The 55,185-nt window shown below is 62.0% G+C and carries 56 protein-coding genes (1 of these 56 cut by a window edge); 34 read left to right on the top strand and 22 right to left on the bottom strand.

Annotated elements, in window-relative coordinates:
* Positions 1-409 carry the 5' portion of a TasA family protein gene (locus ACZ881_RS05170; RefSeq protein WP_476113008.1) on the bottom strand. The gene continues 200 nt to the left of window position 1, outside the view, so only the first 409 of its 609 coding nucleotides appear in the window; it begins with the start codon at positions 407-409; its stop codon lies beyond the left edge, outside the window.
* Between the two features lie 322 nt (positions 410-731).
* On the opposite strand from ACZ881_RS05170, the gene ACZ881_RS05165 reads away from it, so the two are divergent.
* The 7 genes from ACZ881_RS05165 to ACZ881_RS05135 are packed head-to-tail and all read left to right on the top strand — an operon-like array spanning position 732 to position 9,008.
* Positions 732-2,165 (top strand): MFS transporter, encoded by a 1,434-nt coding sequence (locus ACZ881_RS05165; protein ID WP_476113005.1) that lies wholly within the window; start codon positions 732-734, stop codon positions 2,163-2,165.
* A 12-nt stretch (positions 2,166-2,177) separates the two neighbouring features.
* A complete protein-coding gene (locus ACZ881_RS05160) occupies positions 2,178-3,683 on the top strand; it encodes an FGGY family carbohydrate kinase (protein WP_476113003.1) in 1,506 nt (501 codons plus the stop codon).
* A 57-nt stretch (positions 3,684-3,740) separates the two neighbouring features.
* Positions 3,741-5,417 carry a glycerol-3-phosphate dehydrogenase/oxidase gene (locus ACZ881_RS05155; protein ID WP_476113001.1) on the top strand — a complete coding sequence of 559 codons (1,677 nt, stop codon included), beginning with the start codon at positions 3,741-3,743 and terminating at the stop codon, positions 5,415-5,417.
* Positions 5,414-6,940 (top strand): FAD-binding oxidoreductase, encoded by a 1,527-nt coding sequence (locus ACZ881_RS05150; RefSeq protein ID WP_476112999.1) that lies wholly within the window; start codon positions 5,414-5,416, stop codon positions 6,938-6,940. The genes ACZ881_RS05155 and ACZ881_RS05150 overlap by 4 nt, the downstream gene beginning before the upstream one ends.
* Before the next feature lie 39 nt (positions 6,941-6,979).
* A complete protein-coding gene (locus ACZ881_RS05145; protein ID WP_091465122.1) occupies positions 6,980-7,561 on the top strand; it encodes a glycerol-3-phosphate responsive antiterminator in 582 nt (193 codons plus the stop codon).
* A 33-nt stretch (positions 7,562-7,594) separates the two neighbouring features.
* Complete coding sequence (locus ACZ881_RS05140; RefSeq protein ID WP_091465124.1) at positions 7,595-7,900, top strand: putative quinol monooxygenase; 306 nt, start codon at positions 7,595-7,597, stop codon at positions 7,898-7,900.
* Positions 7,893-9,008: an alcohol dehydrogenase catalytic domain-containing protein gene (locus ACZ881_RS05135; protein WP_476112996.1), complete on the top strand. Its 1,116-nt coding sequence runs from the start codon at positions 7,893-7,895 to the stop codon at positions 9,006-9,008. Before ACZ881_RS05140 ends, ACZ881_RS05135 begins: the two co-directional genes overlap by 8 nt.
* Before the next feature lie 77 nt (positions 9,009-9,085).
* Here the strand turns inward: ACZ881_RS05135 and ACZ881_RS05130 are convergent, their stop codons facing one another.
* Positions 9,086-10,729, bottom strand: coding sequence for a chitobiase/beta-hexosaminidase C-terminal domain-containing protein (locus ACZ881_RS05130; protein WP_476112994.1), 1,644 nt, complete (start codon positions 10,727-10,729; stop codon positions 9,086-9,088).
* Between the two features lie 326 nt (positions 10,730-11,055).
* Between ACZ881_RS05130 and ACZ881_RS05125 the strand changes: the two genes are divergently transcribed.
* Positions 11,056-11,511, top strand: coding sequence for an iron chaperone (locus ACZ881_RS05125; RefSeq protein WP_420180029.1), 456 nt, complete (start codon positions 11,056-11,058; stop codon positions 11,509-11,511).
* Positions 11,512-11,521: 10 nt separating this feature from the next.
* Here the strand turns inward: ACZ881_RS05125 and ACZ881_RS05120 are convergent, their stop codons facing one another.
* Positions 11,522-12,658, bottom strand: coding sequence for an AI-2E family transporter (locus ACZ881_RS05120; RefSeq protein ID WP_476112992.1), 1,137 nt, complete (start codon positions 12,656-12,658; stop codon positions 11,522-11,524).
* Between the two features lie 444 nt (positions 12,659-13,102).
* On the opposite strand from ACZ881_RS05120, the gene ACZ881_RS05115 reads away from it, so the two are divergent.
* The 15 genes from ACZ881_RS05115 (at position 13,103) to ACZ881_RS05045 (ending at position 26,958) form a co-directional block, all read left to right on the top strand.
* Positions 13,103-13,975, top strand: coding sequence for an NAD(P)H-binding protein (locus ACZ881_RS05115; RefSeq protein WP_476112990.1), 873 nt, complete (start codon positions 13,103-13,105; stop codon positions 13,973-13,975).
* 51 nt (positions 13,976-14,026) lie between these two features.
* Positions 14,027-15,016, top strand: a complete 990-nt coding sequence (locus ACZ881_RS05110; RefSeq protein WP_476112988.1) for a saccharopine dehydrogenase family protein — start codon at positions 14,027-14,029, stop codon at positions 15,014-15,016.
* A gap of 74 nt (positions 15,017-15,090) precedes the next feature.
* Positions 15,091-15,705, top strand: a complete 615-nt coding sequence (locus ACZ881_RS05105; RefSeq protein WP_476112987.1) for a TetR family transcriptional regulator — start codon at positions 15,091-15,093, stop codon at positions 15,703-15,705.
* Positions 15,702-16,958, top strand: coding sequence for an alpha-L-fucosidase (locus tag ACZ881_RS05100; RefSeq protein WP_476112985.1), 1,257 nt, complete (start codon positions 15,702-15,704; stop codon positions 16,956-16,958). Before ACZ881_RS05105 ends, ACZ881_RS05100 begins: the two co-directional genes overlap by 4 nt.
* Positions 16,959-17,055: 97 nt before the next feature.
* Positions 17,056-18,522 (top strand): HNH endonuclease, encoded by a 1,467-nt coding sequence (locus ACZ881_RS05095; RefSeq protein WP_476112983.1) that lies wholly within the window; start codon positions 17,056-17,058, stop codon positions 18,520-18,522.
* Positions 18,523-18,886: 364 nt separating this feature from the next.
* Positions 18,887-19,441, top strand: coding sequence for an RNA polymerase sigma factor (locus tag ACZ881_RS05090; RefSeq protein WP_429331208.1), 555 nt, complete (start codon positions 18,887-18,889; stop codon positions 19,439-19,441).
* Positions 19,438-20,376, top strand: a complete 939-nt coding sequence (locus ACZ881_RS05085) for a hypothetical protein (RefSeq protein WP_476112980.1) — start codon at positions 19,438-19,440, stop codon at positions 20,374-20,376. Before ACZ881_RS05090 ends, ACZ881_RS05085 begins: the two co-directional genes overlap by 4 nt.
* A gap of 89 nt (positions 20,377-20,465) precedes the next feature.
* Positions 20,466-20,891, top strand: coding sequence for a CoA-binding protein (locus ACZ881_RS05080; RefSeq protein WP_091465140.1), 426 nt, complete (start codon positions 20,466-20,468; stop codon positions 20,889-20,891).
* A gap of 138 nt (positions 20,892-21,029) precedes the next feature.
* Positions 21,030-21,836: a polysaccharide deacetylase family protein gene (locus tag ACZ881_RS05075; RefSeq protein ID WP_476112978.1), complete on the top strand. Its 807-nt coding sequence runs from the start codon at positions 21,030-21,032 to the stop codon at positions 21,834-21,836.
* Positions 21,837-21,885: 49 nt separating this feature from the next.
* On the top strand, positions 21,886-22,296 hold the full coding sequence (locus ACZ881_RS05070) for an MmcQ/YjbR family DNA-binding protein (protein WP_054808884.1): 411 nt from the start codon (positions 21,886-21,888) through the stop codon (positions 22,294-22,296).
* Between the two features lie 95 nt (positions 22,297-22,391).
* Positions 22,392-23,018: a hypothetical protein gene (locus ACZ881_RS05065; RefSeq protein WP_476112976.1), complete on the top strand. Its 627-nt coding sequence runs from the start codon at positions 22,392-22,394 to the stop codon at positions 23,016-23,018.
* A gap of 176 nt (positions 23,019-23,194) precedes the next feature.
* Positions 23,195-24,604 (top strand): N-acetylglucosamine/diacetylchitobiose ABC transporter substrate-binding protein, encoded by a 1,410-nt coding sequence (gene ngcE, locus ACZ881_RS05060; RefSeq protein WP_091465145.1) that lies wholly within the window; start codon positions 23,195-23,197, stop codon positions 24,602-24,604.
* 5 nt (positions 24,605-24,609) lie between these two features.
* Complete coding sequence (locus ACZ881_RS05055) at positions 24,610-25,626, top strand: carbohydrate ABC transporter permease (protein ID WP_091467490.1); 1,017 nt, start codon at positions 24,610-24,612, stop codon at positions 25,624-25,626.
* Complete coding sequence (locus tag ACZ881_RS05050; protein WP_091465147.1) at positions 25,626-26,519, top strand: carbohydrate ABC transporter permease; 894 nt, start codon at positions 25,626-25,628, stop codon at positions 26,517-26,519. Before ACZ881_RS05055 ends, ACZ881_RS05050 begins: the two co-directional genes overlap by 1 nt.
* A gap of 118 nt (positions 26,520-26,637) precedes the next feature.
* On the top strand, positions 26,638-26,958 hold the full coding sequence (locus ACZ881_RS05045) for a putative quinol monooxygenase (protein WP_364307710.1): 321 nt from the start codon (positions 26,638-26,640) through the stop codon (positions 26,956-26,958).
* 123 nt (positions 26,959-27,081) lie between these two features.
* Here the strand turns inward: ACZ881_RS05045 and ACZ881_RS05040 are convergent, their stop codons facing one another.
* From ACZ881_RS05040 to ACZ881_RS05015, 6 genes are read right to left on the bottom strand one after another with little or no spacing between them, the layout of a single operon-like run.
* Positions 27,082-27,606 (bottom strand): flavin reductase family protein, encoded by a 525-nt coding sequence (locus ACZ881_RS05040; RefSeq protein WP_091465151.1) that lies wholly within the window; start codon positions 27,604-27,606, stop codon positions 27,082-27,084.
* 1 nt (position 27,607) lies between these two features.
* Positions 27,608-27,964 (bottom strand): cupin domain-containing protein, encoded by a 357-nt coding sequence (locus tag ACZ881_RS05035; RefSeq protein WP_364307712.1) that lies wholly within the window; start codon positions 27,962-27,964, stop codon positions 27,608-27,610.
* A 2-nt stretch (positions 27,965-27,966) separates the two neighbouring features.
* Positions 27,967-29,454, bottom strand: a complete 1,488-nt coding sequence (locus tag ACZ881_RS05030; RefSeq protein WP_476112972.1) for a 4-hydroxyphenylacetate 3-hydroxylase family protein — start codon at positions 29,452-29,454, stop codon at positions 27,967-27,969.
* Positions 29,451-30,146, bottom strand: a complete 696-nt coding sequence (locus ACZ881_RS05025) for a DUF2848 family protein (RefSeq protein ID WP_476112970.1) — start codon at positions 30,144-30,146, stop codon at positions 29,451-29,453. The genes ACZ881_RS05030 and ACZ881_RS05025 overlap by 4 nt, the downstream gene beginning before the upstream one ends.
* Positions 30,147-30,156: 10 nt before the next feature.
* Entirely contained in the window at positions 30,157-30,951 is a 795-nt protein-coding gene (locus tag ACZ881_RS05020) for a carbon-nitrogen family hydrolase (RefSeq protein WP_476112969.1), read from the bottom strand.
* Positions 30,948-32,312 carry an MFS transporter gene (locus ACZ881_RS05015; RefSeq protein WP_476112968.1) on the bottom strand — a complete coding sequence of 455 codons (1,365 nt, stop codon included), beginning with the start codon at positions 32,310-32,312 and terminating at the stop codon, positions 30,948-30,950. Before ACZ881_RS05015 ends, ACZ881_RS05020 begins: the two co-directional genes overlap by 4 nt.
* Positions 32,313-32,475: 163 nt before the next feature.
* Here ACZ881_RS05015 and ACZ881_RS05010 point away from each other — a divergent pair, with 163 nt between their 5' ends.
* On the top strand, positions 32,476-33,117 hold the full coding sequence (locus ACZ881_RS05010; protein ID WP_420180045.1) for a GntR family transcriptional regulator: 642 nt from the start codon (positions 32,476-32,478) through the stop codon (positions 33,115-33,117).
* A gap of 6 nt (positions 33,118-33,123) precedes the next feature.
* Here the strand turns inward: ACZ881_RS05010 and ACZ881_RS05005 are convergent, their stop codons facing one another.
* Positions 33,124-33,417: a DUF503 domain-containing protein gene (locus ACZ881_RS05005; RefSeq protein ID WP_091465163.1), complete on the bottom strand. Its 294-nt coding sequence runs from the start codon at positions 33,415-33,417 to the stop codon at positions 33,124-33,126.
* A gap of 153 nt (positions 33,418-33,570) precedes the next feature.
* On the opposite strand from ACZ881_RS05005, the gene ACZ881_RS05000 reads away from it, so the two are divergent.
* Genes ACZ881_RS05000 through ACZ881_RS04990 form a run of 3 tightly spaced genes read left to right on the top strand, consistent with a single transcriptional unit; the run spans position 33,571 to position 36,664 of the window.
* The gene (locus ACZ881_RS05000; protein WP_091465165.1) at positions 33,571-34,749 is read left to right on the top strand and encodes a GGDEF domain-containing protein; all 1,179 of its coding nucleotides are present in this window, start codon (positions 33,571-33,573) and stop codon (positions 34,747-34,749) included.
* Entirely contained in the window at positions 34,746-35,249 is a 504-nt protein-coding gene (locus tag ACZ881_RS04995; protein ID WP_178993257.1) for a hypothetical protein, read from the top strand. Before ACZ881_RS05000 ends, ACZ881_RS04995 begins: the two co-directional genes overlap by 4 nt.
* Positions 35,246-36,664 (top strand): putative bifunctional diguanylate cyclase/phosphodiesterase, encoded by a 1,419-nt coding sequence (locus ACZ881_RS04990; protein ID WP_476112964.1) that lies wholly within the window; start codon positions 35,246-35,248, stop codon positions 36,662-36,664. Before ACZ881_RS04995 ends, ACZ881_RS04990 begins: the two co-directional genes overlap by 4 nt.
* A 48-nt stretch (positions 36,665-36,712) precedes the next feature.
* On the opposite strand, the gene purL is transcribed toward ACZ881_RS04990, so the two are convergent.
* The 3 genes from purL to purS are packed head-to-tail and all read right to left on the bottom strand — an operon-like array spanning position 36,713 to position 40,042.
* The gene (purL, locus tag ACZ881_RS04985; RefSeq protein ID WP_178993259.1) at positions 36,713-39,022 is read right to left on the bottom strand and encodes a phosphoribosylformylglycinamidine synthase subunit PurL; all 2,310 of its coding nucleotides are present in this window, start codon (positions 39,020-39,022) and stop codon (positions 36,713-36,715) included.
* Entirely contained in the window at positions 39,019-39,789 is a 771-nt protein-coding gene (purQ, locus tag ACZ881_RS04980) for a phosphoribosylformylglycinamidine synthase subunit PurQ (protein WP_178993260.1), read from the bottom strand. Before purQ ends, purL begins: the two co-directional genes overlap by 4 nt.
* A gap of 1 nt (position 39,790) precedes the next feature.
* Positions 39,791-40,042: a phosphoribosylformylglycinamidine synthase subunit PurS gene (gene purS / locus ACZ881_RS04975; RefSeq protein ID WP_011773385.1), complete on the bottom strand. Its 252-nt coding sequence runs from the start codon at positions 40,040-40,042 to the stop codon at positions 39,791-39,793.
* A gap of 278 nt (positions 40,043-40,320) precedes the next feature.
* On the opposite strand from purS, the gene ACZ881_RS04970 reads away from it, so the two are divergent.
* Both ACZ881_RS04970 and ACZ881_RS04965 read left to right on the top strand, forming a co-directional pair.
* Entirely contained in the window at positions 40,321-40,506 is a 186-nt protein-coding gene (locus ACZ881_RS04970) for a hypothetical protein (RefSeq protein WP_017198376.1), read from the top strand.
* 176 nt (positions 40,507-40,682) lie between these two features.
* Positions 40,683-40,973 (top strand): DUF1540 domain-containing protein, encoded by a 291-nt coding sequence (locus ACZ881_RS04965; protein WP_054808888.1) that lies wholly within the window; start codon positions 40,683-40,685, stop codon positions 40,971-40,973.
* A gap of 60 nt (positions 40,974-41,033) precedes the next feature.
* Here the strand turns inward: ACZ881_RS04965 and ACZ881_RS04960 are convergent, their stop codons facing one another.
* Both ACZ881_RS04960 and ACZ881_RS04955 read right to left on the bottom strand, forming a co-directional pair.
* On the bottom strand, positions 41,034-42,005 hold the full coding sequence (locus tag ACZ881_RS04960; RefSeq protein ID WP_091465173.1) for a manganese catalase family protein: 972 nt from the start codon (positions 42,003-42,005) through the stop codon (positions 41,034-41,036).
* A gap of 128 nt (positions 42,006-42,133) precedes the next feature.
* Entirely contained in the window at positions 42,134-43,072 is a 939-nt protein-coding gene (locus tag ACZ881_RS04955; RefSeq protein WP_476112959.1) for a phosphoglycerate dehydrogenase, read from the bottom strand.
* Between the two features lie 261 nt (positions 43,073-43,333).
* Between ACZ881_RS04955 and ACZ881_RS04950 the strand changes: the two genes are divergently transcribed.
* Both ACZ881_RS04950 and ACZ881_RS04945 read left to right on the top strand, forming a co-directional pair.
* Positions 43,334-46,510 (top strand): S8 family serine peptidase, encoded by a 3,177-nt coding sequence (locus ACZ881_RS04950; RefSeq protein WP_476112957.1) that lies wholly within the window; start codon positions 43,334-43,336, stop codon positions 46,508-46,510.
* A gap of 129 nt (positions 46,511-46,639) precedes the next feature.
* Positions 46,640-47,062, top strand: a complete 423-nt coding sequence (locus tag ACZ881_RS04945) for a hypothetical protein (RefSeq protein ID WP_476112955.1) — start codon at positions 46,640-46,642, stop codon at positions 47,060-47,062.
* 14 nt (positions 47,063-47,076) lie between these two features.
* Here the strand turns inward: ACZ881_RS04945 and ACZ881_RS04940 are convergent, their stop codons facing one another.
* The 4 genes from ACZ881_RS04940 to ACZ881_RS04925 all read right to left on the bottom strand — a co-directional run bounded on the left by ACZ881_RS04940 (position 47,077) and on the right by ACZ881_RS04925 (position 49,549).
* Positions 47,077-47,511 carry a serine protease inhibitor gene (locus tag ACZ881_RS04940; protein WP_476112953.1) on the bottom strand — a complete coding sequence of 145 codons (435 nt, stop codon included), beginning with the start codon at positions 47,509-47,511 and terminating at the stop codon, positions 47,077-47,079.
* Between the two features lie 29 nt (positions 47,512-47,540).
* Positions 47,541-48,479, bottom strand: a complete 939-nt coding sequence (locus ACZ881_RS04935) for a 3-methyladenine DNA glycosylase (RefSeq protein ID WP_208295732.1) — start codon at positions 48,477-48,479, stop codon at positions 47,541-47,543.
* Positions 48,466-48,993 carry an SSI family serine proteinase inhibitor gene (locus ACZ881_RS04930; RefSeq protein ID WP_476112951.1) on the bottom strand — a complete coding sequence of 176 codons (528 nt, stop codon included), beginning with the start codon at positions 48,991-48,993 and terminating at the stop codon, positions 48,466-48,468. The genes ACZ881_RS04935 and ACZ881_RS04930 overlap by 14 nt, the downstream gene beginning before the upstream one ends.
* Positions 48,994-49,072: 79 nt before the next feature.
* Positions 49,073-49,549 carry a MarR family winged helix-turn-helix transcriptional regulator gene (locus ACZ881_RS04925; RefSeq protein WP_476112949.1) on the bottom strand — a complete coding sequence of 159 codons (477 nt, stop codon included), beginning with the start codon at positions 49,547-49,549 and terminating at the stop codon, positions 49,073-49,075.
* A gap of 115 nt (positions 49,550-49,664) precedes the next feature.
* Between ACZ881_RS04925 and ACZ881_RS04920 the strand changes: the two genes are divergently transcribed.
* From ACZ881_RS04920 to ACZ881_RS04910, 3 genes are all read left to right on the top strand, one after another.
* Positions 49,665-49,889, top strand: a complete 225-nt coding sequence (locus ACZ881_RS04920) for a hypothetical protein (RefSeq protein WP_054808891.1) — start codon at positions 49,665-49,667, stop codon at positions 49,887-49,889.
* Between the two features lie 166 nt (positions 49,890-50,055).
* On the top strand, positions 50,056-50,286 hold the full coding sequence (locus ACZ881_RS04915; protein WP_044568518.1) for a hypothetical protein: 231 nt from the start codon (positions 50,056-50,058) through the stop codon (positions 50,284-50,286).
* 187 nt (positions 50,287-50,473) lie between these two features.
* Positions 50,474-50,869 carry a LapA family protein gene (locus tag ACZ881_RS04910; protein WP_476112947.1) on the top strand — a complete coding sequence of 132 codons (396 nt, stop codon included), beginning with the start codon at positions 50,474-50,476 and terminating at the stop codon, positions 50,867-50,869.
* A 109-nt stretch (positions 50,870-50,978) separates the two neighbouring features.
* Here ACZ881_RS04910 and ACZ881_RS04905 read toward each other — a convergent pair whose 3' ends face one another.
* The 3 genes from ACZ881_RS04905 to ACZ881_RS04895 form a co-directional block, all read right to left on the bottom strand.
* Positions 50,979-51,278, bottom strand: coding sequence for a DUF4193 domain-containing protein (locus tag ACZ881_RS04905; protein ID WP_011773410.1), 300 nt, complete (start codon positions 51,276-51,278; stop codon positions 50,979-50,981).
* Positions 51,279-51,452: 174 nt separating this feature from the next.
* Entirely contained in the window at positions 51,453-53,948 is a 2,496-nt protein-coding gene (locus ACZ881_RS04900) for a beta-glucosidase (protein ID WP_476112944.1), read from the bottom strand.
* A complete protein-coding gene (locus ACZ881_RS04895; RefSeq protein ID WP_476113862.1) occupies positions 53,949-55,127 on the bottom strand; it encodes an MFS transporter in 1,179 nt (392 codons plus the stop codon).
* Between the last annotated feature and the right edge of the window lie 58 nt (positions 55,128-55,185).

Below are 55,185 nucleotides of genomic sequence, written 5' to 3'. Positions count from 1 at the left end.
TGGTGCCGGTGCAGTTGTAGGGGGCTGCGGCGCCGGTCCAGGCTACGGAGCAGTTTTCGATGGTCAGCTGCAGGCCGTTGGTGACATCGGTGGTGAGCAGGGACGCGGTGGTCCCGGCGGAGGTGGTGAGGGTGACGTTGTTCAGGTCCGAGTTGCCGGTGTTGGCCAGGGTGACGAGCTTTTCGACTTTGTCGCCGGGGAGCAGGCCTGCGACGGGGACGTTGAGGGTGTTGGCCGGGCCGGGTGTTCCGAGGGCGATGGTGACGGTGCCGGCGGTGACTGCCTGGGAGGCGGAGGTCGAAGAGGTGAAGGCGCCGTAGGTGCCCATGCCTGCCACTGCGGCTGCGGTGCCGAGCAGTGCGACGGACGCGAGGATCTTACCGGAGGTGGTCTTAAGGCTGATGGCCATCTGAGTATGGTCCTTTCGGGAGGCCACCGTGGTCCGGCCGGCCATTCGTTTTCCAGCCTCTCTGGCTGACAAGAACTACTGTGCAGGGCCCGGATCAAGAACAAATCCTGTGTTCGGTCAACAATTCCTCAAGAAAACCTCAAGACTTTTTCGCCGCCCCCACACCACTGTCCCCTTGCAATGCTGAGCGGAATATGACTAAGATCTCATTCATCAGGGTTAGAAAAGAGACCTCCTGTCGGAGGTTTTTTTCTGCCCTTTTTTGCTACCCAAAAAGGTGACCTCTGACAGGGGCAGTTTCCCGACAGAGAGGTCGGACGAAATGTCCAGTTTTGTTATCCGCGGTGTGCACGATGTTGTGTCCTACATCGACGCCCGCCCTGGGATTTCGGGGCGCGCAGGGCTCATTTGGTGGCTTGCCTTGGGCGGCCTGTTCCTCGATGCCTTCTCCAACTCGGCGCTCAGCGCCGGCCTTGGCCCCATGACCAGGGATCTTCAATTGAGCGCCACTCAGGTGGCTGTCCTCACCTCCCTGGCGTCCTGGGTCGCCATCGTTTTCAACCCCATCGGCGGGTGGATGGCCGACAAGTGGGGCCGCATTCCTCCGCTGGTCTTTGCCAAGTTCCTGGCCCTCGCTGGTGCCGCTTTTGCCGCATTTGCACCCTCCTTCGAGCTCGTCCTTGTGGGTCGCTTCTTTGTAGGGGCCGCGTACGGCATCGATTTCGCCATCGCCATGGCGCTGCTCGCCGAGTTCACTCCCGCGCGGTTCAAGAGCAGGCTGAACACTTGGCAGGGAATTTGGTACTGCGCGGTCAGCGCCAACCTTTTGTTGGCGATCATGTTCTACAACATGGGCGTGGGAGAGTCGATCTGGCGTTACGCCGTCGGTTCTGCCGGTGTGGTGGCGCTAACGCTGTTTATTGCGCAACTGCTTTACATGGTTGAGAGTCCCACATGGGCTGCCCGAAAGGGCCTCGTGGACCGGGCCGCAGCCTCCATGAGCAAGATCTACGGGGAGAAATTCTCGGCCGCCCCGGTTGAAGACCGCTCCCCGATCGTGAACCAGGCAACAAAAGGATTTGTCAACATTGCCTTGATTTTCCGGGGCATTTATCTTCCCCGCACAATTCTGGCAGCGACCATTCAGATAGGTCAGTCCATCCAGTACTTCGCCGTGGGCTGGTACCTGCCCATCATTAGCCTGACTCTCTTCGGACAGGATTTTGTGGTCGCCACGCTTGGGGCCTTGGTGTTCAACCTGTTCGGCATACTCGGCGGATTCCTGTCACCGGCCATCGGCAAGAAGTTCGGCTTGCGAAAGGCATCCGCCATTGGGTTCGGAGCCGTCTTCGTCATGTTGCTGCTCCTGGGACTCTTTTACCAGAGCCTTCCGATCGTCCTCGCGTTCCTCATCCCGTCGCTCTTCATTCTGTTCCATTCGGGCGGTCCGGGGGCCAACGGAAAGAGCATTTCCACGCTTTCCTTCCGGAGCGAGCTCAGGGCTGGCGCCAACGGGGTGATTGGGGCTCTTGGCAGCACAGGCGCCGCGCTTGGGCTGCTGGTGTTCCCGCTTCTCAAACAGAATTTGGGCCTCGGACCTACGTTCCTCATTCTGGCCATCGTTCCGCTGGCCGCCTGCGTGGTCTGCAGCGTCATCAAATGGGACCCCACGCGGGCACCGGTCAGTCCGGATGAGGAGTTGAATGCCCCGCAATTCAAGAGCGACGTACAGCAGGCAGAGTTGAACCGCGTCTAGAAGGTGACACCCATGAAGCAACAAGCAATACTCTCGATCGATGAAGGAACCACGGGGACCCGCGCAGCCTGGGTCACCGGTGACGGAGTGGTTCATGGACTGGAATACCGGCACCTCGCCGTGGCCAGTCCCCGGCCGGGCGTCGTTGAGCAGGACGCCGGGGAAATATTGGCGAAGACCATTGATGCTTGCCGGATAGTTGTGCGCCGGGCGGCTGATGCCGGCGTCGAACTCGTTGCGGTTGCGCTGGCAACGCAGAGGTCGACGGCGGTGCTCTGGGACACTGCCACGGGCACGGCTTTGGTGCCGGCAATGGTCTGGCAGGACAGTCGCCACGCTGCCGAACTCGCGGAACTGGGCAAGGAATGGGACAACCGTCTGGTGCCTTCCGTTGGACGCCCCGCCGGCGTCCGATCGCCCTACCTGTGGGCGGCCCATCATTTGCGTGAAACTCCCGCCGTCCGCGAAGCCCGGGCAGCCAACAGGCTGGGCTTCGGCACGGTGGAGACGTGGCTGCTGTGGAGCCTCACACGGGAAAAGAGCTACGTGGCCACCTCTACGAACGCAACGTCGGCCGGTGCATACGTGCTGGCAGGGCACAGCTATGAAACGGCGTGGATCGATGCCCTCGGATTCCCGCGGGAGCTCTTGCCAGAGCTGCGCCAGGATGCCGACCGGCTTGGGCACACGGACCCCGGAACGCTGGGTATCGAGCTGCCGATCCTGGCAGCCATGGGCGATCAGCACGCGGGTACGGTGGGCCTGGGCTGCCTCCGCGCCGGTCAGGCAATGTGCGTCCATGGCACCGGAAGTTTCGTTGACCTCGTTACCGGCTCCAGCCCGCCGGTAAAATCCGGGCTCTACGAGGGGACGTTGACGCTGACGGGCTGGAGACGGCACTTCCAAACCGTCTACGCCGTGGAAACATTCACGGCCACCACAGGTTCGGCCCTGGACTGGATCTGCAACACCCTTGGCTGGTTCGACTCATCACGTCAGATCAGCGAACTCGCATCGCAAGCCTCCAGTGCAAACGGCGTCATGTTCGTGCCTGCTTTGACTGGCATCAGGATTCCGGTGGTGGAACCCACAGCCCGTGCTTCACTTACCGGCCTGTCCATGGCCAGCACCCGCGCGGAGCTTGCCTACGCTGTCCTGGAGGGCATCGCGCACTCGGTGGCAAGCAGCGTTGAAGCCAATCAGGAAGTAGCCGGATTGGCCGTGACGGAGATAGCCGTCGGCGGAGGCATGTCAGCCAGCGACTCCTTGATCCAAATGCAGGCCGATCTGACAGGCCTGCCCATGCAGCGGCTGCCCCGTTCAGAGACCGCCAGCCTTCGCGGTGCAGCATTCATGGCCGGCTCGGACGGGCTTCTTTGGGAAACGCTCGATGCAGCTGCAGCGACCCTCGGCGGCGGCGAAATCTTTGAACCCCGGCTGTCACCGGACCATCGATTGGATCGCAGGAACACCTGGAACACGCGAATAGCCAGGGAACTTGACCTTGTTGCGTCCTGACAGTGGGGGCCTGCTGGCATCCATCACCAAGAAACTTTGCATCAGAAAGACAAACACATGATCTCCATGCCCGCACGCAAGCCCAAGCTGGATCGAGCCAGAATGGTCTCGGACACGCCACTGAAACTGGACCGAAAGGAGCAGCTGGACGCCCTTGACGGCGGCGAGTTCGACATGATCGTCGTCGGCGGCGGCGTCACGGGAGCCTACACTGCGATGGACGCCGTCCTTCGCGGCTACCGGGTTGCGTTGCTGGAGAAGGACGACTTCGCTTCGGGCACTTCGTCAAAATCCTCCAAGATGATTCATGGCGGCCTTCGCTATATCGAACAAGGAAATCTGCCCCTTGTCCGGCACTCACTCCTGGAACGCCAGCGGCTGCGCAAGAACGCCGCCCACTTGGTGCAACGGTTGCCCTTCCTGTTCCCCGTTCTCTCGCAGGACGGCGTCTTCGACCGCCGGCTGGCGGCGGGTTTCGAGAGCCTGCTGTGGACCTACGACCTCGCCGGTGGCTGGCGGGAAGGCGTCCTGCACCAGAAGCTCAGTAAAAACGAGGTGCTGGCCCACTGTCCTACCTTCAAGGCCGAAAACCTTGAAAGTGGCTTCATGTACTACGACGCGCGCGCAGATGACGCCCGGCTGACACTTGCGCTGGCCAGAACAGCGGCCTTCCACGGTGCCACGGTCTTGAACGGTGCCAAAGTCAGCGAAGTGACAAGGCGCAGCGGCAAGGTGGACGGTGTGGTCATCGAAGCAGACGGCCGGGAACTTGCCGCACGCGCCAGAGCAGTCGTCATCGCCACCGGCGTCTGGCTCCGGGACTGGACCGGCGCCGCCAAGGACGCCGATGCTCCGAGCATTCGCCCGGCAAAAGGTGTTCACATCGCAGTGCCCTGGAGCAAAATCCGCAATGACTGTACTGTGACCATCCCTGTCCCCGGCAGGAACCGCCGAGCCACCATTACCCGTTGGGGAAACACCTCGTACCTCGGGACTACCGATGAGGACTACACCGGCGATCTGGATGACGTGAATTGCACCCGGGACGAGATGGACTTTCTGTTGGACGGTGCCCGAACCGCGCTGAACATGGACATCGAGGCAAGCGACGTACTCGGCAGCATAGGTGGTTGTCGTCCATTGGTGGCACCGCCCGGCGGCAAGACCATTGAGGTCAAGCGCAACCATGAAATCCGCACGGACCACGACGGATTGGTGACAGTAGTTGGAGGGAAACTGACGACCTCCCGGCACATGGCGCAGCAAACAGTGGACGCAGCGCAGAAGGTGTTGGGCCAGAACCGTCGCTGCCGGACCTCCAACGCCTACCTCCTGGGTGCTGCGGGCTACGACACCGAAGCCGTCGTGGCGTCGGGGGGCCTCGCCTCCCACCTTGGTGAGAGATACGGCACGGAGGCCAGGTTCGTGACGGACATCCTTGCGGAGGATCCGTCGTTGAACACCCCCATCGTTGAAGGCCTGCCCTATGTGGAGGGGGAAGTTATCTACGCGGCGCGCCACGAGATGGCTCGGAGCGTGGATGACATCCTCTCCCGCCGAACCCGGGCGCGGATGATGGCCCGGGACGCCTCCGCGGCGGCGGCAGCGAGGGTGGGCGAGCTACTCATGAAGGAACTGGACTTACCGGCCAGCCTCGTGGAAGCCCAAGTGAATGACTACAAGAACCAGACATCGTATGAACGCGCAATCCTGATGGGAGACAACCGGAAATGATCAGCAAGGAAGCCGTCAAAAGGGGCTACAACAGAGGTAATTACACCGTAGGGGCACCCACCCAGCCGCACTATGCCGCCAGCCTTGGTGCACTTCCGGGCGAGCCGTACTACACCTCGGCAAGCCCCTGTGTGGTTGACGGAGCGACGTTGGAACTGCTTGCTGCCGCAGCAGAGAAGGTGGTGACCGACGTCGGGCTGGTCCGGGACGGTACCCGGGACTGGTGGGCCGGAACCATGATCGCCGAAACGAGTGGACACCCGGCAACCCCCGACGCCGTAATCGTGCACGTCTCCAGCACTGAGCAGGTGCAGGCCGTCATGCGCATAGCCCACGCGAAGAACGTTCCCGTGACGGTATCGGCAGGCCGGAGCAACGTCACGGGGGCGGCGTTGCCTGTCTCCGGAGGAATTGTCCTGGACGTCTGTGGCTTGGATAAATTCGTCTCCTTCGATGAGACCAGCCAGATCGTCGAGGTGGAAGCGGGTGTCTTCGGCGACGTTTTCGAAGAGACCATCCAGGCCCGCTACGGCATGACAATGGGGCACTGGCCCTCGTCATATGCCATCAGCACTGTGGGCGGTTGGGTTGCCTGCCGCGGGGCCGGACAACTCTCCACCAGTTACGGCAAAGTTGAGGATATGGTCTATGGCATGGACGTTGTCCTGGCCAATGGTGATCTTGTGACCCTGGGCGACAGCGCCCGCTCCGCCGTCGGCCCGGACCTCCTGCAACTGTTCATCGGCTCCGAAGGCACCCTGGGAATTATCACCCGCGTACGTTTCAAATTGCACCGTCTGCCGAGTTACGGCCAAGCAATCGCCTACGGTTTCGATACTTTCGCGGGCGGACTGGAAGCCTGCAGGCAGATCATGCAGCAAGGCGGAACGCCGGCTGCGCTCCGGCTGTACGACGCTTTGGAGAGCGGCGTGCAGTTTGGCTTGCCCGACACCAATGTGCTGCTCGTGGCGGACGAAGGGACGGGCGAACTGGTTGACGCCGGGCTGGCCGTTGCCGAGCGGATCTGCGCTTCCACAGGCACCCGCTTGGACGGCGATGCCATTTTTGAGCGCTGGCTGGACACCCGGTACTTGACGGGAAAGAGCGCCGAGGGCTTCAAACGGAGCCCTGGATTCGTGGCCGACACCTTGGAGATGATTGGCCCGTGGAGTGCCCTTCCGGCGATCTACGCGGAGGTTGTTGAGGCCATCAACAGCGTCCCTGGCACCCTTGCCGGGTCGGCACATCAATCCCATGCCTATGTTGACGGCGCCTGCCTGTATTTCTCCTTGCGGGGCGACGTCGATGTTCAGGACCGGGCTGACTGGTATCGGGCAGCCTGGGACGCCGCCAATGAGGTGATCATTCGACACCGGGCAACACTCAGCCACCATCACGGAGTCGGTTTGCTTCGTGCTCCCTACATGGAGTCTTCGCTCGGTAGCGGTTTCGGTGTCCTGCGCACCGTCAAGGCGGCTTTGGATCCGGGAAACCTGCTCAACCCGGGCAAGCTGGGTCTGTGAGTCAGGCCCGGGCAGGCGTCCATGGAGCAGAATTAGCTGATGATTGATTTCCCGCCGGAGCTGGAAGTGCAGCTCACAAGGAACCCTGTGATTGCTTCGGTGTTCGGGGCGAACTCGATACCGGGGTTTGTCACGTCCGACTGCAGAATCTGCATTCTGGCGCACTTGGAACTGCACGAGCTTGACGGTGCCCTCAAGGTGTTGGATCGGGCGGGCAAATTCACTTTCGTCAACATGGATGCCTGCGCGGGCCTCGGGCAGGACAAGGGTGCTCTTGAATACCTGAGGAAGATCGGTACCCGCGGCGTGGTGAGCACCCGGACTGCAATGATCCAGCGGGCGAACTCCATGGGCATGGTGACCATGCAGAAAGTATTCGTCACGGACCGATCCAACCTGCCCCGGAGCACGGTGGCCATAGAACAGAGCAAACCGCATTTGGTGCAGCTCATGCCATGGCCGGTTGTGTCCCATCTGTCCGCGGGTGAGCTGAAGGGCTTATCTCCGTTTGTTGCCGCCGGTTTTGTGGCGACGGCGGCCGATGTTGCCCAGGCGCTCAAGGAAGGTGCCAAGGGCATATCCACGAGTGCCGCTGAGTTGTGGGACCTCGCCGTCCGATAAGCGGAATCTACTAAGAAAAAGAGGAATGTGAGCATGTCCGGAACCTATTTTCAGGTGATCGCGCATTACCACGTCAGGGACGGTGAAGAGGGTGCAGTGGCTGGCTTCCTCAGTGAGCTTGCCTTGGCCAGCAGGACTGAGCCAGCCAACCTGTCCTACGACTATTTCCAAGGTGTGGAGAATCCGGGTCACTTCGTGATCCTTGAGCGTTATAAAGACGAGGCAGGGTTTGCCGCGCACCGGGAATCAGTCCATTTCCAGGACATTGGCTTCCAGCAGATCATCCCGAGGTTGGAACGCCGGCGCGTGGAAAGCTATGAAGGGGCGGACGTTGCTTAGCGCGGTCCTTCATCGTGCTGGGGCCACCCGCCCTTACGCCAACAGCAACCCCTTGGTTCTTGAGGACTTGCCGGTGCCGGATCCTCGTCCCGGCGAAGTTCTGATCAAGATCGAGCGCGCCAGCTTGTGCCACTCTGACTTGTCGGTGGTTGACGGATCCCGGGAAAGGCCGCTGCCCATGGCGCTCGGGCACGAGGCCGCGGGCATCGTGGTTGATACTGGCGCCGGCGTGGATGACCTCGTGCCGGGTGACCGGGTGGTTGTGGTGTTCGTGCCAAGCTGCGGAAGGTGCCGTTCCTGCGCAGCCGGCCGTCCGGCGTTATGCCACCGGGCCGCAGAAGCCAACGGGCGCGGGGACTTGCTGCACGGTGAGGCCGCTCTGAAAACCGTTGACGGCAGGCGGATCAACCATCATCTGGGGGTTTCTGCCTTTTCCGAGTACGCCGTCGTTGCCCGTGAATCCTTGGTAGCCATAGACAATGATGTTCCGTGGGATGTTGCCGCGATGTTTGGCTGCGCAGCGCTGACGGGGATCGGTGCGGTGCTGAACACCGGGGACCTCCACTCGGGGCAGTCGATAATCGTGTTCGGTTTGGGGGCCGTGGGCCTGATGGCAGTCATGGCAGCCGCTCAGGTGCCCGGTACCACTGTTATCGCCATCGACCCACTTGAGGAAAAGCAACAGCTGGCATTGCAATGCGGTGCGGGGTTTGCCGGTCCGCCGGAGTCAGCTGCAGCGCTTGTCGCGGAGCATGCCGGGCAGGGCGTTGATATGGCCGTCGAGGCCGTTGGCAGCGCAAAGGTTATGGAGTCCTGCCTTAACCTCCTGGACCGTGGTGGCGCCCTTGTATCCGTGGGGCTGCCACATCCGGACCAGCAACTAAACGTCCAAGCGCTGCAGTTCGCCGGCAGGGGTATCCGGCTTTTGGGTTCCTACATGGGGGACTCCGTGCCTGCCCGGGACATTCCCGCCTACCTGCAACTCTGGAGGGACGGAAAGCTACCGCTGGAACTACTGCACACCGACACCAAGCAGCTGGCGGAGATCAACGAAGGCCTCGATGCGCTTGCCGACGGGCGTGTGGTGCGAAGGCTTTTCGTAGCGTGATGACCTTGAGGGCCTGAGCCCGGTGCAATGCCGTGTTCAGGCCCTCTCGGCTGAGGATCCTATGTGGCCAGGCTGGTCTACGCGATGGCCCTGACGGTCGCCGGAGAAGTATTGCCGTGGGCGTCGACCGCGATGACTTCCGCTCGGAAACTCGAACCATCCCGCTTCACGGGCAGCGGTACGTCCAGGACGGATGGTGCCGGGACCACATCAAAGCGATTAGCGAGCTTGGTGTCCAAGACCGGGTCGTTGCTTCCGTCGCGAGTCACACGGATCCTGTAGTGGTGCACCATCTCGTCGTCAGCCGCCTGGTGGATGCGCAACGTTAGATTCCCATCCTTTCCGGCCACGGCCTCCAGGGGTTGACCCTGGGGCCACGTTGGGCCGGATGTGTTGCGGTTCGCGTCCGTGTAGGTGAACGTCTCAACGATCTTTTTACTGTCCCCGCGGGTGCTTACTTCCCACGCCTCACCAGCGAGCGTGCCATCGGACAAGTACGGCGGCTGCCAGTTGGCGGACCATTTGCCGTCGGTGTAAATGTCATGGAGATCGGCGTTGAAATTGATGCGGTTGATGACTGTGCGGCCGGGGTAGACCTCGACGGCAACGGCCTGGGCTGTGGGGGTTTCAAAGCGGTTGGCCAGTTGACCCTCAGCCGTGAGCATTTGATAGCCGTGGTCGATCTCAATGTAGGACGAGCTGGAGTCATTCACTGCAGTGAATGACTTTTGGTGAATGGATCGAGGGTCGTTCAAGTTGAGGTGCGAGTGGCCGGAGAAGTAGATCGTTTGAGGGAAAGCTGAAAGGTCCTGGGTCAGTCGTGGATTGCTGGTCTGCTGACCATCCATGACGGTTCCCGGGGTGGGCCGGTGACCTTGGATGATGACCGGCAGGTCCCGGTATCCCGGGTCGGCAGTGATGCCAGTCAGTTGCTCCCGCAGCCATGCGCCCTGTTGGGTGGAATAGTTCTCCGTGTTGACGGTGATCATGGGAACTCCGTTGACTTCGGTGCGGTAGTAACCGCCACCGGAGTCCGGGAACCACTCCTTCGGGTACCCGGCGCGGAGTTCGGCCAGCGTTGCGTCATGGTTTCCGTACGACATAAAGACCTGGGTGTCGCCCATGCCCTTCCGCTCGAGATTCTCGGCGAAGATCCTCTGCACGATTTTGTGGTCCTGGCCGCGGCCGTTCCAATTGTCGTTGATCATGTCGCCGTTCGAAAGGATGGCGTCGGGGGTGCCAAGCACATTCTTGATGGTGTCGAAATAGGATGCCCAACGCTTTCGGTCGCCTTCGTAGTCGCCAACGTGTACATCGGACATGATCATGAATCGGGCTATGGGTTGTTCGCCGTTCCTGATGAGGTAGCCCTCGCTGGAGACAGCTCCGGGCTGGCTGCCCTTGAAGGCTCGGGCCGTGAGATTCATGTCTTCCGTGATCTGGATCGGCTTGCCGGCAAAAGTGGGGCTGGCCTTCGTAGGGATGGTTCCGTCCGTCGTGTAACGGATAGTCTCTCCGGGGGCTGCGTTCAATCGGACCGGGACCGATTCTTCGTAACGTCCACCGTCGACGCTGAAGGTCGGGGCCTCAGGCGGTTCGTGCGGCGATGCCACTGCAGGCTGGGCCATTGGCAGCAAAGCAACGGCCATGAGGGCAGACATTGCTGCGAAGCGAGTCACGGTAGAGGGGTTTTTAGGTTTGGCAGTGTCTACATCAGGCATTGATGCTCCGTAATCCGGTGCCGTGCGGGTGCGCGGCTATTGGTGGTTGTGGTCCCCTCAAGGATTTAGTGGATGGGTATATGCAGGCCCAACCGGTCATGAACAGCAATCATGCGTATGGGGAAAGTTGTATGTACAGGTTTTGTGCCTGTGAAGCGCGACTTAGGGCTACTTCTCTGTGGGATCGGCCCCCTCCGCTGCGGGGTTGTCGATACTAGTCCCCATGCTCGTCAGTCAGATCGAGCAGTTTCGGAGAAGCTGCCCTGGCCGCCGAGACCTATCGTTGGGTTATCCGCAAGAAATCCAGCAGAGAAGAGGGGCCTGCCATGGCTGAGACTGGAACCACTGACAAGACCAAGTCCTACGACGGCTTCACGGAAGAAGAGCGCGCCGCGATGAAGGAGCGCGCACAGGAACTCAAGAAGGCACCACGCAAGAAAGCATCCAAAGCCGACGGCGAGGCTGACGTTATGGCTAAGATCGCTGAGATGCCCGAGCCGGACAAGCTCATGGCCGAGCGCCTCCACGCAATCGTCAAGGAGCACGCCCCGGAGCTCACACCCAAGACCTGGTACGGCATGCCGGCCTATGCCAGGGAGGGGAAGAACATTGTCTTCTTCCAGAGCTCACATAAGTTCAAGGCACGGTACGCCACGCTGGGCTTTGAAGAGAACGCGAAGCTGGACGACGGAGCCATGTGGCCCACGTCCTTCGCCCTCACGGAAATAACGCCTGAGGTGGAGGCCAGGATCGTGGAACTCATCAAGAGGGCGCTGGGTTAGGGCAGCGCTCTTACGTCGGCTGGCTGTTGGCGGGCGGGAGATCCGGATTCATGGGTTCGAGGTCCGGGTCTTCCGCCGTCCAGACTTGAATGATGGCCCACGTGACGGCCGCAATGGGTACCGCCAGAACGGCACCGATGATTCCGGCGAGGATGGTGCCTGCCGTCAAGGCCATCAGGATGACCAGTGCGTGCAGTTCCAGGGACTTGCCCATGACGACCGGTTGAAGGAGGTCACCTTCGAGCTGGTTGACGGCGATCACTACGATGATCACGATCAGTGCCACTATGGGCCCGTTGGCCACGAGTGCCACTAGGGCCGCCAAAATTCCGGCCACTGTGGCACCGACCAAGGGGATGAACGCGCCGATGAACACGATGATGGCCAAAGGGATGGCAAGCGGAACCTGCAGGATGAGCAGTGCAGCGCCGATGGCCACCGTGTCCACCAACGCCACGATCGCCGTACCCCGGACGTAGCCACCCAGGACCTCCATGGTGCGCTTGCCGACGCGGCGAAGCTTGGCTTCGCGCATTCCTTTGAAAGGCCGCAGGAAGAATTCCCAGATTTTGGCGCCGTCCTTGAGGAAGAAGAACAGGATGACAACCACAAGGCTGGCGCCTGCCAGGAACTCGGTGACCATCGACAGTCCTGTGACTGCGCCGGACCGTACCTGGCTGCTCTGCGCAAACTCCACCACCGCTTCGCGGGCCTGGTTCATCTGCTCCCGGTCTATGGGGAAGGGGCCGGTCAGCAGGAAGTTCTCGAGTTCGTCCAGCCCTCGCGCTGCCTGACTGATCAGCTCGTTCCATTGGCTGCGCACTGACAGCACGATGACAGTGATAACTCCGCCGAGCACTATCAACAGGCCCAGGAATGCGACGCCGGTGGCCAAGCCGCCGCGCCACCCGCGACGTCGCAGCATATTCACGAAGGGGCCGATGGCGGCGGCCAGGATCAACGCGATGAGAACCGGGATGACCAGCAGTCGAATTTGCAACAGCCCGAAGATTGCCACCACTGTCAGGGTAAGAACGAGCAGTATCTGGCTTGCCCGGATGGCCGTCCGGCCCAATGAGTCTTTCCAGAGATCAGGTTTGTCTTGCCTGCGCACGGATACGGGCGCTGTTTGTTTGGACGACGTCATGATGGCTCCTGTTCGTTCGCATCGGTCAAACCGACGAGATCAAACATAAGCCTACTGATTATTTCCTTGGCGTGGGAACGCGCCGCGTTGAAACGGCACGGCTAGTGAGTTGGATCCGGATGCGGCGGAACGGGGCCGGGATCAGGAACCGGAGACGGGCCCGGTGTGGGATTCGGGTCCGGAATAGGGCTCGGCGGGAACGGCGTAGTGGGATCCGGCGGTGGCGGGACGGGTCCGGGATCCGGGGGAAATGGCTCGGGCTCGTGAGTTGGAGGCAGTGTCATGATCTCTCCTTTGCGTACTCAGGGTATTGCTCCGGCAGATACCAGAAGCCTACTCCCGGTTTCTTGTCAGTCACAGGGCATGCTTCCTCACCTGCGGACAAAAACAGACCGCAATACTGGCTACCGTGAGGAACAGGGAGACTACCTGGAGGTGCGGAACATGCGAATTGCAGTGACGGTACCAACCGGCCATGTTGGCCGTCATCTTGTGCCAATGTTGATCCGGGCCGGAGTGAGGCCGCTGGTGCTACTCCGGAATCCGGACGGACTGGCTCCGGATATTCGATCCGAAGTTGATGTGGCAAGAGTTGACTTGCTCGACGGCGACGCCGTGGCCCGGGCTGTATCCGGCGTCGACTCCCTTTACTGGGTGGACCCTCCTCCGGCGGGCGATAATCCTCTGGCCGAGTACAACCTGGCCGCCGCCAGTGCGGCGCGAGCGGTCACCGAGGGTGGCGTGGACAGAGTGGTTTTTCAGAGCAGCGTTGGAGCCGAGAAGCGGCACGGTGCGGGCGAAATCGACGGACTCGCCGCCACGGAAGTCGCGTTGAACGCGACGGGCGCCGACGTCCTCCATCTGCGCTGTGGCTACTTCTTCACCAATCTTGAGTATCAGCTGGACGAGATTCGAGCAGGGACGCTCCAGGTCCTCCTTCCTGTCACCCAACCCATGGCCTGGGTGTCGCCCCGGGATATCGCCGGGGTGGCAGCCGGGCGCTTGTTGTCAGGGGAGTGGCGAGGGCGGGGGGTCCAGGCCGTTCACGGACCGGCTGATCTTTCATGGCAGCAAGTTGCCCGAATTGTTGCCCAGGCTTTGGGGAGGCCCCTCGATGTGGAACAGATTCCCGAGGAAACAATGCGCGGCACCTTGGAGAGCTTCGGGATGAGTGCAGCGCAGATTGATTCCCTGGTAGGCATGTCAACAGGTTTCCTTGGCGATTTCACGCCTGAGCAGCGGAGGTCAGCCCACAGCACAACGCCCACCACTTTGGCCGAATGGGCTTATGCCGAGCTGAAGCCACTGGTGGGTTGAGGAGCCGACCAGCGTGAAATCATTTTAGGTCAAATGACCTAGAATGATTTCATGAACGACTTCCTCGAACTCGATACAACTGGCCCCGTGCTGATCGCCGGCGGCTACGGCACCGTCGGAACAGCGCTAACCCGACTCGCAGCAGCCGAATGGCCCCTGCTGCTGACGGGGAGGAACCCTGATCGCGGCAGCCATTTGATCAGCAGCAACGTTCCCGGTGAGCAACAAAAAGTGACAGTGCAGAAGTGGGACCTCAAACAGGCCGAGCCGTTTGCCGCCAAGGTCCGGGCAGTCATCAGCGCCGTCAATGACCCCGATGACAGGGTGCTCCGCGCTGCCGTCGGCGCCGGGATTCCGTATGTTGACGTCACCCGTTGGACCAGCCGCGTTACCCGGGCACTCACCCAGGCCACCCTCCTGCGGCCAACCGCTCCTGTACTGCTGAGCTCGGGTTGGATGGGCGGCGTCACCAACATCGTCGCAGCAGCCTTGGCCCAGGATGCAGGCGGCGGGGACCAGATCGACGTCGCAATCCGTTACGACATCAACGATCAGGCAGGAGCCGATTCAGTGGACTTCATGGACCGGCTGGGACTGGACTATGAAGTACGCAAAGGCGGTCAGGCCGCCGTCGTACGCCCCCTGACTGACGCGCGCTGGGTGGACATTGCCGGGCACCGAACCAAGGTGGCGCGGCTCGACACACCTGAACAGTTCACGTTGCCACTGACTATCGGTGCGGGATCGGTGGCAACCCGGATTGGGTTCAGTTCCAATACATCCACGACGGCGTTGCTCGCCGCGCGTGCGGTGGGACTGTTCCGCTGGGGTATCGGGGAACGGTGGGCGCCGCTGCGTCGCTCGTTGCTGTATTCGCCCGGCTCAGGCGGAACGGCACATATACGCATAGATGTGAAAGGTCCGGCCGGAACACGAACTGCGGTTATTTCCGATCCGCAAGGCCAGGCGCATTTGACCGCGCTGGGTGGGTTGCTGGGTCTGCACACAGTGCTTGCAGAGGGCGCGAGGGCCGGCGTTTAGTTCCCCGAATCCGCACCGGATCCTGTGTCCCGGCTCGCGGAACTTGAATCACACGGTGTGACAATATTGAGGTCATGACCGAAAGCAAGGGCGCCCTGCGAAAGGCGGCGCTCCTTGACGCTGCGGAAGAAGTTCTGGTCACCAAGGGCAACGCCAACGCCGCAATGCGGGACTTCGCCGCAGCTGCCGGAGTGCGGATCGGGCACTTGCAGCATTACTTCCCTACGCGGGCAGACCTGATCCGGGCGGTCCTTGAGCGAAGCCTGGAGAACTCATTGCAGCGGCTCGCGGAGGAGGCCGGGCTCGACCTTGGTGCAAGCTCGGTGGAAGGCCTGACCCGGGATGATTCGCGTCGGCTTCTGACGGCACTGCTGCACGAACACTCCGCCCTTGAGGACGTGAAGATGCACCTGGAGATCTGGGCCTTGGCCTCCGCGGATCAGCAGGCGGCGAATGCGTTGAGGAGTTTCTATGCGCAGTATGCGGCTCATGTGGGCGGCGTTGTGCGGCGGGGGAGGCCGGACTTGGCGGAGCCGGAACTTCACGGTGTCGCTTCCGCGATCGTGAGCCTCTTCGAGGGGGCGGCTGTGACACGCTCGGACATCGCGGGCTTGCGAACTGAGCCCGGTGACGAAGCCATCATCCGCACGGCACAATGGTTGATCCACGGACAGGAACCCGCCCAGTGACTCATCTTGTGCCCACTCCGGCCCAACTCCGCTGGCAGCAGCTGGAGTTCGGCGTCTTCATCCACTTTGGCATCAACACCTTTGCCGGCAAGGAGTGGAGCGACGGCACCGTTCCGGCGTCGGATTTTAACCCGACGGAACTCGACGCCGGCACCTGGGTTCGCACGGCGAAAGAGGCAGGTGCGAGGTACCTGATCCTGACCGCCAAGCACCACGACGGATTCTGTCTTTGGCCGACGGCAACCACTGACTATTCAGTTACGTCCTCGCCGTGGCGCGCCGGGGAAGGGGACGTCGTCCGCGAAGTGGCGGACGCCTGTGCGGAGCAGGGGATCGGTCTGGGTCTCTACCTGTCCCCATGGGATCGGAACGCTGATTGTTATGGCGACCCCGCCGCCTACGACGATTTCTACGTCCAGCAACTCACGGAACTCTGCACGGGCTACGGTCCGCTCATGGAGTTGTGGTTCGACGGCGCAGGCTCGGTGGGTCGTGAGTATGACTGGGACCGGATCATCGCTGTAGTTAAGGAACACCAGCCCCACGCCATGATCTTCAACATGGGCCAGCCCACCATTCGCTGGGTAGGTAACGAGAACGGACTGGCGTCTGATCCCGTGGACTACGTTGTGGACCGCACATCCGACACCCAGTACACGGACTCCAGCTCCGGGCTGCATGCCGAACACTACTTGCCGCCGGAATGCGATGTCTCCATCCGTCGCGGCTGGTTCTGGCATCCGGACGACGAACCGAAATCCGTGGAGCACCTGCTTGCCATCTATTACCAATCGGTGGGAATGGGTGCGAACCTCCTCCTGAACCTGCCTCCCGATACCCGTGGACTCATTCCGGACGAGGATTCCGCGAGGCTCAAGGAGTGGAAGGCTGAACGGGATCGTCGTCTCTCCGGTGCTGTGGAAGCGTCGGTTGAAAATCACGACGGCGGAGCGACCCTGAGGTTTCCGGCTCCCGTCACGTTCAACCACCTGGAGCTGGTGGAGGACCTCCGTTCCGGACAGCGAATTACGCGTCATGTGGTATCCAATGATGGAGCTGACCTTCTTGACGGGAGGACTGTGGGCAACCGGCGGATCCACCAGCTACCGGCTATTACTGCATCGGAGTTGCAGGTGAAGGTATCGGGTGACGGCGGACGCCTGGTCTCCGCACGGGTTTATGGAGGCGCTTTGGAGGCTGGAGTCCCAGCCATCCCCGAAGGCTACGAAGCCCCAACGGACGCGCCGGAATAGTTCTCCGTTCCCTTCTGTACGCCGACCTGTACCCCCGAAATGCTGTGGCCGGTTGCCGGGAGCTAAAAATGTCGGTGGCTGCTGCCAGAGTTAGGGCATGGAGCGGATTGGGGATAAGCAGGCGGGCGCGGTGGTGGCGGATGCGCTTGTTGCTGCCTCGTCTCTCGGCCTGACGTCTCGGGTCCCGACGCGGGCTAACGAGGCGCTCGCTGTCGGGCTGGCCAGTCCAGGCCTTGGCGACTCTAAGCCCGGTACGGCCCCGGCGGGTCCTGTTCAGCCCGGGGCGGTTTCGGCCGGCGCGGTTCCGGCCGGCACCGTGAGTGGGGACCTGATCGAGCAGTTGCGGGTTTTGGAGGAGATGAAGTCGGCTATCACGGCTTTGCAGGCGCGGGTTGCTGTGGCTTTTGATCTTGCCCGGCGTGCCGAGCAGGCCGAGGCGGGTGTTCCTGTTTCGGAGCGTGGCAGTGGGGTGGGTGCCCAGATGGCGTTGGCCCGGCGGGAGTCGCCGAATCGTGGGTCCCGGTTGCTGGGTTTGGCGAAGGCCCTTGTGCTGGAGATGCCGCGGACGTTGGCGGCCCTGAAGGCGGGGCAGTTGAATGAGTGGCGGGCCACGCTGCTGGTGAAGGAGACGGCGTGTTTGTCTGTTGAGGACCGGTGCGCGGTGGATGAGGAGCTCGCTCCCGATACCGGGACTTTTGAGGGGAAGGGCGATAAGGCGATTGTTGCGGCGGCGAAGGCTGCTGCGTATCGGCGGGATCCGCGGTCGGTGGTCGGGCGTGCGAGCCGTGCCGCAGCCGAGCGGATGGTGAGCCTGCGCCCGGCGCCGGACACCATGACGTACCTGACCGCCCTGCTGCCGGTCGCGCAAGGGGTGGCTGTTTACGCTGCTCTTTGCCAGGCTGCTGATTCGGCCCGTTCCAGCGGTGATGCGGGCTCTGGTGTTGTCCCGACCCGTGGTCAGGTCATGGCCGATACCTTGGTCGAGCGCGTCACCGGCACACCTGGCGGGATTTCAGGGATCAACCTGGACCTTGTCATGACCGACCGCACCCTGTTCCAAGGCGACAGCGAACCAGCCCGGCTCAAGGGCTACGGAATAGTCCCCGCCGAATGGGGAAGGGAAATAGTCGGTTCGGGGCAAGCCGGCCAGGTCCACACGAGAACGGCGGATACAGAGCTCACTGTCTGGCTTCGGCGGCTTTACACCGCGCCGGCCAGTGGTGAGCTCCTGAGCATGGACTCCAAAGCCCGGCTCTTCCCGAGGCGGCTTCGGCGTTTCATTGAAACCCGTGACGATACCTGCCGGATGCCGTACTGCGATGCGCCCATCCGGCATATCGACCATGTGGTTCCTTGGCGTTCCGGAGGGAAAACAAACCTCGCCAACGGTGCAGGACTGTGCGAGGCGTGCAACCACACCAAGGAAAACCCCGGCTGGGCCAGCAAAACCGTACACGCCGACGTGCACGGGGGTACGCACACCCTGGAAATCAGCACCCCCACCGGGCACAGCTATCAATCGAAAGCCCCACCCCTACCCGGACACCGCCCCTCCAGAACGTAGACATCCGCCGCAGATGTCCTAGTGCTGCCCACCTCAATGCGCCTGCAAAAAACTTCTGAAAAAAGTTCGTAGCCCGCGTAACCCTTTGGGGTGCCGCGACGATTACGTCATTGAAAGGGCCGAGCTGGAATTTGTCCCCCATCATGTTCCAGCTCGGTTCTTCCTTGTTTCGGGAGAGTTTGATCTCCGGGGAGGTCTCGGAAAGTTTGGCCTCCGGCGAGTTGGCCGGGGAGTTGGTCGGGATAGCGGGTCCTTCCACGGAAGCGGCGCGGAGAGCAGTTACCCTTGGTGGGTCGTCCGTTGGTGACAAGGCGGATGTCCAGGCCCAAGTAACGGACCTGCCGCCGATCGAAAGCCTTATTCTGTGACCGACGCATTGACCGATGAAGCGCTACATGCACTCAAGGGCAATAACGCGGAACTGTTCGGCGCCGTCTACCAGACTTATGCCGGCCAGGTTCTCGGCTATCTGACGGCCAAAGGTGTGCAAGACCCGGAAGCAATCACCCAGGACGTGTTCTTGGCAGTTCTGCCCCGGCTGGATGACATCAGCGGCGGGGTTCACGGCCTCCGGACCTTCATCTTCTCGGTGGCTCATGCCCGCATGGTGGATGAGCATCGGAAGCAAAGCAGGGCACCGGAACACCACGAGTTTGAGCCGGAACGGGATACTCGGGAAGTGAGTTCCGCGGAGGCGGAAGCCATGGGTCTTTTGGCGCCCAAAGAGGTCATGAGACTTCTGGACTACCTTGGTGACGACCAGCGGGAGGTCTTGACGCTTCGAATCGTGGCAGGCCTGACCGTTGAACAGGTTGCCGACATCATGGGGAAATCCGCCGGGGCAGTAAAACAACTGCAGCGGCGGGCACTTATTACGCTCCGTGAGCACTCGGCAGTAAAGGAATACGTGTCGCCATGACATACAGGGATAGTGAACGCGAAGCAATCGTGGACGAGCTGCTACTCGACGCCGATGCTGTCATTGCCGCTGATGCTGATGCTGATGCCACGTCCGGCGTCCGGCAGGCGCTCCTCTCATTGAGTTCCTTCGCCAACCTTGCAGCCCCAACTCCGGGTGCGGAGCTTTCCGCCATGCTGGCTGGTCCGCACGACGAAGTCTCCAAACGTCGCTGGAGGCACAAACACCGCACGGCGGTAGTGAGCGTAGCCGTGGTGGCAGCGATGGGCCTGGGCGTCAGCGGTGTTGCCGCTGCCAGTTCCGGCTTCACCCGGAACCCTTCTTTCGTTGATGAACTTCTGGGCAACGTCCGGCCTCAGCCAGTGGCCGCCGCACCGGTATTGCCGATTCCCGACGCCCCGCGTGTTAGCACGGAACCCGCTCCTGTCGTGGATCCTGCAGCTATTCCTCCGATCCCAACCGCTTCATCCATACCCTTGCCAAGCCGCGTTGAACCAACCCAAACTCCCGCACAGGCACAGGCACAGGCACAGGCACAGGCTGTGCTTCCCGTTCCCGCTCCCGCCGCTGCCCCCGAAGCACCAGCAGCGGCCGGCCCCGCACAGAGCGGCTCCACGCCGGGCAACTCCTCGCCGGGCAGTGCCACGCCGAGCGGCTCCACACCGGGTGGCTCCACACCGGGCAGTGCCGCGCCGAACCTGCAGACAAAGCCCGCCCCGATCAAGGCGGAGAAGCAGCAATCCGCTAAGCCTGATGCTTCACTGCAAGGTGCCGGGAAGCCGACGCCTGCTTTGCCGGGATCGGACGCCATCAAGCCCGGACACGTGTCTCCCGGTCTGGGCAAGCAACTGACGGGCAAGCAACTGACCGACAAACAGTTAAGGACAGCTGCGGACAAGTGGAAGCAGTGGCTTAAGCACGGCGACCGACGCTAGGAAGGGACCGGCCGACTGAAGGAAACCATGCCTAACGTGCAGGATATTCGGCAAAACTGCTCGTGGAAGGCCGGGAGTAGGCTTGGGTCATGATGCATGTCAACGATCCGGCCGTCGTCGAGCGGTTGATGCGAACAAAAGGCACCTGGGCCATCGTTGGCCTCAGCACCAACCCGTGGCGCTCCGCGCATGACGTCTCGCTGTACGTCCGGGACACCATGGGGATGGAGATCATCCCCATCAACCTTAAGGGCGAGGACGTGCACGGCGAAAAAGGGTATGAAACCCTCGCGGACATCCCCGAGGCCAGGCACCCCATCGATGTAGTTGACTGCTTCGTGAACTCCCAACGCGTGGGCGCAGTGATTGACCAGGCGATTGCGATCGGCGCCAAGGCTGTATGGCTCCAGCTCGGCGTCTTTGACGACGACGCCGTGCAGCGTGCACGTGAGGCCGGACTCGACGTGGTGGTCAACTCCTGCCCGGCACGTGAAGGCTGGCATTACGGCCTGTGATTCGGGGACACATTCCTCTGCTAGATTGCAGCTGAATCATTTCTTGAGTCTTGGGGGACAACCATGTTCGGTGGCCATTCTGCGGTGCCTGTTTCCACGCCCAGCAGACGGGCCGTCTTCAGTGTTTTAGGCGCTTCCGTGGTGGCCGGATTGACGGCGTGCACTGCCGCTGAAGGTTCGACGCCGGCGCTGACGCCCAGTGGCGCTGCTGTATCGCCCGAGGTGCCGGGGGCGAACGGTGCGCTGGCAGTCGGAGGCGAGGTTCCGACGTCGTCCGCTTCTCCAACTCCCACGCCGACGGCCACCAAACGCATCCGCCGCACGTTTATCCCGGATTACCAGCTGCCGCCGATCGTTGGTGGGCTGGCTCCGGTGATCACCAAAATCGAGACCAAGCATCCGGTGGTCTTCCTGACCATTGATGACGGCAACATCAAAACGCCGGAGTCGATCAAGCTCCTGGCGGAGTACGACTATCCGTCGTCGCTGTTCCTCACCAAGGACACCATCGCGGACAACCCGGCTTTCTTTAACGCGTTCAAAGCCCAGGGCAGTTTGATCGAGAACCACACGGTTACTCACAACATCAACATGGTGAGGCAGTGGGGCTATCAGCAGCAATTGAACGACATGGTGGGAATGCAGGAGTACGCGCTCCAGCACTACGGCCGCCGTCCTACGCTTTTTCGGCCGCCGGGAGGCGCCTACTCCAACGTGATGCGCCAGGCCGTTGCTGATGCAGGAATGAAGGCAATCGTTACGTGGGAGGCGAAGGCGAACGCCGGGAAGATGGACTACCAGGTGGGCAACTCACTGCGTCCCGGTGACATTGTGCTCATGCATTTCCGGGCTGAGTTCGCCGCTGACCTCGCTGCTTTCCGCTCTGCCCAGTTGGCGGCGGGACTTGAAGTGGTGCTGCTGGAGGACTTCCTGGGCGTGGCGTAGGCGGGGCATCAACATAGCCCGCCGCCCGGAGCGCCAGTAGGCTCTCCCCATGGATGTTTCCACCCTCCGCTCGATTTGCCTGGGCTTTCCCGGCGCCTTCGAAGACTTCCCGTTCGGTCCCGAGACCTCCGTGTTCAAGGTGCGTTCCGCCGTCGCGGGTGGTTCGCGTCAGGAGGCCAAAATGTTCGCGTTGTCCACCATGGATCCGGACAACTGGTCCGTGAGCCTTAAATGCGAGCCCGCGTTGGCTGAACAACTCCGGGCAGCGAACCCCGAAATCACCGGTGCCTGGCATATGAACAAGACGCACTGGAACGGTGTCCGCCTGGACGGCGCCCTGCCGGATGACATGATCCGGGACATGGTGGAGGACTCGTATGACCTCGTGGTGGCGACGCTGAGCCGCAAGCAACAGGAACAACTTGGCTGGGCCAGGCTCGCAAAACCACAGGGCAACTGACACGCCCGCAAACCCCTCCCCACGGCGCTGACATGGGACTAGATTGATACTGCATACCTAAAGACCTCAGCCACTGGCTGGTCAGGAGCGGTTTGATGCTGGATCAGAAGACACTGGACCACCTATGGAACTTTCGCGATCCTGCATCTTCCGAGGCAGCGTTCCGCGCCGCGATGGTCGAGGAAATGTACGACGCCGACGAGCGCGCTGAGTTGGCAACCCAGCTTGGGCGGGCCATTGGTTTGCAGGGCCGTTTCGAAGAAGCCGATGCCCTCCTGGACGAAATTGACGACGACGAGCCAACTGTTGGTGTGCGTATCCTCCTTGAGCGCGGTCGGGTTCTTAACTCCGATGGGCGGGCCGCCATGGCTGTGCCTCTCTTGGAGCAGGCGGCGGAGTTGGCGGACCATCTTGGTGAGGAATTCCTGGCTGTCGATGCCCTGCACATGCTCTCCATCGCAGATGCTGCCAACGCCGAAGTGTGGATGCGTAGCGCCCTTGAATATGCGTCCACGGCTCATGATGAGCGAACCAAGCGTTGGATGATTGCTTTGCACGCAAGCCTTGGTGCGTTTCTGCAGGGTAAAAACCGGCTCACCGAAGCCCTGGTGGAATTCCAATTGGCCGAACAATGGGCGGCACGACTGGGAACTGAGCGGCAGAGGGCCATGGCACGGCAGTCAATCACGGAGTGCGGAAAAGCCCTCGCAGAAGGCCCGTAGAAAGATCACGCTTTGACAAATGTTGATCGAAACTGCCAAGAAAGATTGATTTTCGATCATTCGTGGTGAATTATGTCACAGAAGGTTGGTGCTGCCAGAGCGCCTACCCAGACTGTCTGACTGAACGGCTTTCCCGCCGCAACAGTCGACACTACGAGTCACTGGAGGGTTTAGAAATGAACGTTCAGCACCAGTCCGTCGGACGCCGTGGATTCCTGCGCGGAGCACTCGCAGCAGCCGTGCTCGTGCCTATGGGTGGAACCATTGCTTCCTGTGCCGCAGGTGGCGGCGGCACTACCACCGGCCCCACCGGCACTGTTTCCGACACCAACCCGTTTGGCATGGCGGAGAAGGCAACCCTCGACGCCGTGATCTTCAAGGGCGGCTACGGCATCGACTACGTCGAGTTCGCCGGCAAGATCTTCGAAAAGACGCACGAGGGCTCCACCGCCAAGATCGCCCCGTCCACCGATATCGCCCAGGAGCTCCAGCCGCGGTTCGTCGGTGGCAACCCGCCGGACCTGATCGACAACTCCGGTGCAAAAGCCATCGGCTTCAGCACCATCCTGGCCCAGCTCGAAGACCTTACTCCCCTTGTGGAGGCAAAGAACCTCGAAGGCAAGGTCATCAAGGACACCCTGTACACCGGCGTACTGGCTCCAGGTACTTTCGACGGCAAGCTTGCTGCCCTGAACTACGTGCTGACCGTATTCGCCATGTGGTACTCGGATTCCCTCCTCAAGGAAAACGGCTGGACCCTGCCAAAGACCTGGGATGAGATGTACACCCTGGGCGAGCAGGCCAAGGCCAAGGGCAAGTACCTGTTCGTATGGGGCAAGGAAGCTGCCACGTACTACCAGGAAATGGCGATCGCGTCCGCCGTCAAGGAAGGCGGCGACGAAGTCCGCATTGGCTTGGAGAACCTCACTGCTGACTCGTGGTCCCACCCGGCTATCCAGTCCGTTTTCACTGCGCTGGACAAGATCGTGAAGGCCGGCTTCTTCAAGCCCGGTGGCTCCGGCACCCAGTTCACGGCAGCTCAGGCTCAGTGGACCAACGCCCAGGAGGCCGTGTTCTACCCGTCAGGTTCCTGGATTGAAAACGAAATGAAGGACCAGACCAAGGCCGGCTTCAACATGATGGGAGCGCCCGTTCCCACGGTTACTACAGGCTCCAAGCTGCCTTACACGTCCCTCCACAGCGCTGCGGGCGAGCCGTTCATTGTTCCCTCGCAGGGCAAGAACGCTGCCGGTGGCAAGGAATTGCTCCGCATCATGCTGTCCAAGGAGGCTGCGACCAACTTCGCCAAGACCAAACTGGCCCCCACTATCGTCAAGGACACGGTCCCGGCCGACGGCTTCGGTTCCACGGCACTGGTCTCGCAGACCAAGTTGCTCGCTGACGCCGGTGAGGACATCTTCACCTGGAACTTCATTGACCTCTACGGAACCAACAAGGACCAGCTGGTGGTCTGGAACAGCTTCCTGGACGGCAAGTCGGACGTCGCAACCCTCACTTCCGCACTGCAGAACATCTCCGACAAGGTCCGTAACGACAGCTCGGTCAAGAAGATCGAAGTGAAGTGACTTCAGTGAAAACTCAGCAGAGCCGGAGCGACGACGGCCTGGCCGCCGTCGTTCCGGCGCCGGCTCCGCAGCAACTGGTCAAGCGGCGACGGAAACCGTTGACATGGGACAAGGTCAGCTTCTTCGCGGTCTTCCTCGGATTGCCCCTGGCGATCTATCTGTTGTTCGTGATTTGGCCCTTCATCCAGGCTTTTGGCTACTCGTTGACGGACTGGTCCGGATTCTCTCCCAACCAGAACTTCATCGGCCTGGAAAACTACACCAAAATCTTCACGGACGACATCTTCATGAAGGCCATGGGAAACAACATCCTCCTGGTCATCTTCCTTCCCATCATCACCATCATCCTGAGCCTGGTGCTCGCATCATTGGTGACGGTTGGCGGCAGTAGCAAAGGCCAGATCAAGGGCCTGCGGAACTCCAGCTTCTACCGGGTTGTGTCGTTCTTCCCCTACACGATTCCGGCGATCGCGATCGGCATCATGTGGGGACAGATCTACGATCCCTCGGGTGGCCTGCTTAACGGCATCCTCACAGGGCTGGGCATGGACCAGTTCAAGGACTTTGCCTGGCTGGGTGACAAGAACACCGCAATGATCGCCACCATGTTCGTGATTGTCTGGGGCTTTGTTGGCTTCTACATGGTCCTGTTCGTGGCTGGTATCAAGGGCATTCCTGCCGAGCTTTTCGAGGCCGCCAGGATCGATGGTGCCGGTCGCTTCCGCACCGCGGTGTCCATCACCATTCCTCTGATTCGCGACAACATCCAGACTGCCTACATTTACATGGGCATCCTGGCTCTGGACGCGTTCGTTTACATGGCGGCACTGAACTCGGGCGGTGGGCCAGACAACTCCACGCTGGTCATGGCGCAGCAGCTGTTCTTTACCGCATTCAGCAAGGGACAGTTCGGCCTCGCCAGCGCCATGGGCGTTGTGCTGGCCGTTGCCACGCTGATCTTCTCCGGATTGGTCTTCCTGGTCAACCGGCTCACCGGCGGCGATAAGGATGTGAGCCTGTAATGAGTACCAAAGTCTCAACTCCGGAAATGAAGTCACTGCACTTCCAGCCGCGGACACCGGCAACCACTACGGGCGACAAAGTGGTGGGAGCGGTCTCGCACACAGCGCTGACCATCTGGACCCTCATCGTCATTCTTCCTTTGCTGTGGACGTTCATGTCATCCTTCAAGACGTCCAGTGAGATCTTTGCCTCGCCGTTCGCCTTGCCGGGTGAATGGAAGCTGGATAACTACGTCAAGGCCTGGAGCGAGGCAGGCATCGGATCTGCCTTCCTCAACTCGGTGCTGGTGGTGGCCGTGGCACTGGTGATCGTCATGGTCCTCGGGGCCATGTGCGCCTACGTTCTGGCGCGCTACACCTTCCGGGGCAGCCGGGCCATCTACTACCTGATGCTCGCGGGCCTGACCTTCCCGATCTTCCTCGCCATGGTGCCGTTGTTCTTCGTCCTGAGGAACATGGGCCTCCTGAACACCCTGCCGGGACTGATCCTTGTGTACGTGGGCTTCGCACTTCCGTTTACCGTTTTCTTCCTGTTCTCCTTCTTCAAGTCGCTGCCGCACGAAATCACTGAAGCAGCGGCGCTCGACGGCGCGGGGGAGTGGCGGACGTTCTTCCAGGTCATGCTGCCGATGGCCAAGCCGGGCCTCGCCTCGGTTGCCATCTTCAACTTCCTGGGCCTCTGGAACCAGTTCCTCATTCCGGTGTCCATCAACGCCGCCGGTCCTCGCGTCCTCTCCCAGGAACTCGCGGCGTTCGCCGGCCAGATGGGCTACGCCGTGGACTACGGCGCGCTGTTCGCGGCCGTCAGTGTCACCGTCATTCCTGTTCTCATCGTCTACGTGATCTTCCAGCGCCAGCTGCAGGGTTCCGTTTCGCAGGGCACGTCCAAGTAACACAACCAAGCTACAACAGCCTTCGACGGCGGTCCTCACCTTAAGGTGCGGGCCGCCGTCGGGCGTTGACTCTGAAAAGATGGAACGGATTCTGTAGTGCAACGAAAGGCAGCAGCCCGTGATCTTTATTGTGGTCAAGTTCAACGTCAAGCCCGATTGGTCTGAGCGCTGGTTGGACCTGGTGGCCGACTTCACCAAGGCGACCCGCGAAGAGCCCGGCAACTTGTGGTTCGACTGGTCCCGCAGTGTGGACAACCCCAACGAGTTCGTCCTGGTGGAAGCCTTCCAGGATGATGCCGCCGAGGCCCATGTGAACAGCGAGCACTTCAAGAAGGCCATGGCGGACATGCCGCAGGCCTTGGTGGAGACTCCCCACATCATCAGTCGCCAGTTCGAGGGCAGCGGCTGGGACCGCATGGGCGAGCTGACTATCGACTAGCGGCTGTACCGCATCCACCCAGTTTGGAACCACAACCGCCCCCGACACACCTTCAAAGAGGCGTGTCGGGGGCGGTTGTGATTCAAAGAAGGTCGTGGCGGCACAGGCCCCCGACCGTACTACTCAGAACATCCAGGGAATCTCGGCATGGCCGAAGTCGCTGAACGAGCCGAAACGGCCGGCTTTGAACGCCAGCACCTCGCCGTCCCGGTCCCGGCACGTGGTGACCTGGCCGAAGAAGACCTGGTGATCTCCGACGTCGTACTGCTGCACCACGGTGCAATCGGCCTGGGCGAGGGCGCCCTTGATCACCGGAAGCCCGCTGTCTGTGACGTCGAAGTCGCCGTCGCCGAAGCGGTCCCCGCCGCGGACGGCGAACCGCCGGGCCACCGACTCCTGCTTCGCGCCGAGGATGGATACCGCGAACTTGCCGCTCTCCATCAGGGCCTCGCCCGTCCGGGTACCGAAGTTCAGCGAGATCATCAGGATGGGCGGTTCCAGGCTGATGGAGGTCAGCGAGCTGATGGTCATCCCGTACTGTTCGTCCTCGTGCTGGGTGGTCACCACGGCGACGCCGGTGAGGAATCGGCCCATCGCGCGGCGCATCCCCATGGCGTCGGGGATGGTGAAGGCTGGTGCCAGGCTCATGTCAGTTGCTCCGCTCCGTGTAGTACCGGACCTCGAACATCTTGGCGCCGTTTTCGGAAACCCATGGTCCGTGCTCCATCCCGGGAGGCCGCGTTGCCCAGTCGCCGGCCTTGAAGGTCTTGCCGAGGCGCTGGTCAACGAACGAGCCTTCGAAAATGAAGACCTCTTCCCAGAAATCGTGAGTCAGAACTCCGTTGGGGGAAGTGTCCGTTCCGGGCTCGAACTTCAGGATGCGCGTGACGCTGTCGTTGTCCGAGTCGCGGGCGAGAATGGCCTCGGAGAGGCCCTCAATGTGGGGGTTGCAGGGTGCGAAGTCCACCGAAGATACAGGTGTGAACTCCACTTCTGGCTTTGCCATGGCTAGGCTCCTTCCATGCCGTCGCCGGCCCCATTGACTGTGCTTTCGATGCTGTACGAACCCAGGAAGGTGTCCAGCTCCGCAACCAGAGCGTCATAGCCGTAGTTCCTGTAGGTGTAAGCACCGCGGACCACGAACGGAGCGCCGGCATAGAACATTTCGTACTGCTGGTGGCGGCCGGCGAACTCGGAACCGATGATGTCCCAGGCAAGCTTGAACAACTTGACGCGTTCTTCGCTGGCAACGCCCGGGGACTGGACGTAGCGCTCCATGTCCGGCCGGGTCACGCTGCTGGTCATGTCGGCGATGCTGGACGGCAGCTGCAGGACGCCGCCGCCTACCAGATCGCGGAGGATGGAAATCACGCGGGGGTAGGTCTCTGACTGCAAGCCCATGGCCCCGTAAAGTGCGCTCTTGCCCGGAACCCTCATGCCGGCGTCGTCCGTGGTTGCTGTGTATTCGGCGGCGAGGACGGCTGACTCAACGGACTGCACAATGGCGGCGAGCTCGCCGAGCTTCTCCTGCACCCCGGGGATCTTGTCCGTGCCGTTGACCTGCGTGACCTTGCGGGCAACGGAGGCGATGAACTTCAGTTTGGTGGAGAAGCGGATCTGGGCTTGCCAGTTGCCCAGGGCGTGGGCGCCGGTGTCGAAGAACTGGCGGCGGAGGGTTTCGATGTTCCGGTTGATGAACACCCGGTCCCACGGGATGAGCACGTCGTCGAAGACAACCAAGGCGTCAGGCTCGTCGTAGTGGCTGGTCAGCGGGTAGTCGAACTCGCTGGTGGCAGCCGGCGCGAACGGACGGCGGCAGTACAGCTTCAGTCCGTCGGTTGCCACCGGGACGGCGAAGCTGACCGCGAAGTCAACATCGTCCGGGCCCAGGGGCTTGATGCAGGTGACAAAGACTTCGTCGGCAATGGCGGCGCCTGTGGCGAGCATCTGCGAACCGCGGACAATGATGCCCTCCTCGGTTTCACGCACGACGCCGACCTGCAGGTATTCGCCTTCCCAACCGGACGCCGTGGTTGCGCGGGAAACCTGCGGGGGAATGATCGCATAGGAGAGGTACAGGTTCTCGGAGAGGATCTTCTTGTAGTACCGCTCCACGTTGCCGGCAAAGTCACGTTCGTCGTTCTTGAAGACGTCCGGATGGGAACCGAACGCGGCGAAGAACGTTCCGACGTGGTCGGGGCTGCGGCCCACCCAGCCATGGGTGTGTTTGGCCCACTTTTCGATTGCCTGGCGGCGAAGGACCAGCTCTTCCTGCGTGCGGGGAGCGGCGAAGGTGCGGTTGGCCGGACCGTTGATCTCATCCGAGTGGAACTGCATGCCGTTGGCGGGATCGGCTGCGATATCGAACAGCTCGGCCATGGTCCGGGCAACGTTCGCGAAGGCCGGGTGCTCCAGGACGTTGCCGACTACCTCGCCGTCGAGGATCACCGTCCGGCCGTCGTTCAGGGACTTCAAATACTGCTTTCCGGTTCTCATCGGAGTGAGCCTTTCTTGATTTTGTAGTTATGTTCAATGGTGGTCCCATTCGGGAAGGAGAGCTCCAACTTCCAGGAAGTTCCGTCGATGAACTTCCCGTTCAGCAGCGGAAGCGTGCCTCCCAAGCACATGAAATCAGCGTCGCCGATGTCGGTTCGTGCGAGAAGACGCTCGACGACGTCGGCCGGCTTCAGGAGGCCGCTCAGCGAACCTTCCTGGTACAGGGCGCCGTCAACCCATGAACGGGCTGTGCATTCGTCGAGATCCAGGTCTTTCAGTGATTCGACGGCAATCACCTCGTTTGAGACGGGCTTGGGGCATGCCCGCTTGGAATCGCCGATGTCGCGGGCTTCGATGTCCCGGTCTGTGTGGTCGGAGCCGATACCGAGGTAGTACTTTCCGTCGTGGCGGATGTAGAGGGGCTCGATCTCGCCGGACGTCAGGTTCTCGGTGGTGTCATGTTCACCCGAGGTCTCGAACAGGTCCGAGTCCATCCGGTAAAATATGGGAACCTCCGGTGGGGGAGCCACGCCGATTGCGGCGAGCTCATCGATGTGATGCTGGACCGCCTTGGGATCGCGGCCCGTGTAGCCGGCCACTACTGCATGGAAGTCGGTGACGACGATTGTCTGGTCGGTGCCCACCACCCTGAAGGTGAGCGGGACTTGCCTTGTGGTTTGCTGTGTTTGCATTGGGTTTCCTCTAAACAGTCAACGTGTTGTAAGCGGGTAGGCGATCGCCAATGACGGGAAACTCTTGGCGGACTGACTGGACCTGACGGGGATCGATGTCCACCATCAGCACCGTTTCGTCTGAGCCTGCCTCGGCGATGACATTGCCGCCCGGGTCCACCACCCGGCTGTGCCCACCAAGGTCCACACCTTCCTGGTTACCGGCAGCGTTGCAGGCGATCACGAAGATCTGGTGTTCCAGTGCCCTGGCTGTGGTGAGCAACCGCCAGTGTTCCCGCCTGGCAGCGGGCCAGGCTGCGGGTACGATCACGATGTCCGCGCCGCGGGTGCTCAACTCCATCCACAACCCGGGGAAGCGGAGGTCGTAACAGGTGATGCCGGCAACGGCGCCGAACGGCAGCGGGACTACGGGCAGTGAGGAGCCGGCAGTGAGCAGGCTGGCCTCCTTGGACTTGTAGCCGAAGACGTGGATCTTCCGGTACGTGTGGATCACTTTGCCGTCCGGCCCCAGCAGGATGGAGGTGTTGCTGAGCTGGCCGTCCTCACCGGCCTCGATGACGCTGCCGAGGTGAAGGTAGACACCCAGCTCCGCCGCTACCCGTGAGCACATGGAGACTGTTGGTCCGTCCAGTGTTTCCGCGAGGGCCTCATAGTCATCGAAGTGAAAGTAGCCGGCGCTCCAGAGTTCAGGAAGCACGATCAGTTCTGCGCCGTTGATGCCCCGAAGGATCGCCTCGACGCGATCAATCCGTTCCTCACGGGTTTCGGAGTCAGGGCTGGACACCTGGACGAGTGCGATTTTCATGCTTTTCCCTTCTCCAGGCCTGGGGTCAAGTCGTCCAGATCGCTGAGCTTCAGGCCCTTGGTTTCCTTGGCGAACATCACCGAGACCATGGAGATCAGGCCCATGGCGGCGAGGTAGATGCCGATCGCGTAGCCGGTGCCGAAAGCGCTGTAGAGCGCCAGGGCGATGATCGGGGACAACGAACCTGCGATCAGTGATGCCAGGTTGTAGGACACTGAGGTTCCGCTGTACCGGACGTCCGTGGGGAAGAGCTCGGAGAAGAAGGCGCCGATCACTGAGCTGTACGCCGCGAAGATCAGGAGCCCTCCCACGGCGGCGGCAATGATGCCCCACACCTGGCCGGTGTTCAGCAGGAAGAAGAACGCGAAGGCCCACACCATGGTGGCGATCGAGGCACCAATCAGGATTGGCTTGCGGCCCACCTTGTCTGCGTAGACGGCGAGGATGGGAATGGCGACGACGGCGACGCCTTGGCCGATCATGACGGCGGTAAGACCTGTCTGCCTTTGCAGCCCCATGATCTGGGTGACGTACGTGATGATGAACAGCGAGTAGATGTAGAAGCCTGCGTTTTCGCCCATCCGGCTGCCGGTGGCGATGAGGATTTCACGCCAGTTGCGGCGGAACAGGATGGTCAGTGGCAGCTTCCGTTCCTTGTTGCCTTCGGCTTCGCGCTTCCGCTGTGCTTCCTTGAACAGCGGGGTTTCCTGCACGTAGAGCCTCAGGATGAGGCCAATGACAACCAGCAGTGCGGACAATCCGAACGCAATGCGCCAGCCCCATGCCAGGAATTCGCTCTCCGGCATGGTGGCGGCCAGGATGGCCAGGACGCCGGCGGCCATCAGGTTGCCCAGGGGCGGACCCATGTTTGGCCAGGAGGACCAGAAAGCGCGCCGGGTGCTCTCATTGCTGTGTTCGGAAACCAGCAGGACGGCGCCGCCCCACTCGCCGCCGAGGGCAAAGCCTTGGATCAGGCGGAGCAGCAGGAGGAGCAAAGGTGCTGCCAGCCCAATAGCGGCGTAGGAGGGGATGAAAGCGATAAGGGTTGTAGCCACGCCCATGAGCATCAGGCTGGCAACCAAGGTGGCTCGACGACCATGCTTGTCGCCGAGGTGTCCCAGGACTATTGCGCCGATGGGACGGGCAAGGAAACCGGCTGCGAACGTTCCCAAGGCAAGCATGGTGCCAACCATGGGATCGTCGGTGGGGAAATAGAGCTTGTTGAATACCAGCGCGGCCGCGGTGCCGTAGAGAAAGAAGTCATACCATTCGACGGCGGTGCCGGCGAGGCTCGAAGCAGCAACGACGGGCAGGCTGGAGTGCTTCTGTCGCCTCAGTTCTGCTTTCTTCAATTCGGTCATTGTGGGGGTCCTTTTGCGGGGAGATTCCGATGCGTGAGCGGTGTCACTAAGAAGACTGTAGACGAGTTGTATACAACCTGTCTATATTTGAACCAGAAGTTTTTCAGCACTCCGCTCCGTTCTGAATGCAACTCGTATACTGGGCTAGCGAGAAAGGCTCTGCATGATCCAGATGACCCCCACTGCGCAGTCGCAGCCAGAAGTGGCCTACCAGTGGATGAAAAGTTACATCGCAGCGCTCCCTCGTGAGGAGGAAACCTTCCTCAATGAAGGGGTCCTGGCAAAGACCACTGGCACATCACGGACACCTGTGCGTGAAGCCTTGCTGCGCCTCGAAGCCGAGGGATTCGTCAAGCGCGTCCCGCATAAAGGCGCCTACGTCCCGCCGATCTCAGACCCCGATGTCCGCGCCATCCTGCAGGCCAGGGCGGTAGTGGAAAAGTGGGCGGTCTCAGCCGTGGAGACCATGCCTGACGCCCAGATCGATGCCTTCCAGCGCATCATTGACCAGCAGCAGGAAGCACGGGAAGACCCGGCCAGGTTCATTGAGCTGGATACCGAATTCCACACCCTGATGGTCCGGGCAGGGGGCAACCCCGTGCTTGCCGATTTCTATGCGTCCCTCCGGCAAAAGCAGCTCAGGATCGGCGTCAAGGCAGTCAGCCAAGGCGCCGATCGCGCCGGGGATGTCCTCCGTGAACACCAGTTGATTGTTGACGCCCTCCGCAGCCGAAGCCTCGACGCCGCGCATCAGGCCATTGATGCCCATCTGGACTCCACCCGCTTGGCGGTCATCGGCTACTAGGCCCTGCTAGTCCTCGCTGTGCAGCTCCCGCTGCCGTGCGCTCAGCAGCTCAAACTCAGGCCGGGCAGCCACGAACCGTTCAACGGCGTCGAGCACTTGCTGAAGGTGCGCGTGGTCGGCGGCCACCACAGCTGCACCCACCAGCGCTCGCCTGTGTTGGTCCTGCATGCCCGTTTCAGCGGCAGAAACCTCGAAACGCCGCTTGAGCTCAGCCACGAGGGGCCGTACCAGCGACCGCTTCTCCTTGAGGCTATGGACATCGCCCAAGAGGACGTCGAACTCAATCCAACCGATCCACATGGTTCATTATCACTGCAGAAAACCGGGGCAAGGCTGCGGCTTCGGGCCGCATCGCATCTTGAGCCAATCTTGAGCAAAATTCGCATCCAGGTTGAGTAAGCCCCGGGACACTGAACTCAAAGGCCGGAGGGTGACCAGCTGAGGGGGTTGGACATGGAGCTCGATGCATTCTCGGTGAGGGTCGCGCTGGGCGTGGTTACGGTGACTCTCCTGGTGCTGTTCTGTACTTCATTCCACCGCACGCGCTCCCCGTATGCGGGCTGGTGGAGCCTGGCCTTGCTCGAGTTCATGGCGGGGAATGCCGCCTTCCTCCTCAACGGAACCCCCCACCAGCAGTGGGCCAACCCCTTGGGCAACGTCCTGGTGGTGGCAGGCGCTTTCAGCGTGTGGGCCGGAGCGAAGACCCTCCGGGACCGGAAAGCCGCGTCATGGCAGCTGGCTTTTGGACCGGCCGTCACGGCTATCGCATCCTTTCTGGAAAGCCCCGGGAGTAACGTTTGGTCCGGAGGCCTCGTTTATCTGGCCATGATGACGTTGGGCATAGCGTTGGCCGCGTACGATCTCTGGTTTATCAAGTCTTCGCATTCGCAAGTCCACAAAGCCCTGTCCATCGCCGCCGGCCTGCTGGCCGCCTATTATCTGGGCCGCTGGATGGTTTATGCCCTCGAAGGGCCGGCCAGTTACACGTTCCGCACTTATTTTGGGCCCGGACCGTCAGCGCTGATATCAATGGTTCTCCTGGTCACGGTGTCCTTCAGCATGACGGCCCTGACCAGCGACCAACTCATCAAAGGCCTCCGGGAACGTGCCACCCGCGACCATCTCACGGGACTCCTCAACCGCGGAGCATTCCTGGACCTCGCCACCACGGAACTTGAGCGCCTTCACTCCACAGGGTCTGGCGCCGCCGTAGTCCTGGCCGACCTGGACCACTTCAAAGCCGTCAACGACGAACACGGCCACGGGGCAGGGGATGTGGCCTTGCAGGCATTCGCTGATGTTTGCACAGCCTCGGTCAGGTCCACAGATCTCATCGGACGCTATGGAGGCGAAGAGTTCGTCCTCTTCCTGCCGGGAGCTACGCAGGACCGGGCCGAGAACATCGCTACGGAAATCAGCCGCCGGATGGCAGCCTTGCCGACTCCAGAGGGCGTTGTCTTCCCCACCATCAGCTACGGAGTCACATCAAGCATTCCCGCTGCAGCCGACCTCAATTTCATGATCGAGGTAGCGGACGCAGCCCTTTACAGCGCGAAAGCGCAAGGAAGAAACAGGATTGTAGGAGCCGACCGCCCCAAGGCGGCCACTATCGCGGATGAGGCAAGATCATGACCTTCAACGAACTCACCACCCGGATCCAGATCCAGCACACCCAGGAACTATCCGCGTTCCGGCAAGGCATCACAAGCCCTCCTTACAAAGCTGGAACACCCACAATGCTGAACGCGGACCGGCGTTCGGTAAGGATGAGTCCCGTTCAATCGGTGGAGGACAGCAACGCGAACCTCACCATCGTGGCCGACGTCGAAGGCCTCGCCTGGTTCACGGCGGACAAGGGCCTCCTGGGCAGCTGCATCACAGTGTCCATTGCCGGTCACCGCAGGAACACCGGTACCCGCGTGCACCTCCCGCTCGCAGAATGCGACGCTTGGATTGAGGCGATCCTGGGCGGGGCATGGATCACGCACGTGTACCGCGCCGGAAACAAGGTGGAACCGGACGGCAGGCTGGACATTGCGTCATACCGGCTGTTCCTGGACGAACGCCGTAACCCAGTGGCCAAACCGCAGGCTGTCGCCGACTCCAGCCTGCGACGCTTGGAAGAGTCGTGAGAGGCTCCAAGCCCCACAGGTTGATCCCCGTTGATTCACGGATCGAAAAATTGGAGCGGCACGTACAGGCGCTGATGGACGAGCTCCACAGAGCACGCTATGAACAACGCCGCGAGGCCCTTACGGACGCCCTTACCGGGCTCGGCAACCGCCAAGCACTGGTGAATTCCTTCATCGAAGCCCAAGCAGCCACGGCCAACGGCGCCGTCCCGCCGGCACTTCTCCTCCTGAACCTGGATGGGTTCAAGGCACTGAAAAACTCCGCAGGCCACGCCGCAGCGGACCAGATCCTAGTCACCGTTGCCATGCGCATCCGCTCGGCCGTCCGGGAGAACGACGTCGTCACCCGGCTGGGTGGCGACGAATTCGCGGTGCTGTTGCCCGCTACCCCGCAAAGCCGGGCCACCGCCGTCGGGAACCGCGTCCTGGCCGCGCTGGAACCGAACATCGACCTCGGCAACAACAGCATCCGCTGCGGCGCAAGCCTTGGGCTGCGCACCGCTGAACCACATCACAGCATCGAGGACCTTCTGCAAGAGGCCGATCTGGCCATGGAAGAATCCAAAACCGAGGGCAGGAACAAGCTCAAAGTCTTCGATCCTTCCACCCTTCACGCGCGGCAACTCCAGCGGCAAATAGTGGGAGAGCTCCGCGAAGCCATCCGTTCTGATCAGTTGGTCCTCTTCTACCAGCCGATCGTGGAGCTTTCCACTGGCAGGATCGAAGGCTGCGAGGCTTTGGTTCGCTGGAACCACCCCGTTCATGGACTGATCATGCCGGACCAGTTCATTCCCGTTGCGGAGGCGACTGGCCTGATCGCGGAATTGGGCAGGTGGGTCCTGCGGACGGCCGTCGGCCAGTTGCGACGGTGGCGGGATAATCCGGCCACCAAACAGCACGACTTCTCCATGCGCATCAATGTTTCTGCCGCCGACCTTCAAAGCCTCGAGTTCGTGGACGACGTCGGTGAAGCCCTGGCGGAGGAGAGCCTGGCCCCGGAATCACTGGTGCTGGAGCTCACCGAGAGCGCCATCATCCACAACAACGAGCTGGACCGCTACACCTTGGCAAGCCTGCACAGGCTGGGAGTCGGACTCGAGATCGATGACTTCGGCGCCGGGTACTCCTCCATGGGCTACCTGCGGAAACTTCCTGTGGACCGGGTAAAAGTGGACCGTCAGTTCGTAAAGGACCTGGGCAAGGACCCTTCGCAGCTCGGCTTCGTGGCCGCCATACAGGAAGTCATCCGCTCCTGTGGCCTGGAAGGTGTTTGGGAGGGGATCGAGACCGCCGAACAGGCGGAGGCGCTCCGAAGTATCGGCTGCGCGAGCGGGCAGGGGTATTACTTCGGGCGGCCCTTGCCGGAGATGGAGTTCACTGAGCAGTTGGCCCGGCACGTGGTGTGGCCGGCTTAAACAGGAACGCGGGGCCACCTAGGTGGCCCCGCGTTGTTTTGCCTGCTCTTAGCCGAAGTACTTTGGCAGGGTGGCTTCGTGTGCTTCACGGAGAGCGTCCAGGGAGAGCTCGTCCACACCGTTGATCTCCAGCTTTCCGCCGGCAGCGTCAACAACGCCGATCCGGAGGTGGGCGAAGCCGCGGGCGGTGCACATGTCCTTGAAACGGACTTCTTCGGATCGCGGGACGGACACGATGGCCCGGGCCTGCGACTCGGAGAAGAGGGCGGTGAACAGGTCCACGCCGTCGCGCTCCATGAGTTCTTCAAGGGCGATGCGGGCACCGACACCGTAGCGCAGCGAGGACTCAACCAGGGCGGCCGCCAGGCCACCTTCGGAGAGGTCGTGTGCTGCGTCAACCATGCCGTCACGTGAAGCGTTGATCAGGATCTCGCCCAAGCCGCGCTCAGCTGCGAGGTCAACCTTCGGAGGCAGGCCACCAAGGTGTCCGCGGAGGTTGGACCATTCCGAACCGTCCAGCTCTGCTGCGGTGGTGCCCAGCAGGTAGATGGCCTGGCCGTCCTCGCGCCAGCCCGACGGCGTACGGCGGGCGACGTCGTCGAGCTTGCCCAGAACTGCCACCACGGGGGAGGGGTGGATCGGCGTGGTGCCGGTCTGGTTGTAGAGCGAGACGTTGCCGCCGGTGACCGGGATGCCGAGTTCCATGCAGGCGTCGGACAAACCACGGATGGCTTCGGCGAGCTGCCACATGACATCCGGGTCCTCAGGGGAACCGAAGTTCAGGCAATCGCTGACGGCCATCGGAACAGCGCCCGAGGTGGCAACGTTGCGGTAGGCCTCAGCCAACGCGAGCTGTGCACCCTGGTAGGGCTCCAGGTAGGTGTAGCGGCCGTTGGCGTCGGTTGCCAGGGCGACGCCCAGGCCGGTTTCTTCGTCAACACGGACCACGCCGGCATCGTCCGGGTACGCCATGGCAGTGTTGCCGCCAACGTAGCGGTCGTACTGCTTGGTGATCCAGTCCTTGCTGCACATGTTCGGTGAAGCCACGAGCTCGGTGACGGCTGCAGCCAGCTCCGAGGGAGCGGACGGACGGCCGGCATCCTCAACAGATCCGGTGAAGGAGTTGGCCTGGACCGAGTCCTGCCACTCCGGGCGGGCGAACGGACGGTCGTAGACCGGGCCGTCGTGCGCAACGGTGCGGGGATCGACGTCGACGATTACTTCGCCTTCCCAGGTGATGATGAGGCGACCGGTATCGGTAACCTCACCCAACCAGGAGTACTCCACGGCCCACTTGTCCATAACAGCTTCGAAGGCTGCGATGTTCTCCGGGGTGACCACGGCCATCATGCGTTCCTGCGACTCGGACATGAGGATCTCGCCCGGGGTCAGCGTGGGGTCGCGCAGCAGGACAGAAGTCAGTTCCACCTCCATGCCGCCGTCGCCGTTGGAGGCGAGCTCGGACGTGGCGCAGGAAATGCCGGCAGCGCCGAGGTCCTGGATGCCTTCAACCAGGGAGCCCTTGAAGAGCTCCAGGCAGCATTCGATGAGGACCTTCTCAGCGAAGGGGTCACCCACCTGGACGGCCGGACGCTTGGACGGCTTGGTGTCATCGAAGGACTCCGAGGCCAGCACCGAAGCGCCGCCAATGCCGTCGCCACCGGTGCGCGCACCGAACAGGACAACCTTGTTGCCCTTGCCGGAGGCGTTGGCCAGTCGGATGTCCTCGTGACGCATGACGCCCACGGCCAGTGCGTTCACCAACGGGTTACCCTGGTAGACGGAGTCGAAGACCATTTCGCCACCGATGTTCGGCAGGCCAAGGCAGTTGCCGTAGCCGCCGATGCCGGCAACGGCACCGTGCATGACGCGGGCGGTATCCGGGTGGTCGATCGCGCCGAAACGCAACGGGTCCATCACGGCAACCGGGCGGGCGCCCATGGAAATAATGTCGCGGACGATGCCGCCGATGCCGGTAGCGGCACCCTGGTACGGCTCAACGAACGACGGCGAGTTGTGGGACTCGATCTTGAACGTCACGGCCCAGCCGTCGCCGAGGTTGGTGACGCCGGCGTTTTCGCCGATGCCAACCAGCATGTCCTTCTTCATTTCCTCGGTGACCTTCTCACCGAACTGGCGAAGGTGGTTCTTGGAGGACTTGTAGGAGCAGTGCTCACTCCACATGACGGAGTACATGGCCAGCTCAGCGCCGGTGGGGCGGCGGCCCAGGACCTTGACGATCTCGTCGAATTCGTTCTGCTTCAGGCCCAGCTCAGCCCACGGGAGTTCCGTGTCCGGGGTCTTGGCAGCGTGCTCAACGGTGTCGATGTTGAACTTCTTGGTGGTTTCCGTGGTCACTTGTCGCCTCCCACAATCTTGGTCAAAACGGAGGTGAAGAAACCGAGGCCGTCGGTGTCGCGGGGTGCGCCGTCAAGCGATTCCGGGCCGAAGCCGGTCTCCACAGCGTGCTCGGGGTGCGGCATGAGGCCCACCACGTTGCCGGCTGCGTTGGAGATGCCCGCGATGTCACGGCGGGAGCCGTTCGGGTTGAAGCCCACGTAGCGGAACACCACGCGGCCCTCAGCCTCAAGGGCATCCAGGGTCTTCTCGTCAGCGATGTACTGGCCGTCCTGGTTCTTCAACGGCACAATGATTTCCTGGCCGTCCGCGTAGTCCACGGTCCAGGCAGTGTTGGCGTTCTCCACGCGAAGTGTCTGGTCGCGGCAGATGAACTTCAGGTGGTCGTTCTTGATCATGGAACCGGGCAGCAAGTGCGACTCGGTCAGGATCTGGAAGCCGTTGCAAATACCCAGGACCGGGAGCTTCGCCTCGGAGTTGGCAGCGTCGATGATCTTGGACATCAGCGGCGCGAAACGCGAAATGGCACCGGCGCGGAGGTAGTCACCGTAGGAGAAACCGCCGGGGATGATGACAGCGTCAACGTCGCCTAGTTCGGTATCTGCATGCCACAGGGAAACCGCGGTGCCACCTGCAAGCCGCACCGCACGGGCGGCGTCGCGGTCGTCAAGGGTGCCGGGGAAGGTCACGACGCCGATCTTGGCGCCGGCCAAGCGGGGTTCTGCGGCGACGGCCACTGCCTCGCCAATCAGGGGAATCGACGTCATATCAGGCCTCGACGACCTCGACGTTGACAACATCCTCGATCACCGGGTTGGACAGGAGAGTCTCGGCAGCTTCGCGGGCCTGGGCCAGGATAGCGTCGGTCACCTCGCCGTCGACGGTCAGTTCGAAGCGCTTGCCCTGGCGGACTGCGCTGAAGCTGTTGAAGCCGAGGCGGGGCAGAGCACCCACGATGGCCTTCCCCTGGGGGTCCAGAATCTCGGGCTTGGGCATGACGTCAACGACGATCCGGGGCATCCGGTAACTCCTGTGCGTGAGTTGGGTGAACCTTAAATAAGGCTGCCGCGGAGGTGCCGTCTCACGCCGTTCAGCCGCATCCAAACAGCGTTTTAGCACAGGGCTAAACACGTTGTGAACTGCAATGTTTGAACGGCATGGGGGGCGCTCCGCGAGCTTGCACACCTATTCTACCGGGATCAAGGCACATACCCTATTCAGCCGGATTGCGCGAGGGCACCCCGCCGTGAAGGCAGAAATCGCTGGCCGCCGTGGTCCGCCGTCACTAAGATTGCGGCATGGCTGAGAAACCGAAATCCATGGTGCTGGGCGTAGTGGCCGCAGCCGTTTTTGCAGGGCTGGGCCGAATGGTCATCCAGAAAATCATGGCGGACAGAGCCGCCCGGGAGCATCGCGTTACCGCGCCTTTGGACAAGGAAACGCGGGCCAGGATCAGCGACGCCCTGCGCACTCCAAGTAAGTAGGCCCTAACCTCCAGAGGGCTGATTTTCGGCGGACGGCGCGGATTAGGGCACATACAAATGCGCTATTCAAAGCGGTTAAATGGTGTGATTCCGGCGTAGTTTGGAAGGACACCAGGGGTTCAGCCCCAGTACCTTTCAAGGGCCAGTACCTTTCAGGATCCAAACCAGGAGGAACAATGACCGAACACATTGCCGAAGTATCCGCCTGTAGCGTTGGCACGTGCGGATTCAACCACAACGGTTGCACCGCATTCGGAATCACCATCGGCGGCAGCCAGGACCACGCTTCCTGCGCAACGTTCATTGACACCAATGCCATGGGCGGCCTTCCCAAGGTCCTCGCCCACGTAGGTGCCTGCCAGCGCTCCGAGTGCGTCCACAACAACAACCTCATGTGCGAGGCACACGACGTCAAGGTCGGGCCCGGCCGCGAAGCCGCCGACTGCCTGACGTACGAGCACTCCTGATATTTCCTGACGACCAAAAGGGTCCCCGCACTCGGTTGAGGCGGGGACCCTTTTTTGGCGCTACTTTTTCTTCTTGGTCGCCTGGGGCTTTGCTTCCTTGGGGCTGTCGGCTTCCTTCATTTCCTGTTCCGCCGTGGCTTGGATCAGAGCCAGCAGTTCAGGATCCAGTCCTGGTGCGAACTCTTCCTTGCGCTCCGGGGAGATGGTGATGGGGAAACCTTCAGGCATGACGTCCGTGCTCAGCTCGGTGCCGTCGTTGGAGGGAGAGGCTCCGCGGTAGAGCTTGCCGGCCTCGCTCAGGTTGTCGGCGCTGAAGGTGTACTGGATGCTCTGCAAGCCCTTATCCAACAGCTTCTTCACCTCGGGGAACTGCTCGGCGTTGGTCTTCGGAATGGGGAGGACCTTGCCCCAGTTCACTCCCAGGCTTTCCAGGGCCTTGGCGTACGCGTTCTCGTGGGCTTGGTCGCGAACGATGAGGTACGCGATCGTGGAGCGTGCCGTCTTGTTTTCCGTCATTTCGTAGATACGGCACTTCTGGAGCCGGCCCGTTGACTCAAGCATCAGGTTGTAGAGCAGGTCCAGCACCAGGTTGCCACTGTTGTAGACATAGGAGCCGCTCCATGGGTTGCCTGCAGCGTCCACCGGAAGGGCGCCCTGGGCCCCCACCAGATAGTGATGGATGTTGCTGGTGTCCAGCGCGATCTTCAGGGGAGTGGCTCCACCGGCGCCCGGTTGGTCCACAGGATCCGTTTTCTTGCCCTGGTAGCGCGGCGAGCCGTCCAGGAGCTGGGAAATGGTGGTTCCGATGAGTTCCACGTGGCTGATCTCTTCAGTGCCGATGCCCTGAAGGAGATCTTTATAGGGTTTCGAGGCGGCGTCGCCCCGGAAGTTCATGCTTTGGAAGAGGTACTGCATCATGGTGCGCATCTCACCGAATTGTCCGCCGAGACCTTCCTGGAGGGCGTTTGCTGCGGCGGGGTCGGGCTCGTCTGCGGCGATTTCGTTGATGAGAAGTTGGGTGTGCAGGTACATTGCGATTCCTCACGTTGTTCATGCTGCGTGTTTGGGATGGAAACCCTCTGCTGGCCACCCCGGACGCACCCACCATAAGCATGCTTACTATTTGGAGGCAATGAAAATATCGATTTGATTCCCAGGCGTTAGCCGGCAACTTGGTTGGTCAATGCGTTGCCTTCCTTGAGTGCCTCGACGTTGGCCAGCACGAGCTTGGCGGCGCCCTTGGGGCGGTTGCCGGCCACGTGGGGCGTGATGATCAGGTTCGGCGCACTCCACAGTTTGGAGTCGGCGGGAAGCGGTTCGTCCTTGGTGACGTCGACGGCGGCTACGCGCAGCCTGCCTTCGAGCAACGCTGCAAGCAGGGCGTCTTCGTCCACCGTGGCGCCGCGGCCGACGTTCACAAAGATGGCGGTGTTCGGGAGGGCACGCAGGATGTCTTCGTTCAGGGCGTCCGCGGTTTCCGGGGTCGCCGGCAGGATGGAGACCAGGACGTCGGTGGTGCGCAGGACTTCGGGGAAGTCGTCGTCAGCCACTACGGGGAAGCCGTAACGCTCACCCTTGGAGCTGGCGACGCCGGTGACGTTCGCTCCCAAAGCGGCCAGTAGGGGAGCCAGTCGTCCCGCGATGGAGCCGAAGCCCCAAATGGTGACGTTGGCGCCGTCGAGCGTGTAGAGCTGCTCCGTGTCAGGCGCGGACTGGGCCGCGTTGTACGGCTGGTTCCAGGTGGAGCCCTTCTGGGACTCCATCAACTGGTCCATGCGGCGTACCGCCGCCAAAATCAGGGTCAGTGCGTGTTCGGCCACGGGGCCATCGTGAAGGGAGCGGCCGGACGTGATGGCCACGTTGTCCCCGAAGCCTGCTGCCAGCACTGAATCCGGGCCTGCTGCGAGCGTCTGGACCAGCCTGAGTTGGCGCATTTCCTTGGCTGCATCGGCCAGGTTGTCCGCGGTGTTCCGCCATACCACCAGCACCTCCGCGTCGCGGTGCCCGCCGGGGATGGGCTTGTCCACCTCATACACAACCACCTCGTCGTCCGGCGTAGGAAGGTCCAGTTTGATGGTGTCGGGGACAAGGATTTTCACAGCGGCTCCGTTGCTAAAGTGGCTCGGCGGTAGGCACTTGAGGCTACCGCCCGCACCCTTGGTTCTGTAACAAATCACCATTCCTATGACAAGACAAAAAACTTGAAATGTGCTGTATGTCATATTTGGCTCTCACTAGGTACTCTGTGACTCGGCTGGTTGCGCGGCTTTGACAGGAACTGTCAAAGGTTCAACCAACTAAAAGTTGACAGGCCTGGGCGATGGAGCCCGGTCCTCCCTCAGTGAAAGGTGCAACCACTCGTGAAATCACAAGGAAAGAGCTTCGTCAGAAGCGGGGGACTTCGAAAGGCTGCGGCGCTTGCCCTTGGCCTGCCGTTGCTGCTCTCGTCGATGGCGATGCCCGCCCAGGCCGCTCCCGCCCCGGAGACGCCCGGGAATGTTGCAGGCGTGGCCAAGAAGAACCTTGACCCCAGCGCCTACAAGGACGGCCGATACATGGTGGTCCTGGCCGAAAAGCCTGCAGCTACCTACGACGGCGGCACGGCCGGGCTTGCTCCCACCAAGCCCGAAGACGGTAAGAAGATCGACGCCGACAGCGCTGAGGTGAAGGAATATCAGCAGCACCTGCAGCAGAAGCAACAGGAAGTTGCACAGCAGGAAAACGTCACAATCCAGCGCGACTTCACCACCGCCGTCAATGGCTTTAGTGCCAACCTGACGGCAGACCAGGCGATCAACCTTGCCAAGGACCCCAAGGTCCTCATGGTGGCACCGGACACGCAGTATGCTCCGGACTACTCCACCACCGACTTCCTCAAGCTCAGCGGCCCCAACGGAACCTGGGCTACCCAGTATGGCGGACAGGACAACGCCGGCAAGGGCACCGTTGTTGGCGTGATCGACACCGGTTACACCCCGTCCAACCCCTTCTTCGCCGGTGAGCCTGTTGGCCCGCTGGTGGGCAATGCCCAGGTGGGCGTTCCGTACCGCACCGCTGACGGCAAGATCGCCATGCTGAAGGCCGACGGCGATACTTTCGTCGGCGAATGCCAGCCCGGTACCGACACGGGTGCTGACTACGATGGCAGCGCCTGCAACTCCAAGGTTCTCAGCACCCACTACTTCGCTGACGCCTTCCTGGAAACCGTTCCGCCGGAAAACCGCGCCCAAGAAGAAGTAATCTCTCCCGTCGACGTGGACAGCCACGGCACCCATACAGCCAGCACGGCAGCGGGCAATGCCAACGTTGACGCCGTAGTGGATGGCCGCAGCTTCGGAACCACCAGCGGCATCGCACCCGCCGCCAAGCTCGCCGTCTACAAAGTCTGCTGGGAGGACACGGATCCTGCCACGGGTGGCTGCTACGGCTCCGCTTCTGTGGATGCGATCGAGCAGGCCATCCTGGACGGTGTGGATGTATTGAACTATTCCATCTCGGGTTCAACCACCTCCACCACCGATCCCGTCTCGCTGGCCTTCCTGTCTGCAGCTTCCGCAGGCATTTTCGTTGCAACCTCGGCGGGCAACTCCGGACCGACCGCCAGCACCGTAAACCACGGAGCACCATGGCTGACCACGGTTGCCGCGACGTCCTTCTCGCAGGAGCTCCAGGGCACTGTTGAGTTCTCCGATGGCAGCAAGTTCCGCGGAGCGAGCATCATGAACCGCGAGGTGAGCGGGGCCGGCGTCGTGCTTTCCACCAACGCTGCAAGCGGTGAAGGCAACGCGGCGCTCTGTGCTCCGGGCTCGCTGGACCCGGCCAAGGTAGCCGGCAAGGTTGTTGTTTGTGACCGTGGTGTTGTTGACCGTACCGCCAAGAGCGCTGAGGTCCTTCGCGGTGGTGGCGTCGGCATGATCCTGGTGAACCTGACCGATTCCTCCCTGGACACCGACAAGCACGTCATTCCCACCGTTCACGTGAACCCGCCCGCCACTCAGACCATCAAGGACAAAGTCACGGCCAACCCGGCCATCACCGTCTCCTTGCTGAACCGCGACACCACGGGCCTGCCCGCTGAGGCACAGCCGCAGATCGCAGGATTCTCTTCGCGTGGTCCGCTGCTTGCTACCGACTCGGACTTGTTGAAGCCTGACGTGTCCGCTCCCGGCGTCGCTATCCTCGCTGGCGTTTCGCCCATCGGAACCGGTGGAGATAACTTCGGCTTCCTCTCGGGAACGTCCATGGCTTCCCCGCACGTTGCCGGTTTCGGCGCCCTGATCCTCGCCAAGAGCCCGCAGTGGTCCCCGGCCACCGTGAAGTCAGCCATGATGACCACCGCTGGTCCGGTCAAACTGGCCAACGGCGCCATCAACAAGGATGTCTTCGCCACAGGCGCCGGACAGGTGGATCCGGCCAAGGTCCTCTCGCCGGGCCTGGTGTACGACGCCACCACCGAGGACTACCTGAAGTTCATCCAGGGCACAGGCATGGATCTGGGCATGGAAGGGCTGGGCACCACGCAGGCGCGGGACATGAACGTTCCCTCCTTCGCGCTGGGCAACCTCGCAGGCAAAGTGGAGGTCACCCGTACCCTCACTGCCCTGACTCCGGGAACGTACCGTGCATCGGCCAACGTTCCGGGTGTCAACGTCAAGGTCACACCGTCCGTGCTGACCTTTGGCGCTCCCGGTGAGAAGAAGACGTTCAAGGTGCAGTTCGAAAACAAAAATGGTGAACTGGGCAAATTCGCCATGGGTTCGCTGAACTGGCAGGGTGCCAACAAGACTGTCACCTCTCCGATCGCCGTCCGGCCGCAGTCCGTCATCGCGGACAAGGCCCTGACATTCACGGGAACGGGCCCCAACGGCTCCGGAGCCATCAACATCACCTCGGGCACCAACCTGCCGGTAGGCGTCACCGTTGATGGCCTTTCCAAGGCAGACTCCTCGGCAGTCGAACTGGTCCCCGGCCCGTTCGCGGGCGAAACCAATGCGTCCAACTACGTGAAAAAGGTGCCCGTTGGTGAGAACAGTGCGCTCGCCAAGTTCTCGGTGATCTCTTCCAACGAGGCCGCGGACTTCGACATGCTGGTGGTCACCCCGTCCGGGCAGCAGCTGCCTGCCGCAACGGCGTCGGCCAGCGAAACCCTGTCCGTCCCCAACCCGGCGCCCGGCGACTACTACGTCTACGCCAACCTGTACGCGAGCCCCAACAACCAGGCCACCAAGGCCACCGTTGACGCCGCCGTGCTGGGTGCCAACCAAGGTAACGCCACCGTGACGCCGAACCCGATCCGTCTTGCCAACGGCAAGACCGGTCAGATCTCGCTGAACTGGAAGAACCTGGAGCCTGGCTCCTACATTGGTCGCCTGACCTTTGCAGGAACCAGTGAGCCTAGCTTCGTCACCGTCCTGGTCAACCCGGGCGGAACCGTAGTGGTTCCGGACGAGGAAGACCCGAAGAAGGACAAGAAAGACAAGAAGCACGGTGGCAAGATCCGCGCTGATGAGCCGACACAGGGCAACAACGCCGGCTAAGGATTTCTTAATTCAGTAACAGCAGTGGCCGGTGGGGATAACCACCGGCCACTGCTGTTTCCGGTGATAGGTTCGATGCAGTTCCCACCCGGTGATTTCGCACCAGACAATTCGCAACGAAAGGCCGGCATGTCACAGCCAGGATCCGAACCACAATCCGAACAACAGTTGAACGGGCAGCACGCATTTGCCGGCCAGCCGTACCCTCAGCCTTCATACCCGCAGCAGCCGTACGGTCAACAGCCGTACCCTCAGGCGACCTATCCTCAGCCGTATGGCCAACAGGATGGCCCACCCTTCTACTTCCCGGACCTCGAAGGCGCCAATTTCAAGTCCAAGGCCACCACCTATGCCATCATCGGCATCTTTTTCCTTGGAATTGTGTTTGGGCCACTGGCCATTCGTAATGCAGGCCGTGCAGAAGCGAACGGCGTACCGGCCACCTTTGGGAAGGTTGCCGGGTGGATTGTTTTGGTGTTGTCCTGCGTCAACATCCTGTTCTGGGTCGCCGTGCTGATCTTTGGCCTGATCTACGGGGGTTCCGGACGCTGAGGGGGCAACCGTCCCTACACAGCGCCGGTTGAGCCCCCGGTGTTGCCCAGCAGCGAAGCCAACGCCTTCCACCGTGCGATCTCACAGCCGTCAGTCCTGCTGAACTGGCTATGGACTTCGCGTCCCCGGAACCACCCCGTGACCACGGCTACCTGTGGGCCGCCGTACTGCTGCGTGCAGATCCGGTCCGGCCGAGGCTCCGGAAAGAAGACTTCCTCACCGAACTGCTCGACGGCGGCCAGCGCCGCTGTTGCATCAGGCAAGTTCGAGTCCAGCGAGTCAGGGTCAGGCGACAGGATGCCTGCCGCGGACCGAAGGTGGAAGACCCGGCTTTCAGCGCCAGGTGCCTCCGTCAGCGTGACCGTCAGGTCGACGTCGTAGTGGCTCTTATCTGCACCGCTGTTGTTAGTGCCTGGCTTGTCTGCGTGGCTGTTATCTGCGGAAACCATGGTTACCTTTCGCTGGTGGCGGCGGGTGCTCAGGCAGCCAAACCGCTCAGTTCATCCAAGAGCGGTCCTACTGCCTGGAGCACGCGGGCCCGCAACTCCTGGGATTCGGCCGCGAAAGCCCGCTGGTATTCAACGTACTCGGCCTTGCCCTGCGGTGTCTCAATCCTGATGGGCGGGTAGCCCCATTCTTGAAGATCGTAGGGGGACGCTTGCATGTCCATCGCGCGGATCCGCCATGACAACTCGAAGCAGTCCATCACCAGCTCGCTCGGCAGGGCAGGCGTTAGCTTGTAAGCCCACTTGTAGAGGTCCATGTTGGCGTGCAGGCAACCCGGCTGCTCCATGGTGCGCTGGTTCTCACGGGTGGGCGTGAGTTCATTCAGCGAGGTGGCATCAGGTGTGTAGAAGCGGAAGGCGTCAAAGTGTGAGCAGCGGATGCGGTTCTCTTCAACAACAGCATCCGTGCCGTCGCCGCCAAGCCTCAGCTTCAGGTACTCATGCCGCAGCTCAAACTTTTCCTGCCGGTACACCATGGCCCATTCGTGCAGGCCAAAGCATCCAAACTGTGCCGGTCGCTTGGCGGTGCCCGCGAGGATGATTCCCGCGAAGCGGACAGCTTCGGCGCGGTCGGCAAGGAAGCCGGCCCGCTCAAAGGTGACCGCAGGCGTGCCTGGAGCCAGCCCCACAGAGGCGAGTTCGGCGTCGTCGAGCGCTCTGTAGAACTTCCAGGTGACGCGCTCCAAGGCGCGCTGGCCGCTGAGGACCACGCCGTCGCCGGGATGCCAACGTTGCAACTGGCCCGGCTTCTGCGTGTAGTAGGTGAAGAGGAAGTCCTCCACGGGGTGTTTCCTACCCGCTGAACGACGCGCCAGATAGGGATCGGCGTAACGCGCGACGCGTGCATGGTGGGCTGCCTCCAGCCCGAGCCATTGCTCTTGGGGGAGGTGCCGAAGCCTAGAGGCCGCCATCTGATCCGAGGACGCTCTTCGCGGCGTCCCATAGGGCGATCTGGCAGCCATCCGTCCGGTTGAAGGAAGCGCTGACTTCCTTGCCGTCCACTGAACCGGTCACCTTGGCCGTTGCCGGGCCGCCGTACTGCATGGTGCAGGCCTGGTCCGTTCGCATCGGGGCGGGGCTCAGGAGGGAGGGGCCGTTCTTGAGTGACGTGCAGGCGTCGGCTGCCGACGGGTGGCTGCTTTCGGCGGCGGGCACGCCATTTGTGCAGACGAGCGTGAACGCCTGAGGGTCGGACTCGGGAGTTTCAACGAGCGTGATGGAGAGTTCGGCATTGCCCACGCCGGGGGCTGCTGACACGCTGGGTTTCCCGCTTGGGGTGCTGTTTGGGCTGCTGCTTGAAGTGGCCGACGACGACGGCGCTTCAGTTGGGCTGTTGGTTGAACCCGGGGTGGGGTTGCCTGAGCACGCGGCGAGGCCGGCGACGGCCAATACTGCCAGTAAGGGCCGAACAAATCGCATGCGCATGGAGTCTCCTAGGTTGCATCCATTTTACGTGGCACTTTTGGTGCTCGCTTCAAGGACACCACCGAGGCTGTGGGCTTGGCTAGGGAGTTGCACTGACGGGTTTCTGCTGGGTGGCGGCGATCAATCCGGTCATGGCCTGGTGGAGTTCAGCTACTTCTTCGCGGGTGAGTTGCAGGCGCTCGCGGATCTGGCCCGGAACGGCGGTGGCTTGCTCGCGAAGGGCGGCACCTTTGTCTGTCAGCTTGACCGCCAGTGCCCGTTCATTCCCGGGCACGCGCTCGCGGGTAATCAACTCGGCTTCCTCCAAACGCCTGAGTAGCGGGGAGAGGGTGGCGGGTTCATGGAGGAGGCTGTCGCTGATGTCCTTCAGCGTCCGGGGGCTTCGTTCCCAGAGGGCAAGCATCACCAGATACTGGGGATGGGTGAGCCCGAGCCGCTCCAACACTGGCTTATAGACGCCCACAACACTGCGCGAGGCCACTGTCAGGGCGAAGCACAGCTGGCGCTCCAGAAGGAGGTCGTCGGTCTCCTGGGTGGACTCATGAAGGGGTGTCATGGCTGCCTCCTGTGCTTGCTGCCTGATCTATTAGCGCACACCGGCGATTAGTTAGTGCACTAATGATTAGCGTACTATGGACTTACTGAACCGCCTAAAAGAGGAGTCGATCCGCGTGGCCAAGGAATCCTACACACGGAAATTCATGCGCGCGACAGGGAAGTTCCGTGTGATTTTCGGGCCCGCTCACAGCAGCTCCCTCGACCATGAGATGACCGAGGCCAACCGGAAATTGCTCGCGCAACGCCAGGCTGAGACCCAGCAGTGGGAAACCCTCCGCCGGCCCGACGGCAGCACCTACGTAGTGCCCCGCAACCCGGAGGACAAATCGCTGCGGTAGCGTTCCCTACCTCCCGCCGAGGTGGCAGCTAATGCCCATGTTTTTGGGAAACATTGGCGTTAAATGCCATCTCGGCGGGGGATTTCGGGCGTAAAATTGGCCTCACTGAACGGCACGCACCAGCCATGCCGCTTTTCTCTCTCCGGTAAGGAAGGAGGTGGAAAACATGGGACGCAGAATGGAAGGCTTCGTCCATGTGACCGAGCGGCTGCAGTCCGTTTTTGGACCCGCAACCCACGGCGACACGGACAGCCCCGTGGTGCACAAGCACGATGATTTCGAGACCGCTTCCGAAGCGGATCTGAAGAACTTCGACGTCGAAACCGACTCTGAGGGTCATCACTACGCAGTCCGGAACAATGATCCGGGCCCAACCAGCACTGACTACAGCCTCTAATGAGGCGTGAGATGCCGAAGGGCCGGACCGCGAACTCCGGCCCTTCCTTATGCGCTGACCGGCCTTGTGCACTGACTGGCCAGCCACCTTGACCCTGATTCCTTTTCCGTGCCACTGTTGAGCAACTAATCAGGATGCTTATTATGTGAGTAGTACGGTAAATGCTGGTCTACAGAGGGGGCCGTCAATGAGTTTCCAAGACGATGCAGCAAGGATTCCGGGTGGTTCCGCGCGCCCGGACCGGGGTAGCCCGGATCGAGGTAGTTCGGAGCAGCGGGATCGAGCGGTCCCGCCCGCTTCGGGGCACGACAGGCCAACCCGCACGGCCGCTTTGTGGGTGGCGGTGGCTGTGGGCTTGGCGGTTCTGGTGATGCTGATCGTCTTCTTCGTCCAGAACCAGGACATGATCACCGTCCGGTTCTTCGGGCTGGAGGGGACACTCGCCCTCGGCACCACACTGTTCATAGCGGCTGTGGGCGGCGGGGTCCTGGTGGCCCTTGCGGGCGGGGCGCGCATCCTTCAGCTCAGGATGAACAACCACCGCCGGAGGAAGGCAGCAGGTGGCCCGGGAGTGGCACCCTAAACGCAGTTAACTGCGGAAGGACCGGAGCGCTTGCTCCGGTCCTTCCGCAATTTAATCCCGACGGCGGCACTCCCTGACGATGTTAAGTCCGCCGGGGTGGTGGGCGGTTTTAGCCTTCGCAGTCAGTGCAGTAGGCGACGCCATCTTTTTCGCGTGCGATCTGCGAGCGGTGGCGAACCAGGAAGCAGGAGTGACAAGTGAACTCGTCGTTTGCCTGCGGAATGACCTGGATGACCAGTTCTTCAGCGACGATTTCGCCGCCGGGGCCGTTGGCATCGAGGCCATCGGTTTCGTCCAGTTCAAGCACGACACTCTTGGCCGTGGGAGCGCTGGCGGACTGGAGAGCCTGGAGGGACTGCTCCTGGTTCTCTTTTACATCGGTACGGAGTTCGTCGTAATCGGCTGCCACTTTTTAATGCCTCTTCGTGTTAGGGGGTTACCGGGTATGCAACGTACAGCATGCCACGAAAATTCCATACCATACCCCAGTTCTGCAGCTTGTGGCGAAAACCACGTGGGTGACGGGCAAAAAAACCCGCCACCCAGCGTACTTTCGCCTCTGTATTACCGAAGTTCCATGTAATTACCGAAGTTCGATGTCGAGGGCTTGGAAGTCGTCGGACGCGTGGCGACCAACCAGCAGGCGGAACGTGCCCTGCTCAAACTGCCAGCCGCCGTCGTAATATGCAAACGCCTTGGCAGGGATGCGTATTTCCACGCTCTCCGTGCCGGCTGGAGCGAGGTGTGTCCCGGCGTAGCCAGCGAGCCAGCGAACGGGCCGCTCCACGGCGGAATCGGCGCGGTCCAAGTAAACCTGGACGACCTCCCGCCCGGTGCGTGTGCCCGTGTTCCGGACAGGTACATGCACCACAACATCATTTCCGGCGGTGACTACCTGCGGCGCGTGGGCCTTGCCCAGTTCAAAGGTTGTGTACCCAAGGCCATAACCGAACGGGAGGGCGGGAGCTGCGCCGCCTTCGGCTTGCTGCTTGAGCCACGCGCGGTAGCCGATGTGGATTCCCTCGGAGTAGATCACCTTGCCGTCCACGGGGGTGGTGTTCAGGACTGGAACGTCCCCCAGTGCGGCGGGCCACGTGGTGGGGAGGCGTCCGCCGGGTTCCTCGGCACCCAGCAGGATGTCGGCGATGGCGCTGCCGAACTCCTGACCGCCAAACCAGCCCAGCAGGACCGCGTCCACCTTGTCGAGCCACGGCATCAGGACAGGCGAGCCGGAGTTCACCACAACCACTGTGCGCGGGTTGGCCCCGGCTACTGCTTCCACGAGCTGGTTTTGGTGCCCGGGCAGGTCCAGGTCCTTGCGGTCAAAGCCCTCGGATTCGATGGCGGCGTTGGTCCCCACAACCACCACTGCAACTTCGGAGTTCCGGGCAGCGTCCACTGCCGCGTCAATCTCGGCTTGCGGGTCGGCAACCACTGTCTCCTCGCCCAGCAGGATGGCCGTGAACGGGATGACCTGTTCCTTGGGCAGTTGGTACTCGGCCTCGATCCGGACGGTCTGGTCCGCGATGGTTTCCACGGCGTGGACGGTCTTGGGCGGATCGAAAAGGGCGGCGCCCAGAACTTCGGTCTCGTCCTTGATGTCGTCGTTGAAGACTTCCGTTCCGTCCAAGACAAAGCGGATGCGGCCCACGGTGCCGACTCCGAGGTGATGGACGCCTGCTGTCTCGGCTGTCCAGACTGTTTCCATGCGGATGGAGGCGGCGCCGTCGGGAATTCCAATGCCGAACCAGATCAGGTGCGAGGCCAGGCGATCTTCGCCGGAGATCTCTGTACCGTCTTCGGCAAGGAAGGTCACGCGGATTCCGGGGACGTCGGAGACCGGGTTGTGGAGGGATGCGCGGGGGAAAGGCTGGATGCCCTCGGCTACCTTGGCGCCACGCGCGTAGGTGACCGTGACGTCGTCGAGCAGTGCCTTCCGCAGGCCTTCCAGCGGCGAGACGGTGTATTTGGGCATCACGGTGGCGCTGCCGCCGCCCTGGGTGCGGGCTTCGTCGGCATTGTGGCCGATGACCGCCACACGGCTGAGCGCCTTGGCGTCCAGCGGCAGGATGCCGTTGTTGCGGACCAGCACGGCGCCGCGGACGGCGACTTCACGCGCGACGGCGGCCCCGTCCAGTTGCGTCGGGAGCTCGGTCACTGCGGGCTGGAAGCCTTCGAGGGAGCCGACACGGGCCGCGAGGCGGAGGATGCGGGTCACCTTTTCCAGGATGGCCTCGCGGCTGACCCGGCCATCGTTGACGGCGGCAAGGAGCTTGGGTCCCCAGTGGCCTACCGGGCCGGGCATTTCCAGGTCCTGGTAGGCGTTGGCAGCCTCTACTGAGCGGACACCCGTCCAATCGGACACTACGACGCCGTCGAAGCCCCATTCGGTGGACAGCGGGGTCTTCAGGAGCTTGTTCTCGCTGGCGGTGGTGCCGTTGATGGAGTTGTACGAGCTCATCACCAGCCAGGCGCGGGCCTCCGTGATGGCGTCCTCGAAGGCTGCCAGGTAGAGCTCACGCAGGGGGCGTTCGTCCACTACGGAGTCCGCGGTGAAACGCTCGGTTTCGGCTTCGTTGGCCAGGTAGTGCTTTGGCGTGGCGCCAACTCCCACGGACTGCACGCCGGCAACGTACCCGGCGGCCATGGTTGCCGTGAGTCGCGGGTCTTCGCTCATGCACTCGAAGTGGCGGCCGCCCAGCGGGGAGCGGTGCAGGTTGATGGTGGGGCCCAGGACGGCGTGGACGCCCTTGCGGCGGGCCTCCTGGCCCAGGACCTGCCCGTACCTCCACGCCGTTTCGACGCTCCAGGTCGCGGACAAAGCAGACGACGACGGCAAGGAGACCGAGTCGTGGCGTTCATCGAAGTCTTCGCCGCGGACCCCGGCCGGACCGTCGGACATGACCACGCGGGACAGGCCGATCTCCGGGATGGCGTGCGTGGACCAAACGTCTGCACCTGTCAACAGTTGGACCTGCTGCTCGAGGGTCAGGTTCCGGGCCAGTTCGCGGATCCTGGCTTCCGCATCGTCAGTTCCTGCCTGTGGCGACGTGACTGCCGGGGAGAGTGAGGGATTCATTTACTTGACTCCTTTGATACGTGTGACGAGGAGGGCTCCGATGATGCCGACGGCCGCACCTCCGAGGAACAATGCGGGGTAGCCACCCAGGGCGATGACAGGGAAGGCGATAGCAGGCACGAGGGATTGGGGGAGGGCCTGGGCGATGTTGAAGACACCAAAGGTCTTGGCATTCTCTGACTGGTCGCTGGGCAGCAGGTCCGTAATGAGGGCTACGTCCACGGCGCTGAAGACGCCGAGGCCCAAGCCCAGGATCCCTTGGCCCACCAGCACCTGACTGGTGTTGGTGCTGGTAGCGATGACCACCAGACCGCCCATCATGATCAAGGCGGAGATGATGACCATGCTCTTGCGCTTGCCAAGGCGGTCGCTGATCCAGCCGCCTGCAAGGCTGGTGACCACAGTGCCGGCCGAGCTGACCAAGGTTGCTTGGAACACCAAGCCGGTGACCTGCGTTTCGGCGACGTGGAGGTGGTCCGTGAAGAAGTAGGGCAGGTAGAGAAGGCCGGCGCAGTAGCCCACGTAGACCAGGAATTTGGTGACCCAGGCCCACCCCAGCCCCGGGTAATCCTTGGGGTTGAAGTAGAAGGAACCGAGGATTTCCTTGAGGTTCAGCGGCGCCGGTTTCTCGGTGAGGACGCGGTCCCTGAAGGTAAAGGCGAAGGCGATGGCTATGGCCGTGCCTACGATCCCCGGGACTACGGCCATCTGCAGGGCGGTCTCGAACATCTGCGCGAAGAAGGCCGCTGCCACAAGTCCAATGGGCAACGTCATGCCGATAAGGCCGGACAGGCGTCCGCGCTCCCTTGGGCCGGCTTGGTCTGGAAGGGTTGCAACCAGAGCGGCCAGGGCGGCGTTGAAGCCCAGCTGTGCTACAACCCAAGCAATGAGGACCACTCCGACTTCCGTGGCCGACCCCAGCAGGAAGAGCGCTGCAAGGCCGAGGAGTGATCCGCCGACGATCCACGGTTTGCGCATGCCGAAACGGGAAGTGGTGCGGTCGCTGAGTCGGCCAAAGAACGGATTGGCGAGCAAAGCGACGGCTGCTCCGACGCCTGCCACAAGGCTGAGTGCTCCGGCGCGTGTATCCGGGGTGGTGATTTCCGAAACCTTGATGGCAAGGACTACCAACGCGGGGGCGAGGACGGCCATCCAGAGGCCGGCGCTCGCGATGGGCATGCCGATGACGTAGGCGCGGGAAGCGGCTTCTGTGCTTCCACGTTCCGGGCCGGCGGTT

This window comes from Paenarthrobacter sp. TE3676, from assembly GCF_056279165.1.
This window is presented reverse-complemented; position numbering and strand designations above follow the sequence as displayed.

What these genes read in the sequence shown, in the direction of transcription:
- ACZ881_RS05165 (WP_476113005.1), top strand. Translation starts at nt 732, where the DNA reads ATGTCCAGTTTTGTTATCCGCGGTGTGCACGATGTTGTGTCCTACATC.
- ACZ881_RS05160 (WP_476113003.1), top strand. Translation starts at nt 2,178, where the DNA reads ATGAAGCAACAAGCAATACTCTCGATCGATGAAGGAACCACGGGGACC.
- ACZ881_RS05155 (WP_476113001.1), top strand. Translation starts at nt 3,741, where the DNA reads ATGATCTCCATGCCCGCACGCAAGCCCAAGCTGGATCGAGCCAGAATG.
- ACZ881_RS05150 (WP_476112999.1), top strand. Translation starts at nt 5,414, where the DNA reads ATGATCAGCAAGGAAGCCGTCAAAAGGGGCTACAACAGAGGTAATTAC.
- ACZ881_RS05145 (WP_091465122.1), top strand. Translation starts at nt 6,980, where the DNA reads ATGATTGATTTCCCGCCGGAGCTGGAAGTGCAGCTCACAAGGAACCCT.
- ACZ881_RS05140 (WP_091465124.1), top strand. Translation starts at nt 7,595, where the DNA reads ATGTCCGGAACCTATTTTCAGGTGATCGCGCATTACCACGTCAGGGAC.
- ACZ881_RS05130 (WP_476112994.1), bottom strand. Translation starts at nt 10,729, where the DNA reads ATGCCTGATGTAGACACTGCCAAACCTAAAAACCCCTCTACCGTGACT.
- ACZ881_RS05125 (WP_420180029.1), top strand. Translation starts at nt 11,056, where the DNA reads ATGGCTGAGACTGGAACCACTGACAAGACCAAGTCCTACGACGGCTTC.
- ACZ881_RS05120 (WP_476112992.1), bottom strand. Translation starts at nt 12,658, where the DNA reads ATGACGTCGTCCAAACAAACAGCGCCCGTATCCGTGCGCAGGCAAGAC.
- ACZ881_RS05115 (WP_476112990.1), top strand. Translation starts at nt 13,103, where the DNA reads ATGCGAATTGCAGTGACGGTACCAACCGGCCATGTTGGCCGTCATCTT.
- ACZ881_RS05110 (WP_476112988.1), top strand. Translation starts at nt 14,027, where the DNA reads ATGAACGACTTCCTCGAACTCGATACAACTGGCCCCGTGCTGATCGCC.
- ACZ881_RS05105 (WP_476112987.1), top strand. Translation starts at nt 15,091, where the DNA reads ATGACCGAAAGCAAGGGCGCCCTGCGAAAGGCGGCGCTCCTTGACGCT.
- ACZ881_RS05095 (WP_476112983.1), top strand. Translation starts at nt 17,056, where the DNA reads ATGGAGCGGATTGGGGATAAGCAGGCGGGCGCGGTGGTGGCGGATGCG.
- ACZ881_RS05085 (WP_476112980.1), top strand. Translation starts at nt 19,438, where the DNA reads ATGACATACAGGGATAGTGAACGCGAAGCAATCGTGGACGAGCTGCTA.
- ACZ881_RS05080 (WP_091465140.1), top strand. Translation starts at nt 20,466, where the DNA reads ATGATGCATGTCAACGATCCGGCCGTCGTCGAGCGGTTGATGCGAACA.
- ACZ881_RS05070 (WP_054808884.1), top strand. Translation starts at nt 21,886, where the DNA reads ATGGATGTTTCCACCCTCCGCTCGATTTGCCTGGGCTTTCCCGGCGCC.
- ACZ881_RS05065 (WP_476112976.1), top strand. Translation starts at nt 22,392, where the DNA reads ATGCTGGATCAGAAGACACTGGACCACCTATGGAACTTTCGCGATCCT.
- ngcE (WP_091465145.1), top strand. Translation starts at nt 23,195, where the DNA reads ATGAACGTTCAGCACCAGTCCGTCGGACGCCGTGGATTCCTGCGCGGA.
- ACZ881_RS05050 (WP_091465147.1), top strand. Translation starts at nt 25,626, where the DNA reads ATGAGTACCAAAGTCTCAACTCCGGAAATGAAGTCACTGCACTTCCAG.
- ACZ881_RS05040 (WP_091465151.1), bottom strand. Translation starts at nt 27,606, where the DNA reads ATGAGCCTGGCACCAGCCTTCACCATCCCCGACGCCATGGGGATGCGC.
- ACZ881_RS05035 (WP_364307712.1), bottom strand. Translation starts at nt 27,964, where the DNA reads ATGGCAAAGCCAGAAGTGGAGTTCACACCTGTATCTTCGGTGGACTTC.
- ACZ881_RS05030 (WP_476112972.1), bottom strand. Translation starts at nt 29,454, where the DNA reads ATGAGAACCGGAAAGCAGTATTTGAAGTCCCTGAACGACGGCCGGACG.
- ACZ881_RS05025 (WP_476112970.1), bottom strand. Translation starts at nt 30,146, where the DNA reads ATGCAAACACAGCAAACCACAAGGCAAGTCCCGCTCACCTTCAGGGTG.
- ACZ881_RS05020 (WP_476112969.1), bottom strand. Translation starts at nt 30,951, where the DNA reads ATGAAAATCGCACTCGTCCAGGTGTCCAGCCCTGACTCCGAAACCCGT.
- ACZ881_RS05015 (WP_476112968.1), bottom strand. Translation starts at nt 32,312, where the DNA reads ATGACCGAATTGAAGAAAGCAGAACTGAGGCGACAGAAGCACTCCAGC.
- ACZ881_RS05010 (WP_420180045.1), top strand. Translation starts at nt 32,476, where the DNA reads ATGATCCAGATGACCCCCACTGCGCAGTCGCAGCCAGAAGTGGCCTAC.
- ACZ881_RS05005 (WP_091465163.1), bottom strand. Translation starts at nt 33,417, where the DNA reads ATGTGGATCGGTTGGATTGAGTTCGACGTCCTCTTGGGCGATGTCCAT.
- ACZ881_RS05000 (WP_091465165.1), top strand. Translation starts at nt 33,571, where the DNA reads ATGGAGCTCGATGCATTCTCGGTGAGGGTCGCGCTGGGCGTGGTTACG.
- ACZ881_RS04995 (WP_178993257.1), top strand. Translation starts at nt 34,746, where the DNA reads ATGACCTTCAACGAACTCACCACCCGGATCCAGATCCAGCACACCCAG.
- purQ (WP_178993260.1), bottom strand. Translation starts at nt 39,789, where the DNA reads ATGACGTCGATTCCCCTGATTGGCGAGGCAGTGGCCGTCGCCGCAGAA.
- purS (WP_011773385.1), bottom strand. Translation starts at nt 40,042, where the DNA reads ATGCCCCGGATCGTCGTTGACGTCATGCCCAAGCCCGAGATTCTGGAC.
- ACZ881_RS04970 (WP_017198376.1), top strand. Translation starts at nt 40,321, where the DNA reads ATGGCTGAGAAACCGAAATCCATGGTGCTGGGCGTAGTGGCCGCAGCC.
- ACZ881_RS04965 (WP_054808888.1), top strand. Translation starts at nt 40,683, where the DNA reads ATGACCGAACACATTGCCGAAGTATCCGCCTGTAGCGTTGGCACGTGC.
- ACZ881_RS04960 (WP_091465173.1), bottom strand. Translation starts at nt 42,005, where the DNA reads ATGTACCTGCACACCCAACTTCTCATCAACGAAATCGCCGCAGACGAG.
- ACZ881_RS04945 (WP_476112955.1), top strand. Translation starts at nt 46,640, where the DNA reads ATGTCACAGCCAGGATCCGAACCACAATCCGAACAACAGTTGAACGGG.
- ACZ881_RS04940 (WP_476112953.1), bottom strand. Translation starts at nt 47,511, where the DNA reads ATGGTTTCCGCAGATAACAGCCACGCAGACAAGCCAGGCACTAACAAC.
- ACZ881_RS04935 (WP_208295732.1), bottom strand. Translation starts at nt 48,479, where the DNA reads ATGGCGGCCTCTAGGCTTCGGCACCTCCCCCAAGAGCAATGGCTCGGG.
- ACZ881_RS04930 (WP_476112951.1), bottom strand. Translation starts at nt 48,993, where the DNA reads ATGCGCATGCGATTTGTTCGGCCCTTACTGGCAGTATTGGCCGTCGCC.
- ACZ881_RS04925 (WP_476112949.1), bottom strand. Translation starts at nt 49,549, where the DNA reads ATGACACCCCTTCATGAGTCCACCCAGGAGACCGACGACCTCCTTCTG.
- ACZ881_RS04915 (WP_044568518.1), top strand. Translation starts at nt 50,056, where the DNA reads ATGGGACGCAGAATGGAAGGCTTCGTCCATGTGACCGAGCGGCTGCAG.
- ACZ881_RS04910 (WP_476112947.1), top strand. Translation starts at nt 50,474, where the DNA reads ATGAGTTTCCAAGACGATGCAGCAAGGATTCCGGGTGGTTCCGCGCGC.
- ACZ881_RS04900 (WP_476112944.1), bottom strand. Translation starts at nt 53,948, where the DNA reads ATGAATCCCTCACTCTCCCCGGCAGTCACGTCGCCACAGGCAGGAACT.
- ACZ881_RS04895 (WP_476113862.1), bottom strand. Translation starts at nt 55,127, where the DNA reads ATGCCCATCGCGAGCGCCGGCCTCTGGATGGCCGTCCTCGCCCCCGCG.